Origin of the sequence: Pseudomonas sp. Au-Pse12, assembly GCF_021341665.1 — a bacterium.
In the GTDB taxonomy this organism is placed as follows: Bacteria; Pseudomonadota; Gammaproteobacteria; order Pseudomonadales; family Pseudomonadaceae; genus Aquipseudomonas.
The window spans coordinates 1-55,508 of the sequence record NZ_JAJTTH010000010.1; the positions used below are offsets into that span (position 1 = coordinate 1).

Here is a 55,508-nt window from a genome sequence, read left to right on the forward strand (position 1 = left end):
CTGCTTTAACGGAACCGAGGCAGAGTTCGAACATATGATGCCTTTGGTGGGGCCGCTCATTATTCTCGACCTACCCTTTACGCTGGTGGCAGATACGCTATCGCTTCCTGCGTGCTTGATGTAGTCGCCAAGTGGCTGAGGCCGTGTGTTCTCTTCCGCATCGGGGTGTGATCTGGCAGGAGCCAATCTCTGCATCAGCCCTGTTTATTGCTCGGGCTTCGCTGCATGAAAGCTTCTGGAATGTGCCGCAATGCACGAGCGCGCCCGGTTACAGCGCCATCACATCTCGATGGTCGGCATGGTGTTCTTGCCGCAGCTGATGAGTTGCCCCGCGGTGACCTGGAGCCCATTGCTGGGTTTCGCGCTGTACCCGGCGAGGAAGCCAGCCATTACCAAGGCCGTGTATAGAACCGTTTTTCTCAAGATCATGCCGGTGCCTGCTGAAGGGTGGATAGGAAAGCGTGCAGCACTGATCCTTGTTCCGGGAAAAGGTTCCTGATGAGTCGGCGCACCGAATGCCGCCTGTGACGATTGGCTGACTTGTCGGCCTGCTGAACGGCTTAGTAAAGTCGCCGCGCCGGAAAGGATGCTTGTCAGCTGCCTTAATCCACCTATGGACACCGCCAATGGCTCATCAGGATCACCTTGTTAACTACGTCAGCGCCATCCTCGGAGGTTCGTCGCCTCGTAGCGCGCACCTTGAAAGCGCCCATCAGGAAACCTGGCTCGATCAGGGATACACCGTCAGCGCCGAGGAAAAAATCTACGCCTTCGATGACGGCGCAATGATCAAGCGACTGATCGAGCAGGATAATTTTCCCAGCGACGCCGTCTGCGCCGAATGCTGGATTTGCTATGAAGTCGTTCGCCAGCCGCTCGACAAAGTCATCAGCCCTTGCCACATCAGCTTCAACAATGAGTGCAGGGAAGCCTATTGGCTGAAGTACTTTTGCGCCGCCTAGCAGGCGCAGCTCGCTACAGGACTTCGTCGGTTGGGCCAGCAGCACTCCTTCCTTGTTCAGCAGCGGGCCGCCGATGTCGAACGTTCTTCGATCATCTCGTAACCCCAGCCGGTGCCACAGGGGCCGAACTGTTCCGTGGTGCGTTTGGCCTGACGGAGTGTCGATGACTGGATGGGGGGCAGAAGCGCACTCGCGCAGTGGCGAACACTGCGAAGAGAAGGTTTGGAAGAGGGCGCTACGGATAGTCTTCGGGTCTCGCAACTGCTGCGGACCCGAAGGGCTTGTAGCCTACTTAGATGCGGTGAATCTGAGTGATGTGCGGCTTACCGTTAATTGGCGCGTAGATTTCAACTATCGCCTGCCAGCTGCTGGACGAGCCCGGTAGCGTTGCTTTCGTCTGATAGCGATAGTTGGTGCCATTGACTACCTGGGTCGAAACCAGTTCGGGCGTGTAGTTAACACCTACGAACCCGGCCAAGGCCTCTTTGAAGACTTCCTGATCCTTTGGGGTCAGTTTGTGGTAAGCGGTCCATCCACCAACAAGATGTTCTTGAGCAGTCATGAATTAAATCTCCATATTTAAATTCCTACTCGTCTGGCTTTTCGGATTTCGCCCCGTCTATTGAATGGTTTCCGGAATCCATTTCCTGAATGGTTTTCCGAGCATCCCTACTCCTATTTGCTGTGAACCCGGGTGCTTGGGAAAACACCGATACGAGCCTACTGCCGGTCCGGGGGAGTGTAGATCAGGAACAAGGAGGATCAAGGCAGGGAAGGGGGGAGGGGAAGGGCGCTGGCCAAGTCCAAAGATTGATGCCGAGAGCTTTTTAGAAAGTAGTCGCGATTGCCAGGGCCAGCTGTTCATCAGTCATGTACGGCTCACCATGGGCCGGATGGTAATACTGAACGGCTTGCTCAAATTGAGCTCCACGGATCTCACCGCCCGAACCGACAAAGGCAAGTGCATCAGCCTTGGCGGGCTTGAAGCTCTGCGAAGCAAGTGAGGTGAGCCCCGTGGTTGCTACGACGAGGACGCTAGGAGCGAGCGTTGTAACTACTAGAGTCCTTTCCACAGGGTCATGTATTTCATACGCCGAGACTTTAATGCTGACTGACACCAAGAGCGAGACAGCCAGAGCTTTCCATGGGGCCATTCCTAACTGCTTCCCTGCTGTCTGGTAGAGGGACGCTACCTTAGCAGGGAAAAAAGAAGGCAGAAACAAGAAGCCCGGCACTGGGCCGGGCTTTTTGCTGTGACGTTCTTAGCCTTACTAATCTCCTGAAGCATCAAACCAATACGTGCTCCTGGTGCGCAACGACAGGCTGATCATGTCCCAGTCGGTGGCAGAGGCGACTCTGTACGCCTCCCAGGCCCTTTCATGGTCACTTACTGGCAGCGGGTGAAGGTCTGGCTGTGCTGGGCGCTGAACGGTGAGCACTGTCTGCAATATCGCGAGCGGTTCTATGTTGATCCGCTGTCGTTCGAGAGTTGTTTTTCCTCTGCTTGGTTAAGTTGTTAAGAATTTATTGATTGCCCATAAAGTGATATCAGGCTGTTCCTCATGGGGAGAGTGTCCGCAGAAAGGTAGGTTCATTAACTTTGCACCAGGAACCTGCTCCACCAGATCTACCGCGTTTGTCCTGGAGACAAGCATATCGTCGTCGCCCCTAACGACCAGCAGCTCGCAATCAATATTTCTGACTGTTGCTCCAGGGTAGCCGCTATCACTGGAGTCGAGCCAAAGTCCTACGAGCTGACGAGTGAGTCGTTCAAAATTGGGTTGGGGATTCAGTGATTGATAGCGTTCATAGCTGTCAGGAAATACCTCGCGCCAGCCTTCTGGCGTTACCTCGGAGTACAGCGCTCGTGTGGGGTCTTCAGTCTTGAGCTCCCAATGCGCGCCAATGGTTACCACTTTGCGAATATCTATGTCCCCGGCCGCTGCAAGACGCAGGGCGGTTATGCCGCCGTCGCTGTGGCCAATAATATTCACTGGTCCAATGTCGAGGTAGCGGAGGACTGCCGCAATATCCATTTCCAGTCGCTTGTATGTGAGCTCCTCAGTGCCAAGTGAGGACATGCCTTGTCCCCGACTATCAATACCGATGAGTTTATAGGTTTGCCCCATGTCGGCCAGGATAGGATTGAAGTCCTCGATACTGCCAAAACCGCCGTGCAAGAATACGATTGGCTCTCCGCCCTCATTTCCCTGTACCTCGTAATAAATTTCCGCGCCATCGATCTCGAGGTGTTTACCGCTCATGTGATTGAAAAACTGCATTCCATTACCTCAGCGATGTAATTGCTTTCCGTGCTCAATCTCTGGCTGAAGGAGCGTCACCCAGAGTGCATCTCTACGCAACATATCAAAAGTCAGAATGTGTGCGTCGGAGTGAGTTTGGGCGCGTTTCCATTCTTTTGAAGCTGGATAGGGAGTGCTGGCTAATGCCAGTAAGATCACGCTCAGTGTTTTCATTGAGTCCATTCCTGACTGCTTCCACTCGTCCAGCGGCATTGAGGAGGTCGGCGGAGCCCTATGTGCGCAATCGTGGTGGTGCCGTGTTGAGTAGCAATGTGGTGTGTTTTTTGTTCGGCAGGACGCCGGGGAAGGGAAAGTTTTGTAACGAGGACCAAGAAGCGCCGCTTGGAAAATCCACCAGACACAAAAAAGCCCTGAAAAATCAGGGCTTTCTCGTTGAGATTTGGCGGAGGCGTAGAGATTCGAACTCTAGGACCTGTTACAGTCGGCGGTTTTCAAGACCGCTGCCTTAAACCACTCGGCCACACCTCCAGATCGCATTGCGGGCGCCATAATACCCGAATGAAACACACTGTCAAACTCTCTGCGTCGCGAGTTACAGAGCGTCTGTTATCATCCTTGCCACTAAATGTTTCCCCCAACAGGAGTGTCGCCATGCGCGAACAGGATTACGCAGTTAACAACGGCGTGCAGGCCGAGCAGCTAGAGGTTAGCCGCGTCCTGCGCAACACTTACGGCCTGCTGGCCCTGACCCTCGCGTTCAGCGGTGTCATGGCCTATGTCGCGCAGCAGATGCGCGTCGGCTACCCGAACATTTTCGTGGTGCTGATCGGCTTCTACGGTCTGTTCTTCCTCACCAACAAACTCCGTGACTCGGCCTGGGGCCTGGTGTCGGCGTTCGCCCTGACCGGTTTCATGGGTTTCCTGCTGGGCCCGATCCTCAATCGCTACCTGGGCATGCAGGGCGGCGCTGAAGTGGTCAGCTCGGCCTTTGCCATGACGGCTCTGGTGTTTGGCGGTCTGTCGGCCTACGTGCTGATCACCCGCAAGGACATGAGCTTCCTCGGTGGTTTCATCACCGCCGGTTTCTTCGTGTTGATGGGCGCCGTGCTGGCCAGCCTGTTCTTCCAGATCAGCGGCCTGCAATTGGCGATCAGCGCCGGCTTCGTGCTGTTCTCCTCGGTGTGCATCCTGTTCCAGACCAGTGCCATCATCCACGGCGGCGAACGCAACTACATCATGGCCACCATCAGCCTGTATGTATCGATCTACAACCTGTTCGTCAGCCTGCTGCAACTGTTCGGCATCATGGGCCGCGATGACTGATCCCGGTTGTTGAGCCAATAGAAAAGCCCGCTTCGGCGGGCTTTTTGTTGCCTGGCTTTCAGCCGTGGCGAGGTTTCAAGGGCTGTGCAACTGCAAGCGGGCGGTGGCTATGGCGTCCTTGTTGACCTCGATGGAGAACGACAGGACGGCGACGTGCTGCTGTTCCAGTTGGTCGATCCAGGTGATCAGGCCGTTGAGCGGCCCTTCCAGGCTGAGGTTGACTCGCCCTTCGTCCTCCTGGTCCATGCGTTCCAGATTGAGCCCGGCCTGGCTGCTGGAGCGCGCCAGCATGCCGGGCAGGGCGTCGCCGGAAATGCTCGGGACACGACGTGGATAAGTGCTGGCGGGCAGCCGTTGTAGATCGTGAAGCAATTGCCTTTCCTCGGTATAACGTTGCTCGGCCAGGGCCAGAGCCTGTTGTTGCGGTTGCCAGAGCAGATAGAGGCTGGTCAGGCCGGCGAAGACCGCCAGGGCCTGTACCGCCCGTTGTTCGCGTTTTGCCAGGCGTTGCCAGCGTTGTCGGAGTGGGTGCGCCAGGGCGTTTCGAGCCAGGAGCGTGGTGATGGGCAGATGCACGGTTTACTCCTTGATCTGAAAGCGTGCGGAAACGCCTTGAGCATCGCGCACGGATGAGTCGGTGGCGACGCTCAGGCCCTGGTTGATCAGGCCCTCGCGCAGCAGTTGCAGGTCGGCAAAGGCCGGGGCGCTGACTTGCAGGCTCCAGCCTTCCTCGGCCTGGTAATCCAGGCGCTGGATCAGTGACAGGGCGCCGCCGCTGGCGCTCCACTGCTCCGCCAATTGCGACAGGCGCAGGGCCACGCCGGGTGTTTCCTGCACCTGTTGACGTTGCTTGAGCCGCACTTGATGCGCCAGGTCGGCGGTGGCCGGTTCATCGCCAAAGCGTTCTTGCCAGAGGCTCTGGCTGGCCGCGTGCAACTGGTCGCTGCGCTGTTCCAGGTACAGCCGGTGCCCGATGTTCTGCAGCAGCGGCGCGCCGGCGGCTATCGCCAGCACCAGCAGCGCCAGGCGCCAGGGCGCGGTGTGTCGGGTGCGGCGCTGGAAATCACCCTGGCACAGGTCGATCGCCTGCTGGCTGCCCTGGCTGAGCACTTGCCAAGGCTGCTCTTCGGCCTGCCAGGGCTGTGGCTCAAGACCGTCGATGGCCGGGGGCTCGGCGCTTTGCCAGAGCAGGTCGGGCGGTAGCAGGCGGCCCAGGTCGCCGAGTTCCCGTTCATTCAGGGTCAGGCGCAGCGGCGCGCCGCCCCCCAGCAGCCAGCGGCCGTCCCAGGCCAGGGCGCGAGGCCGGTCCTGGCCCAGGCAGTCGGCGTCGATGTGCACGCGCGACGGTTGCAGCCCATGCTCGGCCAGGCGCGTGAGGCAGCGCTGCAGGTGTTCGCGGCCGATGACCAGCACGGAACAATGACGTCGCTCGCGCAACGGGCCATGGGCCAGGTGCAAATGCTCCAGATCGTCGATCAGCTGTTCTTCCAGCGCGCTGTGCAGGGCCTGGCGCAACCAGCGACCGCTGCGAGCCGGCACGCTGACCTGATGAAAACTGGCCATCTCCATGGGGAGCAGCAAGACGAATGAATGCTCGCGCAGCTGTTGGGCCGCCTGTTCCAGGCTGCCTTGCCGGGGCGTGTCATCGGCTGACCACCACTGGCAGTGCCAAGGGGTGTCGCCAGTGGCGTGAGGCGAAAGGTAAAGCCAATGGCTCATCAATGGTTACTCGGTAAGCGGATAGGCATGGGGGGCTCCAGGCAGCAAGGTGCGCTGCTGCACGCGAACCTGCTCGGCGCTGATGACGCGCAGGTCGCTGACCAGGCGCAATCGCTGGCCGTGCAGCTCAACGTCGATGGTGGCGCGAAACTGCCGGCTGTTGACGCTCAGCCCGCGTGGGCTGATGTCCCGGCCCTGGAGCATGGGATTGGCGAGAAACGCGGCGACCGTCGGGTAGCCCTTGCCCGGACGCGAGCTGGCCAGGGTCTGGGCGGTCGGCAGGTCGATACCTTCGATACTGGCCAGCACCAGGGCGCTGGCGGTGTTGAGGTTGAGCGGCCCCTGCTCGTAGGCGGCCACCAGCGGCGCCAGGCGTTGCTGGGTTTCGCGGTCGACTTCCGGCAATGGCCGCAGCTCACTGAGATCGCTCAGGGGCAGTGGCCGGCCCAGGCGATCGCGCGGGCGCACCAATGCCGCCGGGTCGTGGGGCTTGAGCTGCGCCAGGGCCAGCAGCCGCTGGTAGCGCGCACGCGAGATGACATCGTCGCGCACCAGCGCGCTGTTGAGGTTGAGCCGGGCCCCCAGATCGTCGATCCGGATGTGGATCTTGCCGCCGTCGATGGCAAACGCCGGGGCCGCCTGGGCCCAGTGCTGGCCGAGATGGGTCACCAGCAGGCCGCCCTCGCTGCGGGCATCCTCCCGCAACTGGCTGCGAGCCCAGCTTTCGCCACTCAGGGCCAGTTGCCAGAGCTGCTGGTGCTGCACCAGCTGGCTGCTGCTGGCGAGGCTGAGCCGCTGGCGGGCGAGCATGTTGCTGACCACCAGGGTCACCAGGGCAGTGATCAGCAGCACGCTGAGCAGGGCGACGCCGCGCTGTGCACGAGGCTCATTCACCGGGCGCGTCCTCGGCCACTTCGGTGCCACCGGGCAACAGGATGACCCGGCGAATGTTCGGGTAGCCGGGCGCGTTGAGGGCGATGTCCACGGCGGCCGGCAGGCTCAGGGCCTGGCTGCCGACGGGCCAGCTGTCATGGGCTTGGCCCTGGCCGTCGATGAAACGCAAGTGGATCAGCTCGACCCCGCTGAGCAGGGACTGCGCCTGGCTGATGCTGCCCGGCTCCAGGCCCTGGGTCTCGCGCAGCCACTCGCCGTCGCTCAAGCGATGGTTGGCCTGCAGCAGATCGCTGCGCGGAAACTCCAGCGGGTTGCGCCAGCCACCGCGCAGCACGCGCAGCCCCTGGGGTTGGCTGACCAGCGCCTGGCTCTGGCTGTGGTCGTCCTTGAGTGCATGGCGCTGGGCCTGGATCAGGTCCCGTTCCAGCAGGCCCAGGGCCCTTTGCAGGTGGCGCAATTGTTGCTCCTGGGTCTGGATCCGCTGGTCACTGCGCATGACGCGGTCGAGCAACTGGTAGGTCGCCAACCCCAGCAGGCTGAAGATGGCGATCGCCACCACCACTTCCAGCAAGGTGAAGCCGCGCTGGTTCATGGGGTGGCCTCGATGTAGCCCAGCAGCTGCGCGCGGCTGTATTGCCGGGCCCGTTGCGGGTCCTGCTCGGCCGAGACCCGCAGGTTGACCTTGAGTAGCCGCGGGTCCGCGGCCGCTTCGATCTCGCTGAACAGCCACCAGCTGCGCCCGCCAAACTCGACCTGCCGCTGCTGGCGCCCGCTGCTGGCTGGCTGCATGCCGCTGCGCAGTTCATTGAGGTAGTTGTCGGCGATCCAGCTGGCCTGGGTGCGCTCGGCCAGATTGCCGCTGTTGATGGCCACATGCTGGATCGCGCTGAACAGCGCAATCGACACGGTGGCGAAAATCGCCAGCGCCACCATCACTTCCAGCAGGGTAAAGCCCCGTTCAATTTGCGGTTTCAAGCCGAGGCTCCTGTATGCCGTCGCTGGACAGGACCAGCAGCGGGGCGTTGCGGTGCTCAATCCACAGGGTGAAGGCACTGGTTTCATCGCTGGACAACACCAGCAGTTGGGGCATGGCGCTGCGACGCTCGGCCTGGCCCAGGCTCGGGCCGGCTTCGGTCGCTTCAAGGCGCAGGCGCAAGTTGCCGGGCAGGGTCTGGCCGCGCCAGTCGTGGTCGGCCAGCCATTGCCCCTGTTCGTCCAGGCGCATGACGCGGTAGGCCTCGGGGTCGATGCGCAGGCCGTAGTCGCGGTTGCTCAACACCGCCTGCTGGCGCAGCAGTTGCAGCAGCGCCAGCAGGCGATCGCCTTCACGGCGCGCCTGACGGCTGGCGGAGTCGGGGTTGACCAGGCCGATCATCCCCGCGCACAGGGCGATGATCAGCACCACGACCAACACTTCGACCAGGGTGAAGCCCTTGCTGTGGGAGCGTTGCACCGATCAGCGGTCCCAGTTGCCGATCTCGGCGTTCAGGCCTTCACCGCCGAGCTTGCCGTCGGCGCCGAAGGAGAACAGGTCATAGCCGGTGCCCCGGGTGCCCGGCATGCGGTACTGATAGGCATTGCCCCAGGGGTCGATGGGCAGACGCTTGAGGTAGCCGTCGGGGTTCCAGTTGCGTGCCGGCGGGTTGCCGCTGGGCTTGCTGGCCAGGGCTTCGAGCCCTTGCTGGGTGCTGGGGTATTGATGGTTGTCGAGTTTGTAGATGTCCAGGGCCATGGCGATGGCCTTGATGTCGCTCTGCGCGGCGGCGGCCTTGGCCTGATCGGGACGGCTCATGATCTGTGGCACCACCAGGGCCGCGAGGACCCCGAGAATGACCACCACCACCATGATTTCAATCAGGGTAAAACCGCGTTGTTTGTTCTGGTTCTGCACGTAGGGGGTTCCGGATTCAGGTAATCAGTTGGTTCAGGCTGAGGATCGGCATCAGGATCGCCAGCACGATGATCAGCACCGAGGCCCCCATGAACACCAGCATGGCCGGCTCGAACAGGCCCACCAGCAGGGCGATGCGGTTGGCCAGTTGTTGTTCCTGCTGCTTGGCGGCGCGTTCGAGCATGCTGTCCAGCTCGCCGGAGCGTTCACCGCTGGCAATCATGTAGAGCATCATCGGCGGGAAACTGCCGTTGAGTTCCAGGGCCCGGGTCAGGCTGATACCTTCGCGCACCCCTCGGACGATGTCTTTCAGACCCGTACGAATTTTCTGATTGGCCACCACCTCGCTGGCGATGGACAGCGCGTCCAGCAACGGCACGCCGCTGCGCCCGAGAATCGCCAGGGTGCTGACAAAGCGCGTGCAGTTGCTGGCCCGGATCAAGCGTCCGAGCAGGGGCAGTTGCAGCACCAGGGCATGCCAGCGCTCGCGCGCCGCGGGGTTGCGGATGGCGCCGCGCGCGCCGAGCACCAGGGCCGCCACCACCAGCAGCAGGAGCAGGCCATGGCTCTGCAGGAAGGCGCTGCTGGCGATCAGGCCCTGGGTCAGCAGCGGCAGTTCCTGGCCACTGTCGATGAACACCTTGACCACGTCGGGCACCACGAAGCCCAGGAGGAAGCCGACGATGCTCACCGCCGCCAGCATCAGGATGCTCGGGTAGAGCATGGCCAGCTGGATCTGCTGACGGGCCGCCTGCTGGGCTTCGGTGTAGTCGGCCAGGTTCAGCAGCACCTGGCCCAGGTGCCCGGAGCGTTCGCCGGCGGCCACCGTGGCCCGGTACAGGTCGGGAAAGGCCCGCGGGTAGGCGGCCAGGGCCACGGCCAGGCTGTAGCCCTCCAGGACCCGCGAGCGAATGGCCAGGAGCATGCTCTTGATCCGTTGTTTCTCGCACTGCGCGGCGACCGCGGCCAGCACTTCCTCCAGGGGCAGCGAGGCCTGGACCAGGGTCGACAGCTGGCGGGTGAGCAAGGCCAGTTCGGCGCTGTTCAAGCCGCCGGCACCCTGCAGCAGGCCCTTGCCGCGCACGCGCTTGTTCTGCGTGGCGCTGAGCTTGAGGATCACCAGCTGGCGTTCGCGCAGCAACTGCCGGGCATGGCGCGGGCTGTCGGCTTCCACCACCCCGGTGGATTTTCTGCCGGCGGCGCACATGGCCAGGTATTCGTAAGCGGCCATGGTCAGTCCCTTTGGGTTACGCGCAGCAGTTCTTCCAGGCTGGTCTGCCCTTGCAGCACCATGTTCCGGCCGTCGTCGAACAGGCTGGCGCTGTGCTTGCGCGCCTGTTCCTGTAGCTGGTGCTCGCCGGCGCCGGCGTGGATCAGCTGGCGCAAGGTGTCGTCGAACAGCACCAGTTCATAGATGCCCCGACGCCCGCGATACCCCGACTGCTGGCAGGCGCTGCAGCCTTGGGGGCGATGCAGCGGCGGCGCGGCGTCCGCGGCCAGCCCCAGGCGTTCGCAGGCGGCGGCGTCGGCGCTGTGCGGCTCCTTGCATTCCGGGCACAGCAGGCGCACCAGGCGCTGCGACAACACCCCCAGCAGCGAGGTGCAGAGCAGGAAGGGTTCGATGCCCATGTCCACCAGCCGGGTCACGGCGCCGATGGCGCTGTTGGTGTGCAGGGTCGAGAGCACCAGGTGCCCGGTGAGGGAGGCCTGCACGGCAATTTCCGCGGTTTCGCGGTCGCGGATCTCGCCGACCATCACCACGTCCGGGTCCTGGCGCAGGATGGCCCGCAAGCCTCGGGCAAAGGTCATGTCGACCTTGGCGTTGACCTGGGTCTGGCCGATCCCGGTGAGGTGGTACTCCACCGGGTCCTCGATGGTCAGGATATTGCGCTCCAGGCTGTTGAGGCTGGCCAGCCCGGCGTACAGCGTGGTGGTCTTGCCGGAACCGGTGGGGCCGGTGACCAGGAGAATGCCGTGGGGTTTGTGCAGGGCGATTTCCAGGCGCTGGCGCACGCTGTCGTTCATCCCCAGGTGGCTGAGGTTGAGGCGCCCGGCCTGCTTGTCCAGGAGGCGCATCACCACCCGCTCGCCGTGACTGGAGGGCAGGGTCGAGACGCGCACGTCGACCTCGTGGCCGGCGATGCGCAAGGCGATCCGGCCGTCCTGGGGAATGCGCTTCTCGGCGATGTCCAGCTTGGCCATGACCTTGATCCGCGACACCAGCAGGGTCGCCAGTTCGCGGCGTGGGCGCAGCACTTCGCGCAGCAGGCCGTCGACCCGCAGGCGCACCGACAGGTGTTCCTCGAAGGCTTCCAGGTGCACGTCGGAGGCCTTGCTCTTGACCGCCTCGCTGAGGATCGCGTTGATCAGGCGAATGATCGGCGCGTCGTCTTCCTGTTCCAGCAGGTCGGTGGTCTTGGGCAGTTGCTCGGCCAGGCTGTTGAGGTCGAACTCTTCATCGAACTGTTCGCCCAGGCCGTCGGCCACCTGCTTGGCGCCGTTCTGGCCGTCACGGTAGTGGGCGGCCATGCGCTGGGCGAAGGCCTCGTCGTCGAGCACCTCGCTGCGCAGCAAGGCGCCATTGAAGCGCCGAACCTCGGCCACCACCGACAGCGGTGTAGTGGCGCGGCAGTAGAGCACCGCGCCGCCTGCCTGATTGTCCAGCACCACGCCGTGGCGGCGCGCGTAGGCAAAGGCCAGGCGCGCGTCTTGCGGGTGGGCGATCATGGCTGCGGCCGGGCGCCGGGGGAGCGCATGTCGATCAGGCCCTGCTCGCCATCGCGGTTGGCCTCGAACAGGCGGTGCGCGTCTTCAGGCAGTTGCCCGCGGGTGTTGCCTTCCAGGGGGCGCAGGGAGCGCATGCTGTTGTACTTCTGCCGGCTCATCTGCTCGGTGCTGGCGGTGTTGCGCAGCAGTGTCGGGCGCAGGAACACCATCAGGTTGGTCTTCTCGTTGACTTCCTTGCTGCTGCTGAACAGGCGGCCGAGCCAGGGAATGTCCCCCAGCAGCGGCACCTTGCTGACCTGGACCTTGACGTTGTCCTTGATCAGCCCGCCAAGGACGATGATCTGCCCGTCGTTGGCCAGGATGGTGCTCTTCACCGAGCGCTTGTTGGTGATCACGTCGCTGGTGTTGATGCCCGGCGGCGCGGCGGCCAGCTCGGAGCTTTCCTGTTCGACATTCAGGCGCAGGAAGTTGCCCTCGTTGATGTGCGGGGTGACCTTGAGGGTGATCCCCACATCCTTGCGCTCCACCGTGGTGAAGGGGTTGCTGGCGCCGGCGGTGTCGGTGGTGTAGGAGCCGGTCTGGAACGGCACGTTCTGGCCAACGAGGATTTCCGCCGCCTCGTTGTCCAGGGTCAGCAGGCTGGGGGTGGACAGCAGGTTGTTGTTGGAGTCGCTGGACAGCGCGGTGATCAGCGCGCCGAAGTTGCTGCCGCCGATGCCGATGATCGCGCCGTCGGGCAGGGTCGGGCGCTTTTCGTCCTGCAGGTTGTTGAGCAGGGTGCCGATGGACAGGCCGGCGCTGTTGAAGTTGCTGGCGGCCGACACCTTGCCGCGGCTGCCGGCCCATTGCACGCCAAGGGCCTGGTTGATGTCGCCGCTGACCTCGACGATCGCCGCTTCCACCAGCACCTGGGCGCGGGGCTGGTCGAGTTCGTCGATGATGCTTTCGAAGGTTGCCAGCTGGGCCGGCGAAGCCATCAGCACCAGGGCATTCTGGCTGGCGTCGGCGCTGACCAGCACCGGGCTCTCCTGCTTCTGGCTGTCGCCGCCGCGGTTGCCGGTTTCCATGCGTTTGCCAATGCCGCTGAGCAGCTCTTCGAGTTTTTTCGCGTCGCTGTGGTTAAGCCGCCGGACCCGCGCGGTGTCGCCGACATTGGTCGGTACATCCAGGCTCTGGGCCAGGCGTTGCATCTGTTGGCGGATCGGCGCCGGGCCCACCAGGATCAGGCGGTTGCTGCGCGAGTCGCCAATCGCCTTGGCGCTGGTTTGCGCGCCGTTGCTGTCGGTCAGGCTGTCGGTCAGGGTCTTGGCCACGTCACCGGCCCAGGCGTGCTTGAGCTGGAGGATGTTGAACTGGCGGCCGCCGGCGTTATCCAGTTCACCGACCACCTGGCGGATGCGCTGCACGTTGTTGGCGCTGTCGGAGACGATCAGTGCGTTGGAAGTGGTGGACGGCGCCATGTAGGCGTCCACGGCCACCAGCGGGCGCACCGCGGCGGCCACTTCGCTGGCGTTGGCGTTGTGCAGTTCGATGACCTGGGTGACGAACTCTTCACTGGCGCCGCTGGCCTGTACATGGGCCTTGGTCTTGGCCTCGGCCACCGGCAGGATCAGCACCCGGTCGCCCTGGTCCATGGCCACGTAGCCCTGGCTGCGCAGGGCGGTGAGAAACAGCGAGTAGATGCCTTCCTGGTTCATGGCGGTGGTGGACTGCACCGTCACCTTGCCGTTCAGGCGCGGGTCGAGAATCATCGTCTTGCCGGTGATCTGGCCCACTTCGTTGACCAGGTCGCGCAATTCCGCGTCTTTCATGTTCAAGGTCCACTGCTGCCCGAGGGGCAGTTTTTCAGTGGCGTGAAGGGGACCGATCAGCGTGCCGAGGGTCAGCAGGGAACCTGCGATAAATGCTCGTTTCATGGTGTCTTGGGGGGTCACAAGGAAGGTTGGACGGGGCTGTCGTGCTCGCCCCGCGCAGCGGTGCTCGAAGACGAGTCGCGGCGCGCGGGCAGAGGGATCAGCAAGGGGGTCGCAGGGCTGGCCAGCGTCAGCGCCTGGTCCTCGCCATAACGCTGCAGGCGCACCTGGGTGGTGCCAATTTCACGCAGGCTGCCGCCCCCGGGCAGGGGCTCGCCAATGCGATAGAAGCGGCTGCCTTCAGGGGACTCGATCAGCGCCCTGGACAGTTCCGGGTGGCGCTCCACCAGGCTGGCCAACAAGGTCAGGGGCACCCGTGGCTGGTGAGCGCTGGCCTCCTGGGGTTGCAGCCCGAACAACCGGGCGATGGCGTCGGTGTCGGGCGGCTGATGGGCCGGCGCCGGGGCTGCCGCGGGCGCGGGGTTGCCGCTGGACTCCAGGCCCTGCAGCCACAACCCGCTGTCACGGCCAAGCCAGCCCAGCCAGCTCAGCAGCAACAGCAACGCGCCGGCCCGCAGGGCGACGCGTGGGCAAAGGCGCAGGGTGTTCACAGGGACATGCGCTGCAGGAGTTTTTCACCCCGCCAGTGATGCACCGCCACCGCGGCCACATGCCCGACCACCAGCATGGCCAGGGCTACGCAGGCGTATTTGTGCACGCGGTTGAAAAACTCAGTGAGCAGCGGTTCCTGCAATGGCTGGTACAGCGACAGCAGGCCAAACAGGTTGATCGGCCGCTCCATCATCAGCACGCCAGTGACCAGGACCAGGCCGGTCACGACGTAGAGCGCCAGGTGGCCGACCTTGGCCAGCAAGCGCAGCGCCCGGTTGGGGTGCGCCGGCTCCTGATGGTCCAGCGCGCAGAGAATGCGTAGGCCTAGCAGCGGAATCAGCATGAAGGTCAACGATACGTTGATGAAGCTGATGCCGTCGGCGAGGGCCGTGGGTAGATCGAGCAGTGCATTGCCGAAACCGGTCACCGTCGCCCAGATAATGATCGCGGCGAAGGTCCAGTGCAGCAGTACGTGGGGTTTTGAGTAAGTGCAACTAGGCATAGGAAAAGGCATGACTGGCAAAGGAAGCGTGGCGCCGAAGCGCCACGCTCGGGTTGACGAAGGTGTGACTTACTGACGGGTCCAGGCCGAGGTCCAGCTGCTGCCTACGCCCGGCTCGAACGCGGTGGAGCCGCTGTTCCACTGGATGCAGTAGCCGCTGTACGGGAACGGGTTGCACTTGTAGGTCTTGCCGTCCTTGGGTTGCAGGACCACGGTGCCGGCCTTGTAGGTGCTCAGGCCCTGCGGGAACACGTGGTCATACTTGCCCGGGGTCTCGCCGCCACCGCTCTCTTCCTGCTTGAGCTTGAAGCTGGCGGTCTCTTGCAGCAGTTCGCCTTTCTTCGAGGAGGCCACGACGACCAGGTCATAGTCGCCTGCGCTCTGGCCAACGAGCGGAATGGAGAAGTGCGGGGTGTTGCCGGCCGGGGCCTGCTGGTGCGCAACGGTTTCATGCTGGGCGTTGTACACGGTGGCCTTCACGGTGTAGTCGCCGCCCTTGGCGATGGCGTTGAAGTGCAGTTCGGTCTTGCCGTCCTTGAGGGTGTATTCGGACTGCATGCCGGTGATGGCCAGTTCGCCCGGCTTGGCGGCCTGTTCCTTGTCGATCATCACGTTGACGATGTCGCTGCCTTTCTTGACCAGGATTTCGTTCCTGCCGAAGTTCGGCACCACTTCGTCCTTGTCGTTGAGCAGGCCCATCTGGTAGCCCTGCTTGGCGGTATTGACCTTCTTCGCCAGCTCGTGCGGCCAGACGTCGGCCTTGGCCAGTTCGGCGCTATCGATGTTCAGCACCACTTGCTTGGCGTTGATCTCGCTCTGTGCGTTGAAGACGCGAGTCTTGACCTTGTCGCCGATGCTCAGGGCTTCGGGCTGTACCGCGCCAACGGTGTCCCAGTTCGACGGGATGACCGCGCCATTGTCGATGTTCAGGTCGACCACGCTGTAGAAGGTGGCGTCGGTGTCGTTGACTTTCCAGGTGGCCAGCAGCACGTGGTAACCGGAGCGGTCAGACGGGATGTTCACGGTGTGCTGGGTTTTGCCGCCGGCCGGAGCCGGGACGGTGCCAGCCGGCCATGGCTGATCCAGCAGTGGGGTCATTTCGAACGAGTCGCGGGTCAGCGGTTGGTTCGGGTTCCAGTCTTTCTTGGTGATGTAGAACTGCCAGTAGCGGGTGGCGTGACCTGCTTTGTAGTGCCAGGTGAAGTTCTGCGGGCCCGGCTTGATGGTGGTCTTGGCCCAGCGAGTAGCACTCTGCTCGTTGATCGGGGAGAAGCGCACTAGGCCGCCGGCGGCGATGGTGCCGTTGGCCGGGCCGCAGACCTTGAAGTCGCCGGTGCAGGCCTGGGCGTTGCTTGGAAAGTGCTCGAGATCGTTACGGCCAGGCACGCCGATGTACTCGGTGCTTTGTGGCTCGTACATCACCGGACCGCAGTTGACGTTCAGTCTGCCGCCATCGGAATGGCACATGAAGGCGCGAGACTTGGGACTCTCGATATAACCGTGAGCGGAGGCCTGTTGCGCGGCGAGACCTGCTGCGCCCATGGCCAGGACCAGAGGCAGTTTGAGGAGCGAACGTGCTCGGTTGGAGTTGATCATTGAGAAAGCCTTAAACGATTGGAAATGGATACAAAAGGGCTCGGGGCATGCAAGGGAAACGACCTGCTGCAGCGGTCGCGCCGGCGTATCCCCGAGCACAGCGATAGGCTACGTGGCGGGGTACAGCGCTCCCATGGGACGAGTACGAGAGTGGCCCGACCGAGTCGCGTTTGTGCGGGCAAAAAAAAGCGTGGCACTCACCGGCCACGCTCAAGGGTCAAACCTGCGTTGTTGTTATTGGCGGTCCCAGGCCATGCCCCAGTGGCTGCCGGTGCCGGGTTCGTATTGCGTGGCGCCGGCTTTCCACTGCACGCAGTAGCCGCTGTAAGGGAATGGCTTGCACTTGTAGGTCTTGCCGTCCTTGGGCTGCAGCACCAGGGTGCCGGCTTTGTAGGTGCTCAACCCTTGCGGGAACACGTGGTCGTACTTACCACCTTCAACCGGTGGCTCGCCGCCGTTGCCCGGTGTTTCGCCGCCACCGACGTTCTCTTCAACCTTCACGGTGAAGCGGGCGCTTTGCTGCAGCAACTCGCCTTTCTTCGAACTGGAGACCACCACCAGGTCGTACTGGCCGGCCTTGGCGTCTTTCAGCGTGATCGAGAAGTGCGGGGTCAGGCTGCCGACCGGTGCGTGCTCATAGGCCAGGGTCTTGCCTGCGCTGTCGAACACTTTGGCGTAGGTCGTGTATTCGTCTTTCGGGTCGCTGGCCTTGACGATGGCGTTGAAGTGCAGGTCGACCTGGCCGTTGTTCGCGGTGTATTCAGGCTGCACCCCGGTGACCTTGAGCTCGCTCGGCTGGCTGGCCAGCTCCTTGGCGATGATCACGCTGCTGATGTCGCTGCCCTTGTTGACGAAGATGCTGTTCTTGCCGCGGTTAGGCACGACCTGGTCCTTGTCGTCGAGCAGGCCCATCTGGTAGCCGAGCTTGGCCGCGTTGACCTTTTTCGCCAGCTCGAACGGCCAGACGTTTTCGTTGGCCAGCGCTGGCGAATCAATGTTCAGCTGCACTTGCTTGGTCTGTTGCTCGGTGTGGGTGAACACCCGGGTCATGACCTTGTCGCCGACCTTCAGCGGTTCGGGCTGCACCGCGCCGATATCGTTCCACTGCGAGGCAGGCGCGTTGGCGTTATCGATGTTCAGGTCCACCACCGAGTAGAACGTGTTGGAGTTGTCGTGGACTTTCCAGGTCGCCAGCAGCACGTGGTAGCCACTGCGATCGGCCGGGATCTTGACCTGGTGCTGGGTGGTGCCACCGGCCTTGGCCGGCATGCTGCCGTCCCATTTTTCATCCAGCAGCGGGGTCATTTCGAACGACTCGCGGGTCAGCGGCTGGTTCGGGTTCCAGTCTTTCTTGGTGATGTAGAACTGCCAGTAGCGGGTGGCGTGAACCGCGGTGTACTTCCAGGTGAAGGTCTGCAGGCCCGGTTTGATGGTGTTCTTGGTCCAGCGGCTGCTCGATTGTTCGTTGAGCTTGGCAAAGCCGGTCATGCCGCCGGCGGCAATGGTGCCATCGGCCGGGCCGCAGACGCGGAAGTCGCCGGTACAGGCCTGGGCGTTGCTCGGGAAGTGCTCGCGGCCGCCACCGGGGCTGCCGAAGTATTCGACGCTTTGCGGTTCATAGGCGACAGAGCCGCAGTTGGCGTTCTGATTGCCGCCAGCGGAACTGCACATGAAGGCGCGGCCCTTGGGGCTTTCGATGTAGCCGTGGGCGCTGGCTTGCTGAGCCGCGAACGAGGTCATGCCGATGGCCAGGGCCAAAGGCAATTTGAGGAATGAACGGGCTCGGTGCAACGTGATCATCGATTGATCCTTAGTTGGAAATTATTGGATTCAACAGGCGATCGTGGGGAAGGATGTGGCGGCTCAAGTTGAGTCTGGCATCCCTGTCTGGCGCCCCCCGAAAGCAGGCGCCAGAGTAGGAAGGGTTGGCGGCGGGTTATATCGGACGAGTACGAGAGTGCACCAGGGGCGCGCGGGCAATGCCTCTGGACCAGGGCTTGAGCGGCTGGCGCAGGGCGGCGAGGTCGGCCTTGGCCTGCTCGAAGATGCGCTCCATGCTGGCCAGCAGCTCGGCCTGGCAGCGGCGCACCGCGTCCGCCTGCTGGACATTGACCTGCCTCAGCGCATGGCAGGCAGCGGCCATTTTACTGGCATCGATCAGGCAGGCCACGCCCGCCAGGCGATGGCTCAGGTCGCCGATGGTCTGGGGCGTGCCGGCCAGATCGAGCACCTGCAATTGGGCGATTTCCTGCTGCAGGTTTTTGGTCAGCTCCAGCAGGATGCGCCGGCGCAGGATCGAGCTGTTCTTGCCCACCTCGTCCAGGTGATCGAGGCTGAACGAGCGTTGGAACGACGGTTCTTCGTCGAGGGGCGCATGGTTGCTGAGGACTTCCTGCAGGCGCGCCAGGGTCACGGGTTTGATCATCAGGTCGTTCATTCCGGCATTGGAACACTGGGTGGCCTCGTTGCTCAGGGCACTGGCGGTGTAGCCAATGATCAGGCGCTGGGGCAAGCCGCGGCGGCGCTCGTCTTCGCGCACGGCGCGGGTCAGGGCATAACCGTCCATGCCCGGCATGTTGCAGTCGCTGATCAACACGTCGTAGGTCGACTCGCTCAGGGCCAGCAGGGCCTGTTCGCCGCTGCACACGTGTTCGGCCTGGTGCCCCAGGCGGGCCAGTTGCAGGGTCAGGACCAGGCCATTGGTGGACACGTCGTCCACCACCAGTACCCGCAACGCCTTGGCTGCCTGCTGTTCCGGCGCCAGGGGCTCGGGTGCAGCCCCCGGGGCCAGTTGCCAGTTCAGGGGCAGCTCGACCTGCACGCAGCAGCCGCGCCCGGGCTCGCTTTCCAGCCAGATATGGCCGTCCATCAACTGGGTCAGCTGGCTGCAGATGCTCAGGCCCAGGCCCGAACCGCCGTAGAGGTGGGCGGTGCGCGCGCTGGCCTGGCGATAGGGTTCGAAGATCAGCGGCTGCAAGGCATGCGGGATGCCGATGCCGGTGTCGCAGACACTCAGGGTCAGCCGGCTCACGCCTTCGCGCAGCGGGGCCTCGGTCACCCGCACCTGGATGCTGCCCTGGTCGGTGAACTTCAGGGCGTTGCTGATCAGGTTGTGGAAGATCTGCTGCAGGCGCAGCGAATCGACCCAGTGCAGGCGCTGCCTGTCGGCCTGGTAGGTGAAGTGCAGGTGCAGGTTCTTCTCCCGGGCCTGGGCCGCGAACAGCCCGAGGCTGTTGGTCAGCAGCGGTTCCAGCGCGGTGGGGTGGGGGGCCAGTTGCATCAGGCCGCTCTCGATCTTGTCCAGGTCGAGGATGTTGCCGATCAGGTCGATCATCGAAGTCGCCGATTGCTGGGCCACCCGCAGGTTGTGCGAGGGGCTGTTGCGGCCGCTGGTTTCCAGCTCCAGCAGCCCCACCAGGGCATTGAGCGGGGTGCGCAGTTCGTGGCTCATGGACGCCAGGAATTCGCTTTTGGCGGCACTGGCCTTGAGCGCGACTTGCTTGGCTTCGCGCAGTTTGATTTCCAGGTGCTTGCGTTCGGAAATGTCCAGCCAGCCGCCCAGCAGTCCCTGGAGCAGGCCGCGGGCGTTGTAGAACGGCACCAGCCATTGGTACAGGTAATGCTGCTCGCCCTTGATGACCAGGCTGGTGTCGAGAAAGCGCGGCCGGTGGTTGTGCAGTAACTGGTGGTGTTCGTCCTGCAGCACCTGGGCAAAATTACCCGGCATGTTGCTCTGCTCGGTGGGCAGGCAGCCCTGGACCTGATCCTCGGAGGTGGAGAAAAACTCTTCATAGGCCCGATTGCAGGTGCTCAAGCGCCCGTGCAGGTCGCACACATACAGCGGCGTCGGCAGCCCGTTGAGCAGCGAGAACTGGAACGCCAGCTTGTCCTGCAGGCGGGTCTGGGCGCAGATCCGCTCCTTGACCTGGATCTTCAGCCGCCAGTTCCACACCAGGGACAGGACGAAGACCAGCAGCACCACCACGCCGACATGCCAGGCCTGGTCGGCGGCCCATGCCCAGAAGTTGTCCTGGGGGCGCTCGGCGATCACCTGGATATCGCTCTGCGGCGCGCGCGAGAGTGAATCCAGCAGCTTGTCCAGGATGCTCAGCAACTCGCTGGAGCCTGGCGCCACGGCAAATTGGTGAGGGCTCGGCGTGGCCTTGATCGACAGGCCGTACTGCAGGCCGCTCCCGGGTTGCGCCTGGCCGGCGCTGGGGCTGTCCAGCGTGGCGTCGACCCGGCGCTGCAGCACCAGGTCCAGGGACTGCTGGTAGTTCTCGGTGAGCATCAGCTGGAGCTTGGGGTAGCGCAGGCGCAGGTGGTCGTACAGCGGGTGGTCGCGCGACAGCGAAAGCGTGCGGCCCTCCATGGCTTCCAGCGAGCTGGGGGAGCTGTCGCCGGTGCGGATGATGAAGGTCCAGTTGCGCGGGCCGTAGGGCTGGCTGAAGCGCACGCCCCGGGACCCGTCGGCAATGTTCAGGGACCGGCTGGAGAGGTCGGCGCTGCCCTTGTTCAGTTGTTCCAGGTCCTTGGCCCGCGACAGGCTCGGCTGGATGTTGAGCGTCAGGCGAAAGGCATCGGTCAGGGTCTGCAGCAGGTCGATGCTCAATCCCGCCCACTGTCCGTCACTGGTGCGATACAGGTACGGCGGCGCTTCCTGGGCCAGCAGGTTGATCTGTTGATGTTCCTTCAACCACGCCAGTTCCTGGGGGCTGAGCATGAAGGCATCGGTCGGGGAATAGGGGAAGGGACCGTGGCTGGCGTGCTGCTGGACCTTGAGTTTCTGCGCCTCGGGAACGCTGTGCAGCACATGGTTGAGCAGGGCCAGCAGGGTGGGTTCGTCGCGGCGCACGGCGAAGGCGAAACCGGTGTTGGGCAGCTGCGCGGAAAACTTGTTGTGCAGGGCCAGGTCCGGGCGCGCCTGAAGGTAGAGGCTGGCGCGGAACTGGTCGCCGATGAAGGCGTCCGCCTCGCCCAGGGCCAACTGTTCGAAGGCCAGCGCCGTGGTGCGCACGGTGCGGACTTCGGCCAGCGGATAGGCATCGCGGATCTGCTGGTTCGGCAGGTAGTTTTCCAGTACCAGCACCTGTTTGCCGCGCAGGTCCAGGGGCAGGCTCTGGTCGCTGGTGCGGCCGACGATGATCGGCAGGTTGCGCAGGTAGGGCTGGCTCAGGCGCAGGTTCGGGTTGGCCGCTTCGAACTCGGTGGCGCGGGCCAGCAGATCGACCCGGTGGTCCAGCAAGGCTTCCACGGCGGCCTGGGGCGAGGGCAGCTCGACGCTTTGAAAGTGCAGGTCCAACTGTTCGCCGATCAGCTTCAGGTACTCGTCGGAAATCGACTTCAGGACCTGGTTGCCGGCGCTCTCCAGGGGGCGGTCCGGGGGCACGATGCGCGCCACCTTGAGGGTCTTGCGCGGCAGGCTGTTGCGCATCGCCAGCAACGTGCTCAGGGGCAGGTTGCTGTCCGCCGTTGCGGGCGCGGAGTCGGCGTAGGCCGGTGCCAGCAGGGTCAGGCAGGCCAGGGGGATGAGCAGCAGGCAAAAGCGCTGCATCCTCCGGCGCACGAAGGAAAGCGAAATGAGGTGCATAAGGGGGAATGCTCCGGGATCGGCCGCGCTCGGCGACTCAGGAAAGGCCGTGTTCCTGGATGTAGAGAAACAGGCTGGCTGAAGTGTCCAGGCCAAGCTTGCGCATGGCGCTGCTTTTTTGCGTGCTGATGGTCTGCTTGCTGCGGCACAGGTGCTGGGCGATGGCGCCAATGCTCATGCCGGTGCCGTACAGCCGCAGCACCTCGATTTCCCGCGCCGACAACTGTTCGGGTTGCAGCAGCGGCTTGCCGTGCAGCGCGGTGCTGGTGTCCAGCAGGTGCTGGATGGACGCCGAGACGAAGGGCGCGCGCGGGCTGGCGTCGATCGCCTTGGGCAGGTCATTGAGCAGGCCGCGCTTGCTCACCAGGCCCTGGATGCCGAGCTTCAGCACGCTGCTGATCAGCGCCGGGTTGTCGAGCATGGTGATCACCACGATCGCCAGCTGCGGATAGCGCGAACGCAGGCGGCGGATCAGGCGAATCCCGTCCACTTGATCGCCGCCGGGCATCATCAGGTCGGTCAACAGCAGTTCGCAGGGACGCTGCTGCAGGTTCTCCAGCAGGGTTGCCACGCTGTGGGCCTGGGCCACCACTTCAAGGTCGGCGCGGTTTTCCAGCAGGGTGTGAATCCCAATCAGGGTCAGGGGATGGTCATCGGCTATCTGGACGCGGATCGGCATCGGTTTCGTGTACTCGGCTTTTCGGCAGGCATGAGCCCACAAAAACGCCCGGCTTCCTATCGAGGAGCGGGCATTTTGCTTGTGGGTTCGTCAGAAGATTCGCAGGGTATCACTGAAATTGGCGCCAAAAAGACGTCCATGGAACTTTAAGAATCGTCTTATGCTTTCCGAGAAATTTCCTTAAATCTTGTAGGGCGACTGCTCGTGAGCATGCAAGGAATGCCTCTGGAACGGGCGTTTCAGCGCGGCTTGTCGGGCCGTCCGGCGCGTTTTTTCAACCCGCGGACGGTGCGCTTGCCGCTGCTCATTCCAGGGGCGGCAAACGCCGCTTGATCGGAGATTTCTTGACGATCGCGGTGTTGGTTTCGGCGTAGTGGTTGAGGTGGTCCAGCAGGCTGTCCAGTTGCTCCATGGAACGCACTTGCAGGCGGGCGATAAAGCAGTCGTCGCCGGTGACCTTGTCGCATTCGGTGAATTCGGCAATGGCCAGGATCTGCCGTTCGACTTCCTGCAACTTACCCGGCAACGGGCGGATGCGGACGATGGCCTGTAATTGGTAGCCGAAAAACCTGGGGTCGATCTCCAGGGTATAGGCACTGATCACGCCGCGTTCTTCCAGACGTCGCAGGCGTTCCGAGACACTGGGGGCGGACAGCCCGCTGATCTGCGCCAAGGCTTTGAGGGAGCGTCGCGAGTCCTGCATCAGGGCACTGATCAGGGTTTGGTCGATGGCATCGAGCATGGCGATCTCATTAGGTGAATGAACGGTTTTGCCTTGATAAAAAAGGCCTGAATCGATTCTAGCCCAGGTTTTGATCTGGCGATGGCCACTGCTGGCTGGGCATAATTTGCCCACTTGCACAGGAGCCTGATGATGGATGCAAACACCCGTCGCGGATCGTTGGAAATGACCGCTGCCATGCTGATTTCCGGAACCATTGGCTGGTTCGTCCTGGTGTCCGGGCAACCGGTGCTGGATGTGGTGTTCTGGCGGTGCCTGTTCGGTGCCGGGGCCTTATTGCTTATTTGTGGCGCTTTCGGTTTTTTGCGTAAGAACATTCTGATCAAGCGCAGCCTGCTTCTGGCGGTGCTCAGCGGCGTGGCGATTGTCGGCAACTGGGTGCTGCTGTTCGGTTCCTACTCCCGCGCCTCGATCGCCATCGGCACCGCGGTGTACAACGTCCAGCCGTTCATTCTGGTGGCCCTGGGCGCGCTGTTCCTGGGGGAGAAGATCACCCCGCAGAAACTCTTCTGGCTGTGCCTGTCGTTCGCCGGGATGCTGGCCATCGTCAGTGCCCACGGCGCCGAGGGCGAGGGCGGTAGCGACTACTTGCTGGGCATCGCCCTGGCCCTGGGCGCTGCGCTGCTGTACGCCTTCGCCGCGTTGCTGATCAAGCGCCTGAGTGGCACGCCGCCGCACCTGATCGCGTTGGTCCAGGTCTGCACCGGGGTCTTGCTGCTGGCGCCCTGGGCCAACCTCGGCACGCCGCCCCAGCAGGCCAGCGCCTGGGCCAGCCTGCTGACCCTGGGCATCCTTCATACCGGGGTGATGTACGTGCTGCTGTACGGGGCGATCCAGAAGCTGCCGACGGCCTTGACCGGCGCCTTGTCGTTCATCTATCCGATCGCGGCGATCTTCGTCGACTGGCTGGCCTTCGGGCACCGCCTGGGCCTGCTGCAATGGGTGGGTGTTGGGGCCATCCTGCTGGCCGCCGCCGGCATGCAGCAGGGCTGGAGCCTGAAGCGCCGACGCAGCGTTTTGCAGTGAGCGCCGCAGGCGTTCGACGGGGGCTGGCAAGCGGCTCCCACTGCCCGCGCAAACGCCCGGGCAGCGGGCCTCTACCGGTCGGCGCCGAGCCTTGACAGGCCGGGGCCCGGGGCTAGATTTTACCCAGCGCTGAGGTTTTTTCAGCACCCTTTCTCCCCCGGTCCAGGCCCTCGGCATCCCGCCCAGGCGCGCCTCGATCGTGCGCAACCACCGGTTCGCGTCGTTGCCGCCGCGCGCCGGCCCAGGAGCGATCATGAGCACTCGACGCAAGGTTCCCGGAATTCGCAGCTACGAGGGGCCCGCCGGTGGCTGGGGCGCGCTCAAGGCCACCGCCACGGCGGTGCGCGAACAGATGGACGCGCTCAAGGCGCCGCTGACCCTGATGCGCACCAACCAGCCCGACGGCTTCGACTGCCCGGGCTGTGCCTGGCCGGACAAGGAGCACAAGTCGACCTTCCAGTTCTGTGAAAACGGTGCCAAGGCGGTGACCTGGGAGGCCACCCATAAACGCGTGACCCCGGCGTTCTTCGCCGAGCACCCGGTGACTTCGCTGTTGCAGCGCTCGGACTACGAACTGGAAGACCTCGGGCGCCTGACCGAACCGCTGGTCTACGACCGCGCCAGCGACACCTTCAAGCCGCTGGCGTGGCAAGCCGCCTTTGCCCGCATCGGCGAGATCCTGCGCGGCCTGCAACCCGAGCAGGTGGAGTTCTACACCTCCGGCCGTGCCTCCAACGAAGCGGCCTACCTGTACCAGCTGTTCGCCCGGGAATACGGCAGCAACAACTTTCCCGACTGCTCGAACATGTGCCATGAGCCGACCAGCGTCGGTTTGCCGCGCTCGATCGGCATCGGCAAGGGCACGGTGTCGCTGGAGGACTTCGACCTCTGCGAGCTGATCATCTCCATCGGCCACAACCCCGGCACCAACCACCCGCGGATGATGGGCACGCTGCATGAAGCCTCGCGGCGCAAGGTGCCGATCATGGTCTTCAATCCGCTGCGCGAGCGCGCCCTGGAGCGTTTTGCCGACCCGCAGAACATGGTGGAGATGGCCACCTACGGCTCGACCCGCATCGCCTCGTCGTACTTCCAGGTCAAGGCCGGCGGCGACGCGGCGGCGATCAAGGGCATCATGAAGGCCCTGCTGGCCCTGGAAGACAGCCTGGGGCAGGTGCTGGACCATGAGTTCATCGCCGAGCACACCCTGGGTTTCGAGGCCCTGGCGGCGGACCTGCACGCCACGGCCTGGGCGGACATTGAGCAGGCCAGCGGGCTGCACCAGGCGGACCTGGAAATGGTCGCCGCGGCGTACGCCAAGTCCAACGCCACCATCGTCACCTACGGCATGGGCATCACCCAGCACAACGAAGGCACGGCCAATGTGCGGCTGATCTGCGACCTGCTGATGCTGCGCGGCAACCTGGGCAAGCCGGGGGCGGGGATCTGCCCGTTGCGCGGCCACTCCAACGTCCAGGGCAACCGCACCGTGGGCATCACCGAGAAGCCGACGCAGGCCTTTCTCGACAAGCTCCAGCAGGCCTTCGGCTTCACGCCGCCTTCGGCCCATGGCCACGATGCGGTGCAGGCCATGCAGGCGATGATCGACGGCAGGGCCAAGGCGCTGCTGTGCCTGGGGGGCAACTTCGCCGTGGCCCTGCCGGACCCGGGTCAGTGCTTCCCGGCCATGAGCCGGCTCGACCTGAGCGTGCACGTCGCCACCAAACTCAACCGCAGCCACCTGCTGGTGGCCCGCGAGACCTTCATCCTGCCCTGCCTGGGGCGCACCGAACGGGATGAGCAGGAAGGCCTGGGCCAAGCCGTTACCGTGGAAGACTCGATGTCCATGGTCCACGCCTCGGCCGGCAAGCTGGCCCCGGCGTCGCCGTTGCTGCTCTCGGAACCGGCGATCGTTGCCGGCATGGCCCAGGCCACGCTGCCCGACAGCCGCGTGCCCTGGCGCGAGCTGGTGGCCGACTACGACAAGATCCGCGACCTGATCGAGCAGACCGTGCCCGGCTTCGACGACTACAACGCGCGCATCCGCGTGCCGGGCGGGTTCCGCATGCCCCTGGCGGCGGCCCAGCGGCAGTGGCTGACCCCCTCGGGCAAGGCCGAGTTCTTCGTCTTCCCCGGGCTGCACGAGGACAAGGAAGTGGACGGCGCCGACGTGCTGCGGCTGATCACCCTGCGCAGCCACGACCAGTACAACACCACCATCTATGGCCTGGACGACCGTTATCGCGGCGTGTTCGGCCGCCGCGACGTGCTGTTCATGAGCCCGGCGGACCTGGCCGCCCGAGGCTTGGCCCATGGCGACCTGGTGGACATCGAGACCGTGATTGGCGGGCGCCGCTTGCGTTACGAAAAGATCACCGCCATCGAATACAAGATCGCCAGCGGCACCGTGGGCGCCTACTACCCCGAAGCCAACCGCCTGGTGCCCCTGGACTACCTGGATGTGGACAGCGGCACGCCGTCCTACAAATCGGTGCCGGTGCGGGTCTTGCGCTCGACCTTGGGCAGCGCCGCCTCCTGACCCGGCAATGGGTGAGGGAGCTTGCCACAAGGCGTGTTCAGCCTCGCAACTGGCGGCAATCAGAGGCCGCAAGAACCGATGCAAACAGCTTGTGGCTGACAGCTCACCGCTTGCCGCTGCTTTTCTGTGGCGAGGGAGCTCGCTCCCGCTCGGACGCGCAGCGGCCGTAAAACCTGAATCTGCGGTCTGCCTGATAGGAAGGGGACTCAGGCATTGGGAAGGCTGCGCCTTCCAGCGGGAGCAAGCTCCCTCGCCACAGTAAGCGCTCTTGTCACAAGGCGTGTTCAGCCTCGCAGCTTGCGGCTGGCAGCTCACCGCTTGCAGCTGCTCCCCTTACCACAGCCACAATCTGCTAATTTCCTGTCAGTGATTTTTCGACCGCAGCCTGTGGAAACCATGATGACCCAGCCTTCCTCCCTGGCCGAGCGCAAGCCCGAGCCGCAAGCTATCTGCAATCCGATTACCCGCAGCGCGATCTTCATCGTCGCCACCCTGGCCCCCGGCGCCGACGCCGCGCAAACCCTGCGTGAGTGGTGCGCCGATGTCGCCGCGCTGACCCGCTCGGTGGGCAAGCGCGTGCCGGGGGGCAACCTGTCTTGTGTCTGCGGCTTCGGTTCCAGCGCCTGGGAGCGCTTGTTCGCCGGCCCGCGCCCGGCGTCGCTGCACCCGTTCATTGAGGTGGGCGTGGAGGGCCGGCGCGCGCCGTCGACCCCCGGCGACCTGCTGCTGCATATCCGCGCCGAGCAGATGGACCTGTGCTTCGAACTGGCCACGCAACTGCTCAAGCCCCTGGGCGGCTCGGTCAAGGTGGTGGACGAGGTCCAGGGCTTCCGCTATTTCGACATGCGCAGCATGGTCGGCTTCGTCGACGGCACCGAGAACCCGGAAGGCCGCGAGGCGGTGGATTTCACCCTGATCGGCGACGAGGATCCGTCGTTCTGCAACGGCAGCTACGTGCTGGTGCAGAAGTACCTGCACAACATGACGGCCTGGAACGAACTGACGGTAGAAGCCCAGGAGCGCATCATCGGCCGCACCAAGCTGTCGGACATCGAACTCGATGAGTCGGTGAAACCCAGCTGCTCCCACAGTTCCCTGACCACCCTGGAAGAGAACGGCGAGGAGGTGAAGATCCTGCGCGACAACATGCCCTTCGGCCGTCCGGGCGCTGGGGAATTCGGCACCTACTTCATCGGCTACGCGCGTTCGCCACGCCCGGTGGAGCAGATGCTGGAAAACATGTTCGTCGGGCGCCCGGCGGGCAACTACGACCGCTTGCTGGACTTCAGCACCGCGGTCACCGGCGGGCTGTTCTTCGTGCCCTCCGCCGATCTGCTGGAACAGCTGGCCGAGCGCACGCCGACCGGCCAGTAACCGCAAAACCCCGGCCCGCTGCTGCGGGCCGGGGTTCCAGGCGTTACACACGCCTCCTCAGTGACTGTGCATTCCAGCGGCCTGCATCAGCAGCCGCAACAGGCCGGCCACCAGCCCCAGGCCGACGACGCTGGCCAGCCAGATGCCGAGCATCCACAGCAGGCGCTGCCAGCCGGGGGCCGGTTGCGCGGGGGGTGTGGTGAGCTTATCCATGGGCCAGCTCCAGCATCAGTGCGCCGCTGCAGGCGAGCATCAGCAGGGCGCCGATGAACAGCAGGCTCAGTTGCGCCACCGTCCTGTGCCAGGGCAGGGGCTTTGCCCGATCAATGGTAGCCATCGCCAATCCTCACTTTGCCGCGGAACACGTAGTAGCTCCAGCAGGTGTACATCAGGATGATCGGCAGGATGAACAAGGTGCCGATCAGGATGAACAGCTGGCTGGTCAGGGGCGATGCCGCGTCCCACAGGCTGATGGACGGCGGCACGATGTTCGGCCAGATGCTGAACGCCAGGCCGATGTAGCCGAGGAACACCAGCACCAGGGTGAACACGAACGGCCAGTGGGAATGGTGCTGGCGCAAGGTCCCCAGCAGCCCGCACAACGCCAGCAGGCCCAGCACCAGCAGCGCGCCGAAGATCACGATATGGGCATGGCGGAACCAGCGGGTGGCGATTTCCGGGTGCAGCAGCGCGGTCCACACGCAGAGCACCGCCACCACCGCCGTCAGCGCGAACGCCAGGGGCCGGGTGTAGTGGCGCATGCGCGCTTCGAGCATGCCCTCGGTCTTGACCAGCAGCCAGGTGCTGCCCAGCAGCGCATAGGCCACGATCAGCCCCAGGCCGCAGAACAGCGGGAAGGGCGCCAGCCAGTCCAGGGAGCCGCCGGCAAACTGCCGGTTGAGCACCGGGATGCCGGAAATGTAAGTGCCGATCACGATGCCCTGGCACAGGGTCGCCAGCAGCGAGCCGCCGATGAACGCCCAGTCCCAGATATGGCGCTGTTCGGGGCTGGCCTTGAAGCGGAACTCGAAGGCCACGCCACGGAAGATCAGCCCCGCCAGCATGAAGATCAGCGGCAGGTACAGGGCTTCGAGGATCACCGAATAGGCCAGGGGGAAGGCCCCGTACAGCGCCGCGCCACCGAGGATCAGCCAGGTCTCGTTGCCGTCCCAGACCGGGGCCACGGTGTTCATCATCACGTCCCGTTCCCGGGCGTCGGGGATCAGCGGAAAGAGAATCCCCAGCCCCAGGTCGAAGCCGTCCATGATCACGTACATCATCACCCCGAAGGCAATGATCACGCCCCAGATCAACGACAGGTCTATGCCTTGAATCGTCATGTCGATATCCCTTGTTTCAGTGGTGGTGGTCGCTGGACGCAAAGGTCTCGGCGATCGCGGACAGCGGACGGCGCGGGGTCGGCTCCTGGCTAGCAGGGCCGCTCGGCGGATGCTCGTGATGGGGCTGCGGGCCCTTGCGCACCAGCTTCATCATGTAGCCGATGCCCACCGCGAACACCGAGAAGTAGATCGCCACGAACAGCGCCAGGGAGATGCTCAGTTGCGCCACGCTGTGGTTGGACGCGGCGTCGCTGGTGCGCAGCAGGCCGTACACCACCCAGGGCTGGCGCCCGACTTCGGTGGTGATCCAACCCGCCAGCAGGGCGATCAGGCCGCTGGGGCCCATCCACAGCACCAGGCGCAGGAACAGGCGGTTGCGGTACAGCGCGCCGTTGCGCCGCAGCAGCAGGCCCAGCGCCCCGGTGAGGATCATCAACATGCCCAGGCCGGCCATGATGCGGAAGCTGAAGAACACGATGGCCGAGTTGGGCCGGTCCTCCCTGGGGAAGCTCTTGAGCGCGGGGATCTGCTTGTCCAGGCTGTGGGTCAGGATCAGGCTGCCCAGGTAGGGCACTTCCACGGCGTAGTCGGTTTTCTCCGTGTCCATGTTGGGAATGCCGAACAGCACCAGGGGCGACGGCTCGTTGCCGTGGTTTTCCCAGTGGCCTTCGATGGCGGCGATCTTCGCCGGTTGATGTTCCAGGGTGTTCAGGCCATGGGCGTCACCCACCACCGCCTGGATCGGCGCCACGATCAGCGCCATCCACAGCGCCATCGACAGCATCTTGCGCACCGGCGGCGTGTTATTGCCCCGCAGTAGGTGCCAGGCGGCGCTGGAACCGACGAAGAACGCCGTGGCGACAAAGGCGGCGATCGCCATGTGCATCAGGCGGAAGGGGAACGATGGGTTGAACACGATCGCCAGCCAGTCCATGGGCATGATCCGCCCGTCGACGATGGAAAAGCCCTGGGGCGTCTGCATCCAGCTGTTGGAGGCGAGGATCCAGAAGGTCGAGATCAGGGTGCCGATGGCCACCATCACCGTAGCGAAGAAGTGCAGCCCGCGGCCGACCCGGTTCCAGCCGAACAGCATGACCCCGAGAAAGCCCGCCTCCAGGAAGAACGCGGTCAGCACCTCGTAGGTCAGCAAGGGGCCGGTGATGCTCCCGGCAAAGTCCGAGAAGCGGCTCCAGTTGGTGCCGAACTCATAGGCCATGACCAGGCCTGAGACCACGCCCATGCCGAAGTTGACGGCGAAGATCTTCGACCAGAAGTGGTACAGGTCCTTGTAGGTGTTGTTGTGGGTCTTGAGCCACAACCCTTCGAGCACCGCCAGGAAACTGGCCAGGCCGATGGTGATGGCGGGAAAGATGATGTGGAACGAGACCGTGAACGCAAACTGGATGCGTGCCAGGTCGAGCGCCTGTAGATGAAACATGACGAAACCCTCGTGATGGCTGGGGGCCCGGGCAGGCGCCGGCCGCCGCCGTGAACCAGGGTTCGCGGCGTACGGCAGAAGGCTGCGCGGGGCAGGCTGGAGCGGCGCCTTGGCCGCCCCGGCGGGTCAAGCGCTGACGGACTGGATCAGGTTGCTGGCCGCCGCCGGCTCCAGGCGGATGGCGATGAACTTGGACGTCGGCGTGTAGGTGCGGTCGCCATAGCTTTCCAGGGGCACCAGGGGGTTGGTTTCCGGGTAGTAGGCGGCGGACTGGCCGGCGGGAATGTCGTAGGCGATCAGGGTGAAACCGCTGACCCGACGCTCGCGGCCGTCATCCCACAGCGAGACGATGTCAACCTTCTGCCCCGGTTCGAAGCCCAGCTGGCGAATGTCCTGCTCGTTGGCGAACAGCACCTCGCGCATGCCGTAGACCCCGCGATAGCGGTCGTCCAGGCCATACAGGGTGGTGTTGTACTGGTCGTGGGAACGCATGGTCTGCAGGATCAGGTCGGGCTTGACCTTGAGCTTGCGCACCCCGGCGCTGACCAGGTGTTCCGGCAGCACGCTGGGAATGAAGCGCGCCTTGCCGGTGGCGGTGTTCCAGCGCCGCTGGCTGGCGTCGTTGCCCAGGTGGAAGCCGCCGGGGTGCAGCAGCTTGAGATTGAAGTCCTCGAACCCGGGGATGGTGTCGGCGATCAGGTCGCGGATGCGCCCGTAGTCTTCGATCACCCACAGCCAGTCGATGGGGTGCTGGCCCAGGGTGGCGTTGGCGATGCCGGCGATGATCGCCGGTTCCGAGCGCAGGTGCGGCGACTTGGGTTTCAGCTGGCCGTGGGAGATGTGCACCATGCTGAAGGTGTCTTCCACGGTGATGCCTTGCGGGCCGTTGGCCTGGATGTCGATATCGGTGCGGCCCAGGCACGGCAGGATCAGCGCCTCGCGCCCGGTCACCAGGTGGCTGCGGTTGAGCTTGGTGGCGATGTGCACGGTGAGCTCGCAGTTGCGCAGGGCGGCGTGGGTGCGCGGGGTGTCCGGGGTGGCCTGGGCGAAGTTGCCGCCCAGGCCGATGAACACCTTGGCCCGGCCCTGTTCCATGGCCGAGATCGCCATCACCGTGTTGTGCCCGTGCTCCCGTGGCGGCTGGAAGCCGAAGCGCGCCTCCAGGGCATCGAGCAGTTCGCTGGGCGCCAGTTCGTTGATGCCCATGGTGCGGTCGCCCTGCACGTTGCTGTGGCCGCGCACCGGCGACAGGCCGGCGCCGGGGCGGCCGATGTTGCCCCGCAGCAACAGCACGTTGATCACTTCCTGGATGGTCGGCACCGAGTGGGTGTGCTGGGTCAGGCCCATGGCCCAGCACATGATGGTGCGCTTGGCCTTGCGGTACATGCGCGCCGCCAGTTCGATGTCGGCCAGGGTCAGGCCGGACTGCTCGACGATGTGGTTCCAGGAGGTGGCATCGACCTCGGCCAGGTAACTGTCCAGCCCCGAGGTGTGTTCGGCGATGAAGGCCCGGTCGAATACCGGCTCGCCATTGTTGGCCAGGGCCTCGCGTTCCCAGCGCAGGAGGAACTTGGCGATGCCGCGAAAGGCCGCCATGTCGCCGCCCAGGGCCGGACGGAAGTAGGCCGAGGAGGTGGGTTCGGAGCCGTTGGTGAGCATCTCCAGCGGGTGCTGCGGGTGCTGGAAGCGCTCCAGCCCGCGCTCTTTCAGCGGGTTGAAGCAGATCACCTGGGCCCCGCGTTTCACCGCTTCGCGCAGCGGTTCGAGCATCCGTGGGTGGTTGGTGCCGGGGTTCTGGCCGATGACGAAGATCGCGTCGGCCTGTTCCAGGTCATGGAACACCACGGTGCCCTTGCCCACGCCGACGCTTTCGAACATGCCCACGGCACTGGCCTCGTGGCACATGTTCGAGCAGTCGGGAAAGTTGTTGGTGCCATAGGCGCGCACGAACAGCTGGTACAGGTAGGCCGCTTCGTTGCTGGCCCGGCCCGAGGTGTAGAACTCCGCCTGGTTCGGCGAGTCCAGGCCCTTGAGGTGGCTGGCGATCAGCTCGAAGGCTTGGTCCCAGGTGGTTTCCACGTAGCGGTCCTGGGTGGCGTCGTAGCGCATCGGGTGGGTCAGGCGGCCCTGGTACTCAAGCCAGTAGTCGCTCTGCGAGGCCAGGGCCGAGACCGTGTACTTGTTGAAGAAGGCCGGGTTCACCAGGCGCCCGGTGGCTTCCCAGTTGACCGCCTTGGCGCCGTTCTCGCAGAACTTGACCATGCCGTTTTCCGGCGACTCGCCCCAGGCGCAGCCCGGGCAGTCGAAGCCGCCGTTCTGGTTGGTCTTGAGCATGGCGCGGATGTTCTTGAAGGCGTTTTCGCTGCCCAGCCAGTTCCTGGTCACCGCGATCAGTGCCCCCCAACCGGCGGCCGCCCCCTTGTAGGGTTTATATCGATCAACTTCGCTCATGATATTTCTCCAATACAGCGCACGCAGGCAACCGCCCGACAAATAATCGATGTCAGTGATTGTTTAACTGCACAGGCTAAATGCGGTTTTGTGGTGAAGCCGTTTAAGTTCGGACTGCTTGGGGCAACGGAATCACTTATAGGGCCCGTTTCATGGGCCGCGAATAAAGCCTATTCGGCGCCTGTATCGGCTGTCTAATCGCAATTAATGACCGGTTGATCGAAAGCCTCTATCAAGTATTTAATTCATTAAAAATCAACGATTTATCTTGTTTATTTAGTGCCGGTAAAGGGTGCTTTTTCAGCTGATAGATTGCATTGATCAATTGGTTGTTAATAGCGATTGGACGCCACTTTTAATCACTCTTAGTCTTGCCGCCAACAACTTGTCCAATGGCCGTTAATGGCCGAAAACTGCAACTAAGACCCCAGGGTCGTAACCGTCGACAGAGGCTGTGATGTCAGATCAAGTATTGGTGGATGGCTTTGCCCGACGGATCGACTACTTGCGCCTGTCGGTGACCGACCGCTGCGACTTTCGCTGCGTGTATTGCATGGCCGAGGACATGCAGTTCCTGCCGCGCCAACGCATCCTGACCCTGGAAGAGCTGTACCAGCTGGCCGCGGGTTTCGTCGCCCTGGGTACGCGCAAGATCCGCCTCACCGGTGGCGAGCCGCTGATCCGTCCCGGGGTGGTGCAACTGTGTCAACGCATCGGGCAATTGCCCGGGTTGCGGGAGCTGTGCCTGACCACCAACGGCTCGCAGTTGGGCAAGCTCGCCGCGCCGCTGTTCGACGCCGGGGTCAAGCGCCTCAACATCAGCCTCGACAGCCTCGACCCGGGGCTGTTTCGCCAGATGACCCGCACCGGCGAGCTGAGCCAGGTGATCGCCGGCATCGACGCGGCGATCGCCGCCGGTTTTGCGCGCACCAAGCTCAATTGCGTGGTGATGAAAGGCCGCAACGACCGCGAGATCAACGAGCTGGTGGCCTTTGCCATCGACCGTGGCCTGGACATCTCGTTTATCGAGGAGATGCCCCTGGGCAGCATCAGCGAGCACAGCCGTCGCGACGCGTTCTTTTCCAGTGCCCAGGTCCGCGAGCGGATCGCCGAGCGCTACACCCTGATGGAGTCCGCCGAGTCGACCCAGGGCCCGTCGCGCTACTGGCGCCTGGCCGAGGCGCCACAGATCCGCCTGGGCTTCATCTCGCCCCACAGCCACAACTTCTGCGGCACCTGCAACCGCGTACGGCTGACGGTGGAAGGGCGCTTGCTGTTGTGCCTGGGCAACGAGCACTCGGTGGACCTCAAGGCCGTGCTGCGGGCCCATCCCGGCGATGCCGAGCGTTTGCAGCGGGCCATGGTCGAGGCGATGAAACTCAAACCCTACCGCCACCACTTCGAACTCAACGACGAGCTGCAGGTGGTGCGCTTCATGAACATGACCGGCGGTTGAAGCACCGGTCCTTGCCGCTTTCCTTCGTGCACAGGTTTCGCCCCGATGATCGTCCGATCCAAACCCAACCTGATCAGCGTGCTGATCTCCCTCAAGGGCTCGATTGCCAAGCGCATCGCCCTGCGCAGCCTGCTGGTGACCCTGCTGGCCTCGGCCATCGTGCTGATCGAGACCCTGCACCCGGCGTACTTTTCCAAGGTCAACGCCACGCCCTTCACCTTGCTCGGCCTGTCGCTGTCGATCTTCATGAGCTTTCGCAACAACGCCTGCTACGACCGCTGGTACGAGGCGCGCAAGGCCCTGGGCACGCTGGTGACCGAGGTGCGCTCGCTGATCCGCGAAACCCAGGTGCTGGAAGAGGCCGGGGCGCGTCGCGCGATCCTCGGCGACCTGTGCGGCTTTGCCCAGGCCCTCAAGGCCCGGCTGCGCCAGGAAGATGAACTGAGCGCCGCCGAAACCTGGCTCAGCCAGCTGCCGCCGGCCACCACCAGCAACCTGCCGGACAGCCTCCTGCGCCAGGTGGCGCGCCAGTGTTCGGACCAGGCCCTGGCGGGCCGGATCAGCGAGTGGCGCTACCAGCTGCTGGCCAACCACCTGGCGGCGCTGACCGGCGCGCAAACCACCTGCGAGCGGATCAAGAGCACGCCGCTGCCGTTTCCCTACACCTTGCTGCTGCACCGCACCAGCTACATGTTCTGCATCCTCCTGCCCTTTGCCATGGCCGAGCCCCTGGGCTGGCTGACGCCGATTTTCACCGCCATCGTCAGCTACACCTTCTTCGGCCTGGACGCCATTGGCGACGAGCTGGAAGACCCCTTTGGCCACGACGAGAACGACCTGCCGCTGAACGCCATCGTGCGCAACATCGAGCGCGAGATCCTCGAGGCCCAGGGGGCCACCGAACTGCCGCCGGTGCTGTTGCCGGTGGATTATGTCCTGAGCTGAACCACTGTCCTTATCTCCGAGGTTGCACATGAACCCACTCACTCACCTGGATGCCCAGGGCCGGGCCAGCATGGTGGATGTCACCGCCAAACCGGCCACCGAACGCGAGGCCCAGGCCCGGGCCTGGGTGCGCATGCTCCCGGCCACCCTGCAACTGATCCAGGACCAGGGGCACCCCAAGGGCGACGTGTTCGCCGTGGCGCGCATCGCTGGAATCATGGCGGCGAAGAAGACCCACGAACTGATCCCCCTGTGCCACCCGTTGCTGCTCAGTGGTATCCAGGTCGAGCTGCAGGCGCTGCCGCCGGACCGGGTGCAGATCACCACCTGTTGCCGGCTCAACGGCGCCACCGGGGTCGAACTGGAAGCCATGACCGCCGCCAGCGTCGCGGCGCTGACGATCTACGACATGTGCAAGGCGGTGGACCGGGGCATGGTCATCGAGGGCCTGCACCTGCTGAAGAAGCAGGGCGGCAAGTCAGGGGTTTTCATCGCAGGAGCAGCACAATGATTGTGGTCAACTACTTTGCCCGCTACCGCGAACAACTGGGCAGCGGCGGCGAGAAGCTGGCGCTGGACGCCGGCTTGCGCACCGTCGATGACCTGCGCCGGCGGCTGATGGCGCGGGGCGAAACCTGGGCCGCGGTGCTGGGGGAGAACAGCCTGATGTGCGCGCTGAACCAGGACCTGTGCAAGCTCGACGCGGTGATCGAGGACTTCGATGAAGTCGCCTTCTTCCCCCAAGTGACCGGGGGCTGAGGCATGGGCATTCAGGTGCAGACCCAGGCCTTCAGCCTCGACCAATTGAATGCCGGCCTGCAGGCCGGCGACTCCAGTGTCGGCGGCGTGGTGACCTTCGTTGGCTATGTGCGTGATCTCAACCTGGGGGAGGCGGTACAGAGCCTGTTCCTGGAGCACTACCCGGGCATGACCGAACGCTCGCTGCAGGGCATCGTGCAGCAGGCCCAGGCGCGCTGGCCGCTGAACCGGGTGAGCCTGGTGCACCGGGTGGGGCTGTTGCCGGTGGGCGAGCCCATCGTCTTCGTCGGCGTGGCCAGCGCCCACCGCCAAGCGGCGTTCGAGGCCTGCGCCTTCATCATGGATTACCTCAAGACCCGCGCCCCGTTCTGGAAGCGCGAAGTCACCCCCAACGGCGAACGCTGGGTGGAAGGGCGCGAGAGCGATCGGCAGGCTGCCGAACGTTGGTAATCCTTTGCATCGCTTCTTGTGGCGAGGGAGCTCGCTCCCGCTGGAAGGCGCAGCCTTCCCAAGGCCTGAGTCCGCGGTCTTTCAGGTGGATCGCGGATTCAGGTTCTGCGGCCGCTGCGCGCCCGAGCGGGAGCAAGCTCCCTCGCCACGCTGGGGGACTCACACCGAGTGCAATGTCGAAAAGGCGTTTTTGTGGCGAGGGAGCTCGCTCCCGTTGGAAGGCGTAGCCTTCCCAAGGCCTGAGTCCGCGGTCTTTCAGGTGGATCGCGGGCTCAGGTTCTGCGGCCGCTGCGCGGCCGATCGGGAGCAAGCTCCCTCGCCACGCTGGGGGGCTCACACCGAGGGCGATGTCGAAAAGCTTTTTTGTGGCGAGGGAGCTCGCTCCCGTTGGAAGGCGCAGCCTTCCCAAGGCCTGAATCCGCGGTCTATCAGCTGGATCACGGATTCAGGTTCTGCGGCCGCTGCGCGCCCGAGCGCGAGCTTGCTCCCTCGCCACGCTGGGGGGCTTACACCGAGTGCAATGTCGAAAAGGCGTTTTTGTGGTGAGGGAGCTCGCTCCCGTTGGAAGGCGCAGCCTTCCCAAGGCCTGAATCCGCGGTCTATCAGCTGGATCACGGATTCAGGTTTTGAGCCACACAGGGGGATTCAGACCGGGCTGTAGATCCGTGGGGCGTTGCGGTGGGGCACGTGGATCAGGTTCAGGTGGTGCTTGTTGGCCCATTGCACGGTCAGGGCGGTGGGCGCCGACAGGCTGACCAGGGTGCCGAGGCGGGCACGCACGGCTTTGTGGATCAGTTCCAGGCTGCAGCGGCTGGTGACCACGGTGAAGCCCTGGCGGCCGTCGATCCCGGCCTGCAGCAGGGCACCGATCAGCTTGTCCAGGGCGTTGTGGCGGCCGATGTCTTCCTGGCACAGGCGCACCTCGCCCTGTTCGTCGAAGTACAGCGCGGCGTGCAGGGCGCCGCTGCTGCGGGCCATGTGCTGGGCTTGTTCGATGCGCTCGCGCAGGCCCTGCAGGTGTTCGGCGGGGGGCAGGGGCGAAGGGTCGAGTATCTGCAGTTGCGGCAGCGCCTGTTCCAGGGCCTCCACGCCGCATAACCCGCAGCCGCTGGTCCCGGCCATCTGCCGGCGATGGTCCTTGAGGGCCCAGAACGCCCGGCTGGAAATCTCCACATCGGCCTGGCAGGCCTGGGGAAAGTGGCTGAGGCGGATGTCGTAGATTTCGCCAAGGTCATGGACGATGTCGTTGGTGATGCTGAAGCCGCGAATGAAGTCTTCCAGGTTGCCGGGCGACACCATCATCACCGCCTGGCTCAGGCCGTTGTAGGTGATCGCCAGGGCGATCTCGGCGGCCAGCGGCGCCTCGGCCATCACCCCGTCGGGGCTGTACTCGCGATAGGCCACGCGCTGCGGCGCCGGCGCCGGCGCATTGGCTTCGGGTTGTTGCTGCGTTTGTTCGATCCGGCAAACCATGACCACACCTCGATACAGTCGATTCAACCCGGGCCATGGGCGGCCCGGGGCATTCATTCAGTCTTTGATCGCGAACAGCTTCCTGGCTTCGGCGAAGCACTTTTCGGCAATCGCCGAGCGTGGTTCGGTCTTGCGCATCACCAGGCCCAGGGGCGCCAGCACGCTGGCGTCCGGCAGCTGGATAAAGGCCAGGTTGTCGATGGGCGAATCCAGGCCGCTGTCCAGGGGCATGATCGAGCAGCAGAAGCCCTCATGGATCGCCTGGAACAGCTGGTAGGTGGAATCGCTCTCCAGGATCGGCGTCGGGTTCAGGCCACGGCTGCGGAAGCTCAGGTCGATGGACTTGCGATAGTGCATGCCGGTGCTGAGCATGCCCAGGGGCAGTTCGGCAGCGTCTTCCCAGCTCATCTCGCTGCCTTCGAAATGAAAGTGCCGGGTGTCGTAGAGCAGGCCGACCCGGGTCTCGCCGATCTCGAAGAAGTCCAGGTAGTGGGGGTTGACGTGGTCCAGGTAGCAGACCCCGAGGTCCAGCTGGTTGTTGCCGATGTCCTCGATGATCCGGTCGGAGCTGGCGGACGACAGGCTGAACTTGAGCTCGGGAAAGCTCGCCGAGAGCTTCTGCACATAGCTGATCGGGTTGAAGCCGCTCAGCGGCACCAGGCCCAGGCGCAGGTTGCCCACCAGTTGCCCGCGGCAGGCGGCGGCCTCGGCGAACAGCCCGTCATGGGCCGCCAGCAGGGTCTTGGCCCAGGCCAGCACCCGCTCGCCGGCCTCGGTGAAGCCTTCGAAGCGCTGGCCCCGGGTCACCAGGATCAGGTCCAGTTCGTCCTCCAGGTTGCGCAGGCGCATGGACAGGGTCGGCTGGGTGATGTGGCAGCGCGCGGCGGCCTGGCCGAAGTGCCGGGTCTGCTCCAGGGCGATCAGAAACTTGAGTTGCTTGATGTCCACGATGGCACCTGTTGTGGGAAAAGTCGGGGTCATTCATAACGCAGGTGTTGCGCCCATGGAAAGGCGTGCAGCCTTGCCGGGCCGCCTCCTTGGCCAGCGCTGCGGTGCTCAGGCCAAGGGCTTGGGGCCTGCTTCAGACAGTAGTTCAGGGGTGTTGAAGTTGCTCAGCCGCGGGTCGTCGGCGGCGCAGGGCAACGGCTGCAAGCCATGGGCGGCGAGGGCCCGCAGCAGGCTGCGCTCGCCGTTGTCCCAGGCCTGGCGCAGCTCGCCCAGCAGCCGCCGTGGAATCAGGCTGAACATGGGCTGCCATTGCCCGGCCTGTTGCACCATCAGTGGTTGTTCCTGGGGCGCGCGGGCCTGCAGCAGGGCCTGGATCAGCGCGGCGTCGATCTGCGGTGCATCGCAGGCCAGCACCAGCAGCCAGCGATGGCGGGCCGCCGCGAGGCCGGCCAGGACGCCTGCCAGCGGCCCGGGGAAATCCTTCTGCGGATCCTCCACCAAGCGGTCGGCGTAGGCCCGGTAGCGCTCGGCGTTGCGGTTGCAGGAAATGATCAGGTCATCGGTAAAGGGCCGCACCACCGCCTGCACATGGGCAATCAGCGGCTGGCCGTACCAGGTCACCAGGCCCTTGTCCTGGCCGCCCATGCGCGCCCCGCGGCCGCCGGCCAGCAGCAGGATCGAGCAGGGCAGGGAGGCGGCGGGGGCAGGCTGGGTCGAGGTCATGGTGGGGCGCAGGTCAGGTCGGTGGCGCAAACGATCTCATTGTCCTTGGGGCGCGTCCAATCGGAAGTGTCGAATGGCTGATTGATGGGCTTTATCGCAGGCCTCGGGTGGCGCGGCAGGGCGATAGAGCGCCTCGATAATCCGGTCAGCCAGAACGATTAGACAGCCGCGCTTTGGCGCCCTTAGCCTGAGCCCATGATTTTTATCTTGCCGGTCGGAGAATGACATGAGCGTGAAGTCGGATGCGTTGTTTGTACCCTTGAACATAGCCGTGCTGACAGTCAGCGATACCCGGGAATACGCCACGGACACCTCCGGGCAACTGCTGGTCAGCCGCTTGCTGGAAGCCGGCCACACCCTGAGCGAGCGCAACCTGCTCAAGGACGACCTGTACAAGATCCGCGCCCAGGTGGCGGCCTGGATCGCCGACGAACGCATCCAGGTGGTGCTGATCACCGGCGGCACCGGCTTCACCGGCCGCGACAGCACCCCGGAAGCCGTGAGCTGCCTGCTGGACAAGCACATCGACGGTTTCGGCGAGCTGTTCCGCGCCATCTCGATTCTCGATATCGGCACCTCCACGGTGCAGAGCCGGGCCCTGGCCGGGCTGGCCAACGGCACCCTGGTGTGCTGCCTGCCGGGCTCCACCGGAGCCTGCCGCACGGCCTGGGAAGGGATCCTCGCCGAGCAACTGGATGCTCGCCATCGGCCGTGCAATTTCGTGCCGCACCTCAAGCCGGTGCAGGCCTGCGAGTCGCGCGGATGAGCCAGGGTTCCTTGATGCCGCTGGAGGACGCACTGGCCAGCCTGCTGGCCATGGCCGATGCCCAGCGCCTGCCACAGAGCGAAACCCTGGCCGTGGATGAAGCCCGGCAGCGGGTGCTGGCCACTGACCTGGTGGCGACCCTGGACCTGCCGCCCTGGCCCAACAGCGCCATGGACGGCTACGCCCTGAACCTGCAGCACTGGGACGGCCAGCCACTGCCGGTGTCACAGACGATCTTTGCCGGGCAGCCCGGCGACCCCTTGCAGCCGGGCAGCTGTGCGCGGATCTTCACCGGCGCGCCGCTGCCGGCCGGCGCCGATTGCGTGGAGATGCAGGAGAACGTCGAGCGGCTGGAGGACGGCCGGGTACGCTTCACCCAGGCCCTCAAGCCGGGGCAGAACATCCGCCCCCAAGGCCAGGAAAACCGTGTCGGCCAGGTGCTGTTGCAAGCCGGCACGCGCCTGGGGCCTTTCGAGCTGGCGGTGGCCGCGGCCCAGGGCTGCACCGAGTTGCAGGTCGTGCGACGCCCGCGAGTGGCGCTGCTGTCCACCGGCGATGAGTTGCTGGAACCGGGCACGCCGATGCGCCCCGGCTGCATCTACAACAGCAACCGCACCTTGCTCCGCCACTGGCTGGACGGCCTGGGCTGCGAGGTCATCGACGCCGGGATTCTGCCCGACCAGCCGCAGCAGACCCGGCTGCGGCTGGAGCAGTTGCAGCACGGCACGGACCTGATCCTGACCACCGGTGGCGTCTCGGCGGGGGATGCCGATTGCCTGGGCCAGGTACTGAGGAACGATGGCCGGCCGCTGTTCTGGAAGCTCGCGATCAAGCCCGGCAAGCCGCTGACCGTGGGCCACTTCGGCCAGGTGCCGGTGATCGGCCTGCCGGGCAACCCGGCCTCGGCGCTGGTGACCTTCGGCCTGCTGGCCCGGGCCTACCTGCTGCGGATTCAAGGGGTGCAGGAGGTCGCGCCGCTGAGCGTCGCAGTGCCGGTGGCCTTCGCCTGGCCCAAGGCCGGCAGCCGCCGCGAATACCTGCGGGCGCGCCTGGAAAACGGCCGCGCCGTGCTCTATCCGAACCAGAGTTCCGGGGTGCTGCTGGGGGCCAGCTGGGCCGATGGCCTGGTGGAGGTGCTTGAAGGCCGCACCCTGCAGGTGGGCGATTCGGCGCGTTTCATTCCCTTCAGCGAGCTGTTCTAGGGCCTAGATCTTCCAGCGCTGTGCGCTCTTGGCCAGGCGCTGGTGCATCTCGCCGAGGGTTGCCGCCAGTTGTCGGGTCAGCAGCCGGTAGCCGTCCAGGGTCGAGTACACCGGGGCTTCCAGGGCGTTCTCGGGGCGGCCTTCCACGGATTTTTCCAGGCGCTGGGTGACCCCCGATTGCAGGGCCCGGGCCATGCCGATCAGCAATACGCGGATCTGCCGGTGCTCGGCCTTGAGCGCCCGTTGCATCTGCGCCATGGCCTGCCGGTCGTTGGCGTCGGGGCGGGTGTTGCCGAGGATCTCCAGGGTGCTGATGCACATCCGCAGGTTGCGCTGGATGGCGTCCAGCTCGGTCATGGAAATCCGCACTTCCTTGGACACCGACGGCATCAGCGAGCGCAGTTGCAGCATGGCGGCGTTGACCCGGCCCAGGAGCTTGAGGTGCTCGTCGTCGGTCACCGACTGGCCCTGGATGATCCGCCCGTACAGCTGCGCGCAGTCGCGCAGGGCGCTGGCCAGGTTGTAGCGCCAGGAGTACACCGCGTACAGCGGAATGGCGAAGGAAAACGCCAGGGCCAGGGCAATGCCGATGAGGATGTCCACCGCGCGCCACAGGCCGTCGCTGACCTGGTTGTCGCCGTGGCCGGCGACGATGAACACGGTGATCGCCGCCAGCAGCGCGGTGTACCCGCCCTTGCCGATGGCGTGGTAGGAAAAGTAGCCGCAGACCGCCGACATGCCCAGGTAGGTCAGCCAGGGTTGGCCGAAGTACGCCTGCTGCACCACCAGCACCAGGCCGACCCCGGCGCCGACCAGGGTGCCGATGGCCCGTTCGGCGGCTTTCTTGCCGATGTTGCCGTGGTGCTGCAGGCCACCGATCACCACCAGCATGGTCACCGAGGCCCATTCGCCGTGGGGCAGGTTGAGGCCGGTGGTCAAGAGGATGGTGGCGATCAGGCCGAGGGCGACCCGCACCGCGTGGATCAGCCGGGCGTGACGGTAGCGCCGGTACGGGTCCAGCACGGGACGCAGCAGGCGGCGCAGCAAGGGGGGCAGGGTGATGCGTGGCAGGAAATTGAACGGGCCCAGGCTGGTTTCTCCCAGTGGCATGAGTGGCTGAATCAGTGGCCGGGGCTCGGCGCGTGGCGAGCCCCGGCACGGTGGTTCAGAAAATGTAGTCGGTGGTCAGGAAGCTGGAGTCGCGGTTGCGAATGATGTCACTGATCAGCTCCTTGTTGCGCTCCTGAAACTTGGTCGCCACCAGGGTGCGGATCGAGAAGGTGCGCAACGCATCATGCACCGACAGCGTGCCCTCGGCGGAGTTCTTGCGGCCGTTGAAGGGGAAGGTGTCTGGGCCGCGCTGGCACTGGGCGTTGATGTTGATCCGCCCGACCTGGTTGGCGAAGGTGTCCACCAGCCGGCCGATCACCGCCGGGTCGCTGCCGAACAGGCTCAGTTGCTGGCCGAAGTCCGATTCCAGGACGTAGTCGATCACCGTGTCCAGGTCGCGGTAGGGCACGATGGGCACCACCGGGCCGAACTGTTCTTCGTGGTAGACGCGCATTTGCGGGTTCACCGGGTACAGCACCGCCGGGTAGAAGAACGACGCCCGGGAAGCGCCGCCGTCAGGGTTCACCACCTGGGCGCCGTGGGCCTGGGCATCGGCCACCAGGGCGTGCAGGTAGTCGACCTTGGTGTTTTCCGGCAGCGGCGTCAGGGCCACGCCCGGCTCCCAGGGCATGCCCGGCTTGAGGCCCTGCAGCTTGGCGTTGAACTGCTCGATGAAACGCTCGACCACAGCTTCGTGGACGAACAGGATCTTCAGCGCGGTGCAGCGCTGGCCGTTGAACGACAGCGCGCCGGTGAGGGCCTCGCTGACCGCGTTGTCCAGGTCGGCGTCGGGCAGCACGATCCCCGGGTTCTTCGCGTCCAGGCCCAGGGCCGCGCGCAGGCGGTGGGGCTTGGGGTGGAGTTTCTTCAGGTCGCTGGCGGCCTTGTTGGTGCCGATGAAGGCAAAGATGTCGATCTTGCCGCTGGCCATCAGCGCGCTGACGGTCTCGCGGCCGCTGCCGTAGATGACGTTGATCACCCCGGCCGGGAAGCTGTCGCGGAAGGCTTCGAGCAGCGGGCGGATCAGCAGCACGCCGAGCTTGGCCGGCTTGAACACCACGGTGTTGCCCATGATCAGCGCCGGGATCAGGGTGGTGAAGGTTTCGTTCAGCGGGTAGTTGTAGGGGCCCATGCACAGGGCCACGCCCAGGGGCACCCGGCGGATCTGGCCGAGGGTGTCCTGCTCCAGTTCGAAGCGGCTGGAGCGCCGGTCCAGTTCCTTGAGCGCGCCGATGGTGTCGACGATGTAGTCGCAGGTGCGGTCGAACTCTTTCTCCGAGTCCTTGAGGTTCTTGCCGATTTCCCACATCAGCAGCTTGACCACCGCCGTGCGCTGTTCGCGCATGCGCGCCAGGAAGGCTTCCACGTGCTGGATGCGCTCGGCCACGCGCATCGTTGGCCAGGCGCCCTGGCCACGGTCGTAGGCGCGCACGGCGGCGTCCAGGGCGGTGAGCGCGGTGTCGGCGTCCAGCAGCGGCGTGCTGCCGAGTATCACTTGCTGGTCGCCGTCGGCGCCGCTCAGGTAGATCGGGCTGCGGACCTGGGCCAGGGGGCCGTTCCAGGTGCGCAGCTCACCGTCCACCAGGTAGTCGCGCTGCTCCACCGGGTCGGGCAGGCGATAGGCTTCGGGGATGTCGGCGGCAGCGGGAAACAGGTTGGTGAGGACGTTGGCTGTGGTCATGACTCTACCCCGTGTTGGAAATGGCGGCGGCGCGGATGACGCTGGCGCCATCGCTCCAAGGTTTATACGCCTGAATGGCCTGCGGCTTTAGCGCTTTGTGCGGTCGGCACGCCAGCGGTCATGGTTCGAGATTAAACGTTTCAGCTGCTGCCCAGCAACTGCCGGATCAGGCTCGGGGTGCTGCCGGTCCAGCGCTTGAACGCGCGGCGGAAGTTGGCCGGGTCATTGAAGTTCAGGTACTCGGCCACGGCTTCGTTGCTCCAGCCCCTGATCTGGTACAGGTACAACGCCACGTGGGTGTGCACCCGGTCCACCTGCTGCTGATAGCCGCTGTGGTGCTTGCTCAGCTTGCGCTTGAGGGTCGCCGGGCTCATGGCGAAGGCCTGGGCCGCCTGTTCCAGGCTCGGGGTGCGGCGCACGTGGGCTTGCAGGTAGCGGTACAGGGCATCCAGAAAACTGCTGGAAAAGCCCAGCTGGCGCAGGTGCTCGCCGGCTTCCAGGCGCGCCACCTGGCCGGCGGTGGCCGAGGCGCCGGGCCAGGGCCGGGTCAGGTATTCCCGGGGGATGCGCATCAGGTCCAGGGGCCGCTGGAACTGGGTCTGTTCCCCCAGGTGCACCCAGTACTGTTCGACATAGCGCGGCTCGCCGTGGCTGAAGCTGCACTCCCAGGGCAGGCGCTGGCCACTGAGCCACTGACTCATGGCCACCAGCGACGTCATGCTGGCTTCCAGCAGGAAACGCCAGTGCTCGCCGGCGCCGCAGCTGTCCAGCCAGTAGCAGTAGGCGTGGTGCTCGTCCAGCACCAGGCGCGGGCTGGCCAGGGGGCTGAGCAGGGCTTGCTGCTGCACCAGCGCGTCCAGGGCCTGGTGCAGGTTCTGCGCATGGCGCAGGGCATGGCTGGCGGCGCCGTAGTGCCCGGGCAACAGGCGCTGGCCGAACAGGAAGCTGCTGTCGTCGGCATCCAGCAGGCGCCGGCCGTTGCCGATCAGCGCCAGGAACTGCTGCGGGCTGAGGCGGGTCTGCCCGGCCAGGATGTCCTCGTGGAACAGCCCGGTGCCGCGCAGCAGGCGGTGGCTGTCGATGTCCCGGGACAGCGCCAGGTCGATCAGCGCCGCCGGTTGGTAGTGCCCGGGAATGAACCGCGTATCGGCTTCGTACCAGTGGGTCTTCAGGGTCATGACGGCGCCTCAGGCGGTTTTCGCCAGGGGCTGCTTGGCCCGGGCCAGGGCCAGGTTGAGACGCTTGAGCAGGACTTCCGGGGTTTCCTCCAGGGCCATCACCACCGCGGTGCTGGCCGCCAGGTGCAGGCGCTCGCCGTGCTGCCGGGTCTTGTGCGCCAGGCCCTGCACCGCCTGTTCCAGCTCCAGGGCCAGCAGCCGGGCCTGGCTTTCCCCGGTGTTGGGCAAGAGCACCACGAAGCGGTCGCCGGCCAGCCGGCACAGCAGGTCCTGGCGCCGCAGGTTGAGCAGCAGCACATGGCTCAGGGCCTGCAGCACCGCATCGCCTTCGGCATGGCCGTAGTCCTGGTTGATCGCGGCGAAGTGGTCCAGGTCCAGGGCCAGCAGCGACAACGGCTGCTGCTGGCGGCGGCTGTCTTCCAGGCTGCTGGCCAGCTCGCGTTTGAGGTAGTCGGCGCCGGCCAGCGGCGTGAGCTTGTCGAACTGCCGGTGTTCGCGAAACAGCCGTTCCTTCTTTTCCATCTGCGCGCTGATGGCCAGCTGTTCGCGGTGCCAGTGGTAGATGCCGATGGTCAGCAGGATCATGCCGATGGGCATCGGCCCGGACTCCAGCCAGTGGTCCCAGGTGATGCTGTCGGGCAGGCGGATGAATTCGTCGAGGCTGTCGATCCACCAGGAAAAGAAAATGCAGCTCAGGCCCAGGACCAGGTAGTGGGTGACCCGCCCGGCGGGGCGGCTCTTGAGCACCAGCGCGAGCCAGACCAGGGCCAGCAGCGCCGAACCGCCTTCGCCGATGATGTCCAGCCATTGCCATTCACTGACCGGCTTCAGCGTGCCGCAGGCCAGGTGCAGGAGCAGCCCGGCATTGGCCGCCAGCAACAGCGCGGCGAGTTTCCAGCGGTGGGGTTTGAGCACGGAGAACATGGCCGCGATCCTTTTGCCAAGTGTGAGAGGGCGCCAGCACAGCAGATGCAGATGACAGCGGGGTGACACCGGGAAAAACCGCCAAGGGGTCGAATCAGCTCACGGTGCCGACGTCTTTTTTTGCCTGTTCCCCCCGCCGAACCGGCTTGGCGGGGCGAGGGCGCTTGCTCCCGCTGGCCTGCGCAGCGCGCCCAGAACCTGCCCCCCGCGTATTCCATGCCGCCGTGCAATTTCGCCCCCGCGGCCGCCGCCCCGGCGAGCCCGAACCCTCTCCCAGCGCCTGCGCCACAGGTCATTTCAGCTCATTGTGCCGGCCGAACCCCGGGCAAAAGGGCGTTTGCGCCGTTCGCCGCCCCGGCCTGTCACGGAACCGTCATTCACCGACCCTAGCGTGCCCTCCCAGTTGCCGGGCCCCTTGCCCGGCGTTGGCGGACTCTTGGGGAGGAACCTCATGTACAAGCGCAGCAGTCCCGGGCTTGTCAGCTTTACCTTGACCGCGCTGGCCATGGCCATCGCCAGTGAACGTTTGAGCGCCGCCGAAACGGCCGCCACCGAGCACGTTCAAGTGGTCGGCCAGGCGGCCAGCATCGATCAGGCGCTCAAGGAGCAACGGCGTTCCGACAGCATCCAGAGCGTGGTGCACGCCGACGGCGTGGCCCAGTTGCCGGACCAGAACGCCGCCGAAGCGGCGCAGCGCCTGCCGGGCATCAGCATCGAGCGCGACCAGGGCGAAGGGCGCTTTGTCAGCGTCCGTGGCCTGGGCCCGGACCTCAACAGCGTGACCATCAACGGCACCCTGGTGCCTTCGCCGGAAAGCGCGCGCCGCGCCGTGGCCCTGGACGTGCTGCCCTCGGAGCTGGTGCAGTCGCTGTCGGTGATCAAGACCCTGACCCCGGACATGGACGCCAACTCCCTGGGCGGCACCGTGGACGTGAAAAGCCTCTCGGCCTTCGACCACAAGGGCCTGTTCTACAGCGGTAGCAGCGAGGCCAGCTATGACCAGAACACCCGCCAGACCAGCCCGAAATTCTCCGGCGCGGCGAGCAACCGCTTCAGCCTCGGCGACGGCATCGACAACTTCGGCGTGGCCGCGGCCCTGAGCTGGCAGAAGCGTGATTTCGGCTCCGACAACGTCGAGACCGGCGGCGCCTGGGACTTCGAGCGGGGCGCCAGGCTGCAGGAGTTCGAGCAGCGCGACTACGCCATCAGCCGCGAGCGTGCCGGCGGCGGCCTGAACTTCGACTACAAGCCCGACGACAGCAGCAGCTACTACCTGCGCACCCTCTACAGCCGCTACAAGGACAGCGAGACCCGCAACTCCACCAGCATCGAGTTCGCCGACCCGCTGGCGGCCGGTGAGCGCGGCGACGCCGAGGCCAAGCGCAAGCTCAAGCAGCGTGAGGAAACCCAGGAGATCCAGTCCTACGTGTTCGGCGGCGAGCGCCAGCTGGGCCTGTGGACCCTCAGCGGCCAGACTGGCTACAGCCGCTCCAGCGAAGACAGCCCGGCGCATATCGCCGGGGCCACCTTCAAGGGCAACAGCGATTTTTCCGACAGCGGTTTCCATGACAACGGCAAGCCGCGCCCGGTGATCGGCTCAGGCTTCTTTGACGCGGCCAACTTCACCCTGGACAAGGTCGACTGGGAAAAGCAGAACACCACCGACACCGAGAAGAACCTGCGCCTGGACCTGGCCCGGGACTATGACCTGAGCGGCTACGCCGCGCAGTTCAAGTTCGGCGGCAAAGTCAGCCGGCGCAACAAGGACAACGACCTGGAAGCCTGGGTCTACAAGGACTTCGACACCCTGGGCTTCACCGACCAGCAGCTCAACCTCGGGCAGTTCCAGAAGGGCCGCGTGGACTACTCCCTGGGCCGCTTCGGCCCGGGCATCAGCGGCGGCGCCATCAAGCAGCTGATCGGCGGCCTGAATCCGGCGGCCTTCTACGACGAGGAAGAATCCCGGGTCAACGACTTCAAGATCCGCGAAGACATTAACGCCGGCTACTTCATGAACACCCTGGATATCGACGACTGGCGCTTCATCGCCGGCCTGCGCTACGAGGGCACCGAGTTCGAGGCCAAGGGCACCGGGGTCACCGACGGCGCCTTCACCGCCACCGACACCAAGCGCCGCTACCAGCACTGGCTGCCGGGGCTGCATGCGCGCTACCAGCTGGACAAGAACACCCAGCTGCGCGCGGCCTGGACCAAGAGCGTGGTGCGCCCGACCTTCGGCCAACTGGCCCCGGGCTTTGTCATCGACGGCGACGAGGCGACCTTCGGCAACCCGGACCTCAAGCCCCTGGAGTCGAGCAACCTGGACCTGGGCATCGAGCACTACATGGGCCGCGCCGGCAGCGTCTCGGCCTTCGTGTTCTACAAGGACATCCAGAATTTCGTCTACAACACCGACCTGGCCGGCACCGGCGCCTGGAGCGGGTTCTCCGAGGCGCACACCTTCGCCAACGGCGACAGCGCCAAGCTGTATGGCCTGGAGCTGGCCTACTCGCAGAAATTCGACTGGCTGCCGGCACCGTGGAACGGCCTGCTGCTGGGCGCCAACAGCACCTTCAGCCGCTCCAGCGCGAGCATCGAAGGCTTCGACCAGAAGGCCGGGGTCAACCGCAAGCGCGACATCGACCTGCCCAACCAGTCGGACACCGTGGGCAACCTGATGCTTGGCTGGGAAGACGACACGCTCAGCCTGCGCCTGTCGGCCAACTACAAGTCGGCCTACCTCTATGAGCTGGCCTCGATCAGCGACAAGGCCCACGACCTGCACGTGGACGCCCAGACCTTCGTCGATTTCAGCGCCAAGTATTCCCTGAGCAAGAACCTGCAGCTGAGCTTCGAGGCGCAGAACCTCACCGACCAGCCGTACTTCGTCTACACCGGCAACCGCTCCTACAACGCCCAGTACGAGGAATACGGCCCGACCTACAAGCTCGGCCTGACCTTCACCCACTTCTAAGTACCGGGCCGCTGCCCGACTGCACCTCCAAGGATTGTGATGAGCACTGTATCGACCGCGAAAACCACCCTGCTGGCGCTGTGCATTGGCCTGGCCAGCAGTGCTGCCCAGGCCGCCCCCAGCGTGCCGGGCCTGACCCTCAAACCCTGGGCCGAGCAGACCCCGGGCGTCACCGGGCTGGGCTTCGTGCCCGCCGGCACAGGCGCCGACCGGCTGCTGGCCAGCGAGCGCGAAGGCCTGTTGCTGCTGGATGAACAGGGCCGCCAGCTGGCCCGCTTCAAGGGGTCGTTCAACGGCCTGGACAGCCGCGCCGCCGGCCAGCAAGTGCTGGTGGCCAGCCTGGACAACGAACGCCAGCAGGCGCTGCTGCTGAGCCTCGACCCGAAGGCCCGGCATTGGGGCCAGCCGCTGTACCTGCCGCCCCGCGACTTCCCGGTCAACGGCCTGTGCCTGTACCGCGACGAGGCCAGCAACCTGTTCCTGTTCCTGGTGGGCGAGGAGGGCAAGGGCGAGCAGTGGCTGGTGGGCCACGGCGCGCAACTGAGCGCCGAGCCGCAGCGGGTGCGCGGCCTGCCGCTGCCGCCGGAGGCCAAGTTCTGCCAGGTGGACGACGCCGCCCAGCAACTGCTGGTCAATGAACAGAATGTCGGCTGGTGGGCCTACCCGGCCCACGCCGAAGCCGACACCGCGCGCCAGCCGGTGGCCCTGCGCGCGCCCTTTGGCGAGATCAGGAAAAGCGCCGGGGCCATGGCCCTGGTGCCGGGCGGGGTGCTGGGCCTGGACCCGAAAGCCGCGCAACTGCACCTCTATCAGCAGCAGGAACAGGGCTGGTCGGCCCAGGCCACGCTGCCCCTGGCCGGCCTCAAGGAGGCGGAAAACATCGCCCTGCGCGCCAGCGACAAAGGCCTGCAAGTGCTGCTGCGCGACGATGAAGACGGGCGCCTGTACCAGGGCCAGTTGAACTGGCAGGCCACCCCGGTGGCCCTGCCGCCGGTATTGCCCAACGTGCAGGCGGCGGCACAGAGCGAGCCGGTGGGGCGCCAGGGCGATGCCGCTGATGACCCGGCGATCTGGGTCCACCCGCAGCAGCCGTCCCTGAGCCGGGTGCTGGGCACCAACAAGAAGCAGGGCCTGCTGGCCTACGACCTGCAGGGCCAGCTGTTGCAGGAACTGGCGGTGGGCCGGCTGAACAATGTCGACGTGCGCCCCAACTTCCAGCTCGGCGAGCGCCGCGTGGACCTGGCCGTGGCCAGCAACCGCGACCGCAACAGCCTCAGCCTGTTCGCCATCGACCGCGCCAGCGGCGAGCTGAGCGAGGCCGGGGAGGTGCCGACGCCGCTCAAGGAAATCTACGGCATCTGCCTGTTCCAGCCGGCCAGCGGCGAGATCTACGCGATTGCCAACGACAAGGACGGCACCTTCGTCCAGTACCGCCTGAGCGCCCCCGGCGGCACCGCCCAGGGCGAGTTGGTGCGCCAGTTCAAGGTGGCCAGCCAGCCCGAGGGCTGCGTCGCCGATGACCAGCGCCAGCGCCTGTTCCTGGGTGAAGAGGACGTCGGCGTGTGGGCGGTGGATGCCCGGCCCGAGCAGCCGGCGACCCTGCACAGCGTGATCAAGGTCGGCGGCCTGTTGCAGGCCGATGTCGAGGGCCTGGCGCTGTACCAGAGCAACGCCCGCGACTACCTGGTGATTTCCAGCCAGGGCAACGACAGCTACCTGGTGCTGGACGCCGAGCCGCCGTTCGCTTCCCACGGCGCCTTCCGGGTCAGCCTCAACGCCGCGGCGGGGATCGACGGCGCCTCGGAAACCGACGGCCTGGAAGTCACCTCGGCCAACCTCGGCGGGCCCTGGAGCCAGGGCCTGCTGGTGGTCCAGGACGGACGCAAGCGCATGCCCGAGCAGACCCAGAACTTCAAGTTCGTGCCCTGGGCCGACGTCACCCGGGCCCTGAAGCTGCCCTGAGCCGGGCTGTCATCACCCGGTCATCGGTATCTCATCGAATAGCCCCGCCGGCACGGCTCAGGCCCCGGCGGGCACCCACGAAGGAGTTTCACCATGCAAGCCACACTCGAACACATGAGCATCTGGGGGCTGATCAGCGATGCCAGCCTGTTGGTCAAGGCGGTGATGCTGACCCTGCTCCTGGCATCCCTGCTCAGCTGGTACCTGATCATCCAGCGCGGCGCCGTGCTGCGCGGCCGTGAGCGCCGTTGCAACGCGTTCATCCAGCGCTTTCGCGCCGCGCCCGAACTCTTGCCGCTGTACCGCGAAGTGGCCCGCAAGGCTGATGGCGAAGGCGGCGTAGAGCCGATCTTTGTCGCCGGCTATGAGGAATTCGGCCACTTGCGCGGCGCGGCCGGTGGCGCCGCTGAAGGCGTGCTGGAGGGCGTGGAGCGGGCCCTGTACGTGGCCATCAGCGAGCAGGAAACCCGCCTGGAAAAGGGCCTGCAGTTTCTCGCCACCGTGGGCTCGGTGAGCCCCTATATCGGCCTGTTCGGCACCGTGTGGGGGATCATGAATTCCTTCCTCGGCCTGTCCCAGGTGCAGCAGGCGACCCTGTCCACCGTGGCCCCGGGCATTGCCGAGGCGCTGATCGCCACCGCCATCGGCCTGTTCGCGGCGATTCCCGCGGTGATCGCCTACAACCGCTTCTCGGCCCGCAGCCAGACCCTGCTGACCCGCTACTACGCCTTTGGCAACGAACTGCAGGTGCGCCTGCACCGCACCTTGCAGGGCACCCCGAGCCACCTGGCCGTGGCCGCCTGAGAGAAGGAGCAAGCCGATGTTAGTCAGGCCGCAACGCAAGCACGGACCCAAGGCGGAAATGAACGTGGTGCCCTACATCGACGTGATGCTGGTGCTGCTGGTGATCTTCATGGTCACCGCGCCGATGCTCACCCAGGGGGTGAAGATCCAATTGCCCAAGGTCGCCAGCGAGGCCCTGGCCACCGACAGCCGCCAGCAGATCCTCACCCTGTCGGTGAAGGCCGAGGGCGGCTACTACTGGAACCTGGGCAGCGAACTCGACACCCGGCACCAGACCGACAGCGCCGTGGACCTGGAGCAGATGCGCGCCAAGGTGGCCCAGGTGATTGCCCAGCGCGGCGACACCCAGGTGTACATCCGCGCCGACCAGGACGCCGCCTACGCCAGCGTGGTGGCGGCCATGGCCGCGTTGCAGCAGGGCGGGGTGCACAACCTGGGGCTGGTGACCGAGGCCCCGCAATGACGGCGATGATCCTGCACCGCCCCACAGTGATGCCCATGCGGCCCGAGGCGTCCGGCTTCTGGCGCAACAGCCTGGCGGCGACCCTGGCGTTGGCCCTGCACGCCGGGGTGCTGGCGGCGCTGGTGCTGGGCTGGTCGGTGGACAAACCGAAGGTCGAGGCGCCGGCGGTTCTCACCACCCAACTGGTGATGCTGGCACCTCCCGCGGCCCCGGAGCCTCAACCGGCGTTGGCACACCTGGCACCGCCGCCACCTGTGCCAGCCGCTGCGCTGGAGACGCCCAAGCCCCAGGTGGACCCCCAAGTGCAGGCGCAGAAGCTGGAGCAGGCGGCCCTGGCGCGTAAGCGTGTGGACGACAAGAAACGTGAGCAGGCGCAAGAGCAGCAACGCCAGCAGCGCGAGCGCCTGGACGCCGAACAGCGCCAGCGCGATGCCGAGCAACGCGTGGCCCAGGAACAAGCCCAGGCCCAGCGCGCCGAACAGTCGCGGCTGGCCGCCGAGCGCGCGCGCCAGCAGGCGGCCCAGGCTGCTGCCGACAGCCGCCAGTACCAGCCCCTGAGCAAGGAGGCTCCGGACTACCCGCAGCGGGCCCTGGACAAGAACCTGGAGGGCGACTGCACCGTGGAATACAGCGTCAACCCCCAGGGCCGGGTGGAGAACCCCAAGGTCATCGACGGTTGCCACCCGCTGTTCATGCGCCCGTCCCTGGCGGCGGTGGCGACCTTCCGCTACCAGCCACGGCTGATCGACGGTCGGGCGGTGACGGTGCCGGCGGTGCGCAACACCTTTCACTATCGGATCCAGTAAGGCCGGGGCTGGCCGGACAAGTCCCCTTGGCTGGCCGCCAATGCCCTCAACCCCGGGGCTGGGGTGTCTTAGTGTGGCCGGGTGTGGCCCGCCCCTGTCGTCGGGGCGGGCCCCTTGCCCTGGCTGCACTGAGGACCGCCGATGCCCACTGTCACCTGTTCGCGCCCGTTGCGGCGCCCCTGTTCCCTGATTGTTCGCAGCGCCCTGGGCCTGGCCCTGGGCGTGCTGCTCAGTGCCTGCGGCGAGGCAGAGCCGCCGGCCAGCGGGGCCTTCAACGCGGCGCGCCTCGACGCCGCCCGCCAGGCCCCGGCCGACCCGGCCCTGGCCCAGGTCTATGCCAGCAGCTGCCAGCTGTGCCACGCCAACCCGGCCTCCGGTGCGCCCCAGGCCGGGGATGCCAAGGCCTGGGCGCCGCGCCTGGCCCAGGGCGCCGACACCCTGCTGGACCACAGCATCAACGGCTACCAGGGCATGCCGCCCATGGGCCAGTGCATGCAGTGCAGCGAAGAGCAGTTCCTGGCCCTGATCAGCTTCATGTCCGGCCACTCATTCCCATAAAAAACACAGGGTCTCCCTTCATGGTCATGCACCTTTCCCGACGCCGGCTGCTGCAAGGCGCCGGCGCCCTCGGCGCGTTCAGCGCGCTGTGCAGCAACTCGCTGCTGGCCGAGCTGGCCCGCGCCCCGCGGCTGATTCCCTGGCGCAACTGGTCCGGCGCGCAAAGCTGCCTGCCCGAGGCGCGGCTGGCGCCCAAGGACCTGGACGAGCTGCGCCAGGTGATCCGCCAGGCCCCGGGCAAGGTTCGCCCGGTGGGTTCCGGGCACTCCTTCAGTGCCCTGGTGCCGACCGACGGCACCTTGCTATCCCTGGCCTATTTCAACGGCCTGCTGGCCCACGACCCCCAGACCCTGCAGGCCGAGTTCGCCGCCGGCACGCCGATGGCGCTGATGGGCCCGGCCCTCAAGGCGGTGGGGCAGGCGCTGTGGAACATGGCGGACATCGACTACCAGACCCTGGCCGGGGCGATTGCCACTTCCACCCACGGCACCGGGATCGGCTTCGGCTCCTATTCGTCCCAGGTCTGCGGGCTGCAGCTGGTGACCGCCAACGGCGAAGTGCTGGATTGCGACCGCCAGCGCAACGCCGAGGTGTTCCACGCCGCCCGGGTGTCCCTCGGGGCGCTGGGGGTGGCGACCCGGGTGCGCCTGCAGAACCGCGAGGCCTACCGCCTGCGGGAACAGCAGTGGATTGCCAGGACCGATGAACTGCTGGAAGACATGGACAAGCACATCCAGGACAACCAGCACTGGGAAATGCTCGTGGTCACCCATTCCGACTACGCCCTGGCGGTGGCGCTGAACG

At 65.3% G+C, this 55,508-nt stretch carries 54 protein-coding genes and 1 tRNA gene (1 of these 55 running past the window's edge); 21 read left to right on the plus strand and 34 right to left on the minus strand.

Annotated elements, in window-relative coordinates; genetic code table 11:
• Positions 1-37: 37 nt before the first annotated feature.
• From LXM55_RS24810 to LXM55_RS24820, 3 genes are all read left to right on the plus strand, one after another.
• Positions 38-124, plus strand: coding sequence for a YceK/YidQ family lipoprotein (locus LXM55_RS24810; RefSeq protein ID WP_233322999.1), 87 nt, complete (start codon positions 38-40; stop codon positions 122-124).
• A 126-nt stretch (positions 125-250) separates the two neighbouring features.
• Entirely contained in the window at positions 251-499 is a 249-nt protein-coding gene (locus LXM55_RS24815; protein WP_233322802.1) for a hypothetical protein, read from the plus strand.
• Between the two features lie 127 nt (positions 500-626).
• Positions 627-962 carry a hypothetical protein gene (locus tag LXM55_RS24820; protein ID WP_233322803.1) on the plus strand — a complete coding sequence of 112 codons (336 nt, stop codon included), beginning with the start codon at positions 627-629 and terminating at the stop codon, positions 960-962.
• A 292-nt stretch (positions 963-1,254) separates the two neighbouring features.
• On the opposite strand, the gene LXM55_RS24825 is transcribed toward LXM55_RS24820, so the two are convergent.
• The 5 genes from LXM55_RS24825 to LXM55_RS24845 all read right to left on the minus strand — a co-directional run bounded on the left by LXM55_RS24825 (position 1,255) and on the right by LXM55_RS24845 (position 3,754).
• Complete coding sequence (locus LXM55_RS24825) at positions 1,255-1,524, minus strand: hypothetical protein (RefSeq protein ID WP_016963335.1); 270 nt, start codon at positions 1,522-1,524, stop codon at positions 1,255-1,257.
• Between the two features lie 265 nt (positions 1,525-1,789).
• The gene (locus LXM55_RS24830; RefSeq protein WP_233322804.1) at positions 1,790-2,116 is read right to left on the minus strand and encodes a DUF2388 domain-containing protein; all 327 of its coding nucleotides are present in this window, start codon (positions 2,114-2,116) and stop codon (positions 1,790-1,792) included.
• A gap of 354 nt (positions 2,117-2,470) precedes the next feature.
• Positions 2,471-3,244 (minus strand): alpha/beta fold hydrolase, encoded by a 774-nt coding sequence (locus LXM55_RS24835; RefSeq protein ID WP_233322805.1) that lies wholly within the window; start codon positions 3,242-3,244, stop codon positions 2,471-2,473.
• A 9-nt stretch (positions 3,245-3,253) separates the two neighbouring features.
• Positions 3,254-3,439 carry a hypothetical protein gene (locus LXM55_RS24840; RefSeq protein WP_233322806.1) on the minus strand — a complete coding sequence of 62 codons (186 nt, stop codon included), beginning with the start codon at positions 3,437-3,439 and terminating at the stop codon, positions 3,254-3,256.
• A 227-nt stretch (positions 3,440-3,666) separates the two neighbouring features.
• Positions 3,667-3,754 (minus strand) — tRNA-Ser (locus tag LXM55_RS24845).
• Positions 3,755-3,877: 123 nt separating this feature from the next.
• On the opposite strand from LXM55_RS24845, the gene LXM55_RS24850 reads away from it, so the two are divergent.
• The gene (locus tag LXM55_RS24850) at positions 3,878-4,549 is read left to right on the plus strand and encodes a Bax inhibitor-1/YccA family protein (protein ID WP_011062013.1); all 672 of its coding nucleotides are present in this window, start codon (positions 3,878-3,880) and stop codon (positions 4,547-4,549) included.
• A gap of 75 nt (positions 4,550-4,624) precedes the next feature.
• Here LXM55_RS24850 and gspM read toward each other — a convergent pair whose 3' ends face one another.
• From gspM to LXM55_RS24935, 17 genes are all read right to left on the minus strand, one after another.
• On the minus strand, positions 4,625-5,125 hold the full coding sequence (gspM, locus tag LXM55_RS24855) for a type II secretion system protein GspM (RefSeq protein WP_233322807.1): 501 nt from the start codon (positions 5,123-5,125) through the stop codon (positions 4,625-4,627).
• A gap of 3 nt (positions 5,126-5,128) precedes the next feature.
• Positions 5,129-6,268 (minus strand): type II secretion system protein GspL, encoded by a 1,140-nt coding sequence (gene gspL / locus LXM55_RS24860; RefSeq protein ID WP_233322808.1) that lies wholly within the window; start codon positions 6,266-6,268, stop codon positions 5,129-5,131.
• Positions 6,269-6,274: 6 nt separating this feature from the next.
• On the minus strand, positions 6,275-7,162 hold the full coding sequence (gspK, locus tag LXM55_RS24865) for a type II secretion system minor pseudopilin GspK (RefSeq protein ID WP_233322809.1): 888 nt from the start codon (positions 7,160-7,162) through the stop codon (positions 6,275-6,277).
• Entirely contained in the window at positions 7,155-7,754 is a 600-nt protein-coding gene (gene gspJ / locus LXM55_RS24870; protein WP_233322810.1) for a type II secretion system minor pseudopilin GspJ, read from the minus strand. Before gspJ ends, gspK begins: the two co-directional genes overlap by 8 nt.
• Positions 7,751-8,137 carry a type II secretion system minor pseudopilin GspI gene (gspI, locus tag LXM55_RS24875; protein WP_233322811.1) on the minus strand — a complete coding sequence of 129 codons (387 nt, stop codon included), beginning with the start codon at positions 8,135-8,137 and terminating at the stop codon, positions 7,751-7,753. Before gspI ends, gspJ begins: the two co-directional genes overlap by 4 nt.
• The gene (gene gspH / locus LXM55_RS24880; protein ID WP_233322812.1) at positions 8,121-8,615 is read right to left on the minus strand and encodes a type II secretion system minor pseudopilin GspH; all 495 of its coding nucleotides are present in this window, start codon (positions 8,613-8,615) and stop codon (positions 8,121-8,123) included. The genes gspI and gspH overlap by 17 nt, the downstream gene beginning before the upstream one ends.
• Positions 8,616-8,618: 3 nt before the next feature.
• Positions 8,619-9,053 carry a type II secretion system major pseudopilin GspG gene (gene gspG, locus LXM55_RS24885; RefSeq protein WP_325169915.1) on the minus strand — a complete coding sequence of 145 codons (435 nt, stop codon included), beginning with the start codon at positions 9,051-9,053 and terminating at the stop codon, positions 8,619-8,621.
• Positions 9,054-9,069: 16 nt separating this feature from the next.
• Positions 9,070-10,284, minus strand: a complete 1,215-nt coding sequence (gspF, locus tag LXM55_RS24890; protein WP_233322813.1) for a type II secretion system inner membrane protein GspF — start codon at positions 10,282-10,284, stop codon at positions 9,070-9,072.
• 2 nt (positions 10,285-10,286) lie between these two features.
• Positions 10,287-11,780 carry a type II secretion system ATPase GspE gene (gene gspE, locus LXM55_RS24895; protein ID WP_233322814.1) on the minus strand — a complete coding sequence of 498 codons (1,494 nt, stop codon included), beginning with the start codon at positions 11,778-11,780 and terminating at the stop codon, positions 10,287-10,289.
• Positions 11,777-13,696 carry a type II secretion system secretin GspD gene (gene gspD / locus LXM55_RS24900; protein ID WP_233322815.1) on the minus strand — a complete coding sequence of 640 codons (1,920 nt, stop codon included), beginning with the start codon at positions 13,694-13,696 and terminating at the stop codon, positions 11,777-11,779. Before gspD ends, gspE begins: the two co-directional genes overlap by 4 nt.
• A gap of 14 nt (positions 13,697-13,710) precedes the next feature.
• Positions 13,711-14,244 (minus strand): type II secretion system protein N, encoded by a 534-nt coding sequence (locus tag LXM55_RS24905; RefSeq protein ID WP_233322816.1) that lies wholly within the window; start codon positions 14,242-14,244, stop codon positions 13,711-13,713.
• Positions 14,241-14,747 (minus strand): cytochrome b, encoded by a 507-nt coding sequence (locus LXM55_RS24910; protein WP_233322817.1) that lies wholly within the window; start codon positions 14,745-14,747, stop codon positions 14,241-14,243. The genes LXM55_RS24905 and LXM55_RS24910 overlap by 4 nt, the downstream gene beginning before the upstream one ends.
• Before the next feature lie 69 nt (positions 14,748-14,816).
• Positions 14,817-16,343, minus strand: coding sequence for an N-acetylglucosamine-binding protein GbpA (gbpA, locus tag LXM55_RS24915; RefSeq protein WP_233322818.1), 1,527 nt, complete (start codon positions 16,341-16,343; stop codon positions 14,817-14,819).
• Between the two features lie 234 nt (positions 16,344-16,577).
• Positions 16,578-18,143 carry an N-acetylglucosamine-binding protein GbpA gene (gene gbpA / locus LXM55_RS24920; RefSeq protein ID WP_233322819.1) on the minus strand — a complete coding sequence of 522 codons (1,566 nt, stop codon included), beginning with the start codon at positions 18,141-18,143 and terminating at the stop codon, positions 16,578-16,580.
• A 136-nt stretch (positions 18,144-18,279) separates the two neighbouring features.
• Positions 18,280-21,933, minus strand: coding sequence for an ATP-binding protein (locus tag LXM55_RS24925; protein ID WP_233322820.1), 3,654 nt, complete (start codon positions 21,931-21,933; stop codon positions 18,280-18,282).
• A 37-nt stretch (positions 21,934-21,970) separates the two neighbouring features.
• Positions 21,971-22,612 (minus strand): response regulator transcription factor, encoded by a 642-nt coding sequence (locus LXM55_RS24930; RefSeq protein ID WP_233322821.1) that lies wholly within the window; start codon positions 22,610-22,612, stop codon positions 21,971-21,973.
• Positions 22,613-22,916: 304 nt separating this feature from the next.
• Positions 22,917-23,354: an Lrp/AsnC family transcriptional regulator gene (locus LXM55_RS24935; protein WP_233322822.1), complete on the minus strand. Its 438-nt coding sequence runs from the start codon at positions 23,352-23,354 to the stop codon at positions 22,917-22,919.
• Between the two features lie 132 nt (positions 23,355-23,486).
• Here LXM55_RS24935 and LXM55_RS24940 point away from each other — a divergent pair, with 132 nt between their 5' ends.
• From LXM55_RS24940 to LXM55_RS24950, 3 genes are all read left to right on the plus strand, one after another.
• On the plus strand, positions 23,487-24,380 hold the full coding sequence (locus LXM55_RS24940; protein ID WP_233322823.1) for a DMT family transporter: 894 nt from the start codon (positions 23,487-23,489) through the stop codon (positions 24,378-24,380).
• A gap of 253 nt (positions 24,381-24,633) precedes the next feature.
• Positions 24,634-26,919: an FdhF/YdeP family oxidoreductase gene (locus LXM55_RS24945; RefSeq protein ID WP_233322824.1), complete on the plus strand. Its 2,286-nt coding sequence runs from the start codon at positions 24,634-24,636 to the stop codon at positions 26,917-26,919.
• A 399-nt stretch (positions 26,920-27,318) separates the two neighbouring features.
• Complete coding sequence (locus LXM55_RS24950) at positions 27,319-28,293, plus strand: Dyp-type peroxidase (RefSeq protein WP_233322825.1); 975 nt, start codon at positions 27,319-27,321, stop codon at positions 28,291-28,293.
• Positions 28,294-28,350: 57 nt separating this feature from the next.
• Here LXM55_RS24950 and LXM55_RS24955 read toward each other — a convergent pair whose 3' ends face one another.
• The 5 genes from LXM55_RS24955 to LXM55_RS24970 form a co-directional block, all read right to left on the minus strand.
• On the minus strand, positions 28,351-28,506 hold the full coding sequence (locus LXM55_RS24955) for a DUF2474 domain-containing protein (protein WP_233322826.1): 156 nt from the start codon (positions 28,504-28,506) through the stop codon (positions 28,351-28,353).
• The gene (locus tag LXM55_RS32460; protein ID WP_258230369.1) at positions 28,499-28,630 is read right to left on the minus strand and encodes a hypothetical protein; all 132 of its coding nucleotides are present in this window, start codon (positions 28,628-28,630) and stop codon (positions 28,499-28,501) included. The genes LXM55_RS24955 and LXM55_RS32460 overlap by 8 nt, the downstream gene beginning before the upstream one ends.
• Complete coding sequence (cydB, locus tag LXM55_RS24960) at positions 28,617-29,633, minus strand: cytochrome d ubiquinol oxidase subunit II (protein ID WP_233322827.1); 1,017 nt, start codon at positions 29,631-29,633, stop codon at positions 28,617-28,619. The genes LXM55_RS32460 and cydB overlap by 14 nt, the downstream gene beginning before the upstream one ends.
• A gap of 16 nt (positions 29,634-29,649) precedes the next feature.
• On the minus strand, positions 29,650-31,071 hold the full coding sequence (locus tag LXM55_RS24965; RefSeq protein ID WP_233322828.1) for a cytochrome ubiquinol oxidase subunit I: 1,422 nt from the start codon (positions 31,069-31,071) through the stop codon (positions 29,650-29,652).
• Positions 31,072-31,197: 126 nt separating this feature from the next.
• Complete coding sequence (locus LXM55_RS24970) at positions 31,198-33,522, minus strand: FdhF/YdeP family oxidoreductase (protein WP_233322829.1); 2,325 nt, start codon at positions 33,520-33,522, stop codon at positions 31,198-31,200.
• A 457-nt stretch (positions 33,523-33,979) separates the two neighbouring features.
• Here LXM55_RS24970 and moaA point away from each other — a divergent pair, with 457 nt between their 5' ends.
• Genes moaA through moaE form a run of 5 tightly spaced genes read left to right on the plus strand, consistent with a single transcriptional unit; the run spans position 33,980 to position 37,132 of the window.
• Positions 33,980-34,978, plus strand: coding sequence for a GTP 3',8-cyclase MoaA (gene moaA, locus LXM55_RS24975; RefSeq protein ID WP_233322830.1), 999 nt, complete (start codon positions 33,980-33,982; stop codon positions 34,976-34,978).
• A 45-nt stretch (positions 34,979-35,023) separates the two neighbouring features.
• Positions 35,024-35,923 (plus strand): bestrophin family protein, encoded by a 900-nt coding sequence (locus LXM55_RS24980; RefSeq protein WP_233322831.1) that lies wholly within the window; start codon positions 35,024-35,026, stop codon positions 35,921-35,923.
• Positions 35,924-35,951: 28 nt separating this feature from the next.
• Positions 35,952-36,434 carry a cyclic pyranopterin monophosphate synthase MoaC gene (gene moaC / locus LXM55_RS24985; protein ID WP_233322832.1) on the plus strand — a complete coding sequence of 161 codons (483 nt, stop codon included), beginning with the start codon at positions 35,952-35,954 and terminating at the stop codon, positions 36,432-36,434.
• The gene (moaD, locus tag LXM55_RS24990; protein ID WP_233322833.1) at positions 36,431-36,682 is read left to right on the plus strand and encodes a molybdopterin converting factor subunit 1; all 252 of its coding nucleotides are present in this window, start codon (positions 36,431-36,433) and stop codon (positions 36,680-36,682) included. Before moaC ends, moaD begins: the two co-directional genes overlap by 4 nt.
• Before the next feature lie 3 nt (positions 36,683-36,685).
• Positions 36,686-37,132, plus strand: coding sequence for a molybdopterin synthase catalytic subunit MoaE (gene moaE, locus LXM55_RS24995; RefSeq protein WP_233322834.1), 447 nt, complete (start codon positions 36,686-36,688; stop codon positions 37,130-37,132).
• Between the two features lie 645 nt (positions 37,133-37,777).
• Here the strand turns inward: moaE and fdhD are convergent.
• From fdhD to mobA, 3 genes are all read right to left on the minus strand, one after another.
• A complete protein-coding gene (fdhD, locus tag LXM55_RS25000; RefSeq protein ID WP_233322835.1) occupies positions 37,778-38,605 on the minus strand; it encodes a formate dehydrogenase accessory sulfurtransferase FdhD in 828 nt (275 codons plus the stop codon).
• 57 nt (positions 38,606-38,662) lie between these two features.
• Positions 38,663-39,553 carry a LysR family transcriptional regulator gene (locus LXM55_RS25005; protein WP_233322836.1) on the minus strand — a complete coding sequence of 297 codons (891 nt, stop codon included), beginning with the start codon at positions 39,551-39,553 and terminating at the stop codon, positions 38,663-38,665.
• A gap of 108 nt (positions 39,554-39,661) precedes the next feature.
• On the minus strand, positions 39,662-40,276 hold the full coding sequence (mobA, locus tag LXM55_RS25010; protein ID WP_233323001.1) for a molybdenum cofactor guanylyltransferase MobA: 615 nt from the start codon (positions 40,274-40,276) through the stop codon (positions 39,662-39,664).
• A gap of 226 nt (positions 40,277-40,502) precedes the next feature.
• Between mobA and moaB the strand changes: the two genes are divergently transcribed.
• Both moaB and LXM55_RS25020 read left to right on the plus strand, forming a co-directional pair.
• A complete protein-coding gene (moaB, locus tag LXM55_RS25015; protein WP_060840020.1) occupies positions 40,503-41,042 on the plus strand; it encodes a molybdenum cofactor biosynthesis protein B in 540 nt (179 codons plus the stop codon).
• The gene (locus LXM55_RS25020) at positions 41,039-42,244 is read left to right on the plus strand and encodes a molybdopterin molybdotransferase MoeA (protein ID WP_233322837.1); all 1,206 of its coding nucleotides are present in this window, start codon (positions 41,039-41,041) and stop codon (positions 42,242-42,244) included. Before moaB ends, LXM55_RS25020 begins: the two co-directional genes overlap by 4 nt.
• 3 nt (positions 42,245-42,247) lie before the next feature.
• Here LXM55_RS25020 and LXM55_RS25025 read toward each other — a convergent pair whose 3' ends face one another.
• From LXM55_RS25025 to LXM55_RS25040, 4 genes are all read right to left on the minus strand, one after another.
• Complete coding sequence (locus LXM55_RS25025; RefSeq protein WP_233323002.1) at positions 42,248-43,291, minus strand: FUSC family protein; 1,044 nt, start codon at positions 43,289-43,291, stop codon at positions 42,248-42,250.
• A gap of 118 nt (positions 43,292-43,409) precedes the next feature.
• Positions 43,410-45,035 carry an NADP-dependent glyceraldehyde-3-phosphate dehydrogenase gene (locus tag LXM55_RS25030; protein WP_233322838.1) on the minus strand — a complete coding sequence of 542 codons (1,626 nt, stop codon included), beginning with the start codon at positions 45,033-45,035 and terminating at the stop codon, positions 43,410-43,412.
• A 140-nt stretch (positions 45,036-45,175) separates the two neighbouring features.
• The gene (locus LXM55_RS25035) at positions 45,176-46,213 is read right to left on the minus strand and encodes an AraC family transcriptional regulator (RefSeq protein WP_233322839.1); all 1,038 of its coding nucleotides are present in this window, start codon (positions 46,211-46,213) and stop codon (positions 45,176-45,178) included.
• Positions 46,214-46,222: 9 nt separating this feature from the next.
• Entirely contained in the window at positions 46,223-47,137 is a 915-nt protein-coding gene (locus LXM55_RS25040) for a GGDEF domain-containing protein (RefSeq protein WP_233322840.1), read from the minus strand.
• 451 nt (positions 47,138-47,588) lie between these two features.
• Here LXM55_RS25040 and LXM55_RS25045 point away from each other — a divergent pair, with 451 nt between their 5' ends.
• From LXM55_RS25045 to LXM55_RS25075, 7 genes are all read left to right on the plus strand, one after another.
• Positions 47,589-50,111, plus strand: coding sequence for a TonB-dependent receptor (locus LXM55_RS25045; protein ID WP_233322841.1), 2,523 nt, complete (start codon positions 47,589-47,591; stop codon positions 50,109-50,111).
• A 39-nt stretch (positions 50,112-50,150) separates the two neighbouring features.
• Positions 50,151-52,073 (plus strand): phytase, encoded by a 1,923-nt coding sequence (locus tag LXM55_RS25050; protein ID WP_233322842.1) that lies wholly within the window; start codon positions 50,151-50,153, stop codon positions 52,071-52,073.
• A 93-nt stretch (positions 52,074-52,166) separates the two neighbouring features.
• Positions 52,167-52,877: a protein TolQ gene (gene tolQ, locus LXM55_RS25055; RefSeq protein WP_207166158.1), complete on the plus strand. Its 711-nt coding sequence runs from the start codon at positions 52,167-52,169 to the stop codon at positions 52,875-52,877.
• A 16-nt stretch (positions 52,878-52,893) separates the two neighbouring features.
• Complete coding sequence (gene tolR, locus LXM55_RS25060) at positions 52,894-53,340, plus strand: protein TolR (protein ID WP_233322843.1); 447 nt, start codon at positions 52,894-52,896, stop codon at positions 53,338-53,340.
• Positions 53,337-54,146: an energy transducer TonB gene (locus tag LXM55_RS25065; RefSeq protein WP_233322844.1), complete on the plus strand. Its 810-nt coding sequence runs from the start codon at positions 53,337-53,339 to the stop codon at positions 54,144-54,146. Before tolR ends, LXM55_RS25065 begins: the two co-directional genes overlap by 4 nt.
• Before the next feature lie 141 nt (positions 54,147-54,287).
• Positions 54,288-54,704, plus strand: coding sequence for a c-type cytochrome (locus tag LXM55_RS25070; protein ID WP_233322845.1), 417 nt, complete (start codon positions 54,288-54,290; stop codon positions 54,702-54,704).
• Positions 54,705-54,724: 20 nt separating this feature from the next.
• Positions 54,725-55,508, plus strand: partial view of a D-arabinono-1,4-lactone oxidase gene (locus LXM55_RS25075; protein ID WP_233322846.1) — the 5' portion only. 611 nt of this gene lie beyond the right edge of the window; 784 of the gene's 1,395 nt are visible here — the first part of the coding sequence; its start codon is at positions 54,725-54,727; the stop codon falls past the right edge of the window.

What these genes read in the sequence shown, in the direction of transcription:
- fdhD (WP_233322835.1), bottom strand. Translation starts at nt 38,605, where the DNA reads ATGGTTTGCCGGATCGAACAAACGCAGCAACAACCCGAAGCCAATGCG.
- LXM55_RS24925 (WP_233322820.1), bottom strand. Translation starts at nt 21,933, where the DNA reads ATGCACCTCATTTCGCTTTCCTTCGTGCGCCGGAGGATGCAGCGCTTT.
- LXM55_RS24950 (WP_233322825.1), top strand. Translation starts at nt 27,319, where the DNA reads ATGACCCAGCCTTCCTCCCTGGCCGAGCGCAAGCCCGAGCCGCAAGCT.
- LXM55_RS25045 (WP_233322841.1), top strand. Translation starts at nt 47,589, where the DNA reads ATGTACAAGCGCAGCAGTCCCGGGCTTGTCAGCTTTACCTTGACCGCG.
- mobA (WP_233323001.1), bottom strand. Translation starts at nt 40,276, where the DNA reads ATGACCTCGACCCAGCCTGCCCCCGCCGCCTCCCTGCCCTGCTCGATC.
- moaD (WP_233322833.1), top strand. Translation starts at nt 36,431, where the DNA reads ATGATTGTGGTCAACTACTTTGCCCGCTACCGCGAACAACTGGGCAGC.
- LXM55_RS24815 (WP_233322802.1), top strand. Translation starts at nt 251, where the DNA reads ATGCACGAGCGCGCCCGGTTACAGCGCCATCACATCTCGATGGTCGGC.
- LXM55_RS24830 (WP_233322804.1), bottom strand. Translation starts at nt 2,116, where the DNA reads ATGGCCCCATGGAAAGCTCTGGCTGTCTCGCTCTTGGTGTCAGTCAGC.
- LXM55_RS24835 (WP_233322805.1), bottom strand. Translation starts at nt 3,244, where the DNA reads ATGCAGTTTTTCAATCACATGAGCGGTAAACACCTCGAGATCGATGGC.
- LXM55_RS24965 (WP_233322828.1), bottom strand. Translation starts at nt 31,071, where the DNA reads ATGTTTCATCTACAGGCGCTCGACCTGGCACGCATCCAGTTTGCGTTC.
- LXM55_RS24840 (WP_233322806.1), bottom strand. Translation starts at nt 3,439, where the DNA reads ATGAAAACACTGAGCGTGATCTTACTGGCATTAGCCAGCACTCCCTAT.
- tolR (WP_233322843.1), top strand. Translation starts at nt 52,894, where the DNA reads ATGTTAGTCAGGCCGCAACGCAAGCACGGACCCAAGGCGGAAATGAAC.
- LXM55_RS24810 (WP_233322999.1), top strand. Translation starts at nt 38, where the DNA reads ATGCCTTTGGTGGGGCCGCTCATTATTCTCGACCTACCCTTTACGCTG.
- gspE (WP_233322814.1), bottom strand. Translation starts at nt 11,780, where the DNA reads ATGATCGCCCACCCGCAAGACGCGCGCCTGGCCTTTGCCTACGCGCGC.
- LXM55_RS32460 (WP_258230369.1), bottom strand. Translation starts at nt 28,630, where the DNA reads ATGGCTACCATTGATCGGGCAAAGCCCCTGCCCTGGCACAGGACGGTG.
- LXM55_RS24820 (WP_233322803.1), top strand. Translation starts at nt 627, where the DNA reads ATGGCTCATCAGGATCACCTTGTTAACTACGTCAGCGCCATCCTCGGA.
- LXM55_RS25035 (WP_233322839.1), bottom strand. Translation starts at nt 46,213, where the DNA reads ATGACCCTGAAGACCCACTGGTACGAAGCCGATACGCGGTTCATTCCC.
- LXM55_RS25030 (WP_233322838.1), bottom strand. Translation starts at nt 45,035, where the DNA reads ATGACCACAGCCAACGTCCTCACCAACCTGTTTCCCGCTGCCGCCGAC.
- gspL (WP_233322808.1), bottom strand. Translation starts at nt 6,268, where the DNA reads ATGAGCCATTGGCTTTACCTTTCGCCTCACGCCACTGGCGACACCCCT.
- LXM55_RS25065 (WP_233322844.1), top strand. Translation starts at nt 53,337, where the DNA reads ATGACGGCGATGATCCTGCACCGCCCCACAGTGATGCCCATGCGGCCC.
- LXM55_RS24910 (WP_233322817.1), bottom strand. Translation starts at nt 14,747, where the DNA reads ATGCCTAGTTGCACTTACTCAAAACCCCACGTACTGCTGCACTGGACC.
- LXM55_RS25040 (WP_233322840.1), bottom strand. Translation starts at nt 47,137, where the DNA reads ATGTTCTCCGTGCTCAAACCCCACCGCTGGAAACTCGCCGCGCTGTTG.
- LXM55_RS24940 (WP_233322823.1), top strand. Translation starts at nt 23,487, where the DNA reads ATGGATGCAAACACCCGTCGCGGATCGTTGGAAATGACCGCTGCCATG.
- gspJ (WP_233322810.1), bottom strand. Translation starts at nt 7,754, where the DNA reads ATGAACCAGCGCGGCTTCACCTTGCTGGAAGTGGTGGTGGCGATCGCC.
- moaA (WP_233322830.1), top strand. Translation starts at nt 33,980, where the DNA reads ATGTCAGATCAAGTATTGGTGGATGGCTTTGCCCGACGGATCGACTAC.
- LXM55_RS24935 (WP_233322822.1), bottom strand. Translation starts at nt 23,354, where the DNA reads ATGCTCGATGCCATCGACCAAACCCTGATCAGTGCCCTGATGCAGGAC.
- moaB (WP_060840020.1), top strand. Translation starts at nt 40,503, where the DNA reads ATGAGCGTGAAGTCGGATGCGTTGTTTGTACCCTTGAACATAGCCGTG.
- gspD (WP_233322815.1), bottom strand. Translation starts at nt 13,696, where the DNA reads ATGAAACGAGCATTTATCGCAGGTTCCCTGCTGACCCTCGGCACGCTG.
- LXM55_RS24955 (WP_233322826.1), bottom strand. Translation starts at nt 28,506, where the DNA reads ATGGATAAGCTCACCACACCCCCCGCGCAACCGGCCCCCGGCTGGCAG.
- gbpA (WP_233322818.1), bottom strand. Translation starts at nt 16,343, where the DNA reads ATGATCAACTCCAACCGAGCACGTTCGCTCCTCAAACTGCCTCTGGTC.
- gbpA (WP_233322819.1), bottom strand. Translation starts at nt 18,143, where the DNA reads ATGATCACGTTGCACCGAGCCCGTTCATTCCTCAAATTGCCTTTGGCC.
- LXM55_RS25070 (WP_233322845.1), top strand. Translation starts at nt 54,288, where the DNA reads ATGCCCACTGTCACCTGTTCGCGCCCGTTGCGGCGCCCCTGTTCCCTG.
- LXM55_RS25050 (WP_233322842.1), top strand. Translation starts at nt 50,151, where the DNA reads ATGAGCACTGTATCGACCGCGAAAACCACCCTGCTGGCGCTGTGCATT.
- gspF (WP_233322813.1), bottom strand. Translation starts at nt 10,284, where the DNA reads ATGGCCGCTTACGAATACCTGGCCATGTGCGCCGCCGGCAGAAAATCC.
- LXM55_RS24970 (WP_233322829.1), bottom strand. Translation starts at nt 33,522, where the DNA reads ATGAGCGAAGTTGATCGATATAAACCCTACAAGGGGGCGGCCGCCGGT.
- LXM55_RS24945 (WP_233322824.1), top strand. Translation starts at nt 24,634, where the DNA reads ATGAGCACTCGACGCAAGGTTCCCGGAATTCGCAGCTACGAGGGGCCC.
- LXM55_RS24850 (WP_011062013.1), top strand. Translation starts at nt 3,878, where the DNA reads ATGCGCGAACAGGATTACGCAGTTAACAACGGCGTGCAGGCCGAGCAG.
- LXM55_RS24930 (WP_233322821.1), bottom strand. Translation starts at nt 22,612, where the DNA reads ATGCCGATCCGCGTCCAGATAGCCGATGACCATCCCCTGACCCTGATT.
- moaE (WP_233322834.1), top strand. Translation starts at nt 36,686, where the DNA reads ATGGGCATTCAGGTGCAGACCCAGGCCTTCAGCCTCGACCAATTGAAT.
- tolQ (WP_207166158.1), top strand. Translation starts at nt 52,167, where the DNA reads ATGCAAGCCACACTCGAACACATGAGCATCTGGGGGCTGATCAGCGAT.
- moaC (WP_233322832.1), top strand. Translation starts at nt 35,952, where the DNA reads ATGAACCCACTCACTCACCTGGATGCCCAGGGCCGGGCCAGCATGGTG.
- LXM55_RS24825 (WP_016963335.1), bottom strand. Translation starts at nt 1,524, where the DNA reads ATGACTGCTCAAGAACATCTTGTTGGTGGATGGACCGCTTACCACAAA.
- LXM55_RS24980 (WP_233322831.1), top strand. Translation starts at nt 35,024, where the DNA reads ATGATCGTCCGATCCAAACCCAACCTGATCAGCGTGCTGATCTCCCTC.
- cydB (WP_233322827.1), bottom strand. Translation starts at nt 29,633, where the DNA reads ATGACGATTCAAGGCATAGACCTGTCGTTGATCTGGGGCGTGATCATT.
- LXM55_RS25020 (WP_233322837.1), top strand. Translation starts at nt 41,039, where the DNA reads ATGAGCCAGGGTTCCTTGATGCCGCTGGAGGACGCACTGGCCAGCCTG.